Origin of the sequence: Streptomyces justiciae (genome assembly GCF_015163075.1) — a bacterium.
GTDB classification, from domain to species: Bacteria; Actinomycetota; Actinomycetes; order Streptomycetales; family Streptomycetaceae; genus Streptomyces; species Streptomyces justiciae.
Genome location: NZ_JADDXU010000014.1, coordinates 1 through 54,641, shown reverse-complemented (window position 1 = coordinate 54,641; position 54,641 = coordinate 1). Strand labels below are relative to the sequence as shown.

Here is a 54,641-nt window from a genome sequence, read left to right as displayed (position 1 = left end):
TGGGCGTCGGGGTGCTCGACGCGGACCTTCGCGAGGGCCTCGATGAGGTAGATGAGGCCCTTGAGCGGGACGTCGGCGCTGGAGGTGGTGACGATCCGGCCGGGCAGCCGTCGTACCGAGGCATCCGGCTTGAACAGGTCGGTGTCGGCGCCGATGTGGACCACGTGGATGCGGTCGTCGCGGACGCCGAGGTGGTCGACGATCTCCTGGCGGGAGGTGCCGGAGACGGTCAGGACCGAGGGCAGTCGGCGGGCGACCCGTTTCTGCATGCGGGTGAAGGCGTACCAGCGGCGGACCGAGTAGCGGCGCTGCCAGCCCTCCGCCGCGTCCAGCTCCAACTGCCGGTCCACGGTGATGGGGTGGTGGATGGTGGTGACCAACGGGGCACCGACGTCGCCCAACAGGCCGTATCCGAGCGTCTGGTTGTCGTGGACGACGTCGAACTCGCCGCGCCGCGCGCGCAGATGGCGGCGGGCGCGGAGCGAGAAGGTGAGGGGCTCGGGGAAGCCGCCGGTCCACATGGTGCCGACCTCGAGGGCGTCGATCCAGTCGCGGTACTCGTCGCGCTTCGGGGTGCGGAAGGGGTCCGGGGAGCGGTAGAGGTCGAGGCTCGGCAGCTCCGTGAGGGACAGCCGGTCCTCCAGGCCCGGGTCGAGGACCGGGTACGGCTGGGAGCCGATGACCTCGACGCGGTGGCCGAGGCGGGCCAGTTCGCGGGAGAGATGGCGGACGTAGACGCCCTGGCCGCCGCAGAACGGGTTTCCCTTATAGGTGAGGAGTGCGATGTTGAGCGGTCGCTCGCCGTCCGCGGCCGGGTCCGCCTGGGACCCCGCCTGACTGGCCTCAGCGGTCACTCCGGGCCCCCTTCTCCCTGCTATTTCCCGCGAGATTACGCCGGGACGCTAATCTAGAACAAGTTTCAGACTTGATCGTCCAAGAGGCTCTGAATCTACCGGCAGGTAGGGGCGGTGTGAGCAGTGGATCAGGTGATTCGCGCCACGGCCGAGGCCCCTGTCATGCTGTGCGATCATTCGCCCTCACCGATTGTCACGGAACGGGACCCGACCCATGCCTGCGCAAGCCAAGCCACCGGCCAAACCGGTCAAGCCGGTCAAGGTCGAAGCCGGTACGGCGCGGACCGACTCGCCGCCGCTCACCGAGCGGCAGGAGGCCCGTCGGCGCCGCATCCTGCACGCGAGCGCCCAGTTGGCGAGCCGGGGCGGCTTCGACGCCGTGCAGATGCGGGAGGTCGCGGAGTCCTCCCAGGTGGCGCTCGGGACGCTGTACCGGTACTTCCCGTCGAAGGTGCATCTGCTGGTCGCGACCATGCAGGACCAGCTGGAGCACATGCACGGCACGCTGCGGAAGAAGCCTCCGCAGGGCGAGACGGCGGCGGAGCGGGTGGCGGAGACGCTGATGCGCGCCTTCCGCGCGCTCCAGCGTGAGCCGCATCTGGCCGACGCGATGGTCCGCGCGCTCACCTTCGCCGACCGGAGCGTCTCCCCCGAGGTCGACCAGGTGTCGCGGCAGACCACAGTGATCATCCTGGACGCGATGGGGCTGGCCGACCCGACGCCGGCGCAGCTCTCCGCGGTCCGGGTCATCGAGCACACCTGGCACTCGGCGCTGATCACCTGGCTCTCGGGGCGCGCCTCCATCGCCCAGGTCAAGATCGACATCGAGACGGTGTGCCGGCTGATCGATCTCACAGCACCTGAAGGCGAAGGGCCGTAGAAAACCTACGAGACGGGTTCCCTTCGCCGGCATGGTCCGGATCAGGTTCTGGGGGTCGCCTTCCGGCCTTACCGCTGCCTTCCGGCCTCTCAGCCCGACCGTCGACGTCGGCACCGGCGGATGCTGAACCTCCGCGTCGCGCCAGAGTCGGCTACTCCGGTCGGACTCCCTCACTCGTCCCGTAGGCCACTTCCAGAATAGAACGCCAGAGCGGGGACGGAACCCCCTAATTTGGATATTTTTTCGCGGCCACGCCCCACCTATCCGACCGGCTCCAGCCCGCTCCAGCTCCGCCCGATCGCCGTCTGTCCCGCCCACCGCTCCAGCAGCCGGCGCGCCTCCTCCGGCGGGGCCGCGAGCGAGAGCTGCTGGGCGCCCGCCTCGACGCTGCGCTCCTGCTCGTGGGTGCCCTCGCTGCAGCAGGCGCACAGCATCCGGATGCTGCTCGCGGGCTCGGCGCCGTAGCCGTGCTCGGTGAACAGCCCGACCAGCGCCTCCAGGTCGGCGCGCTCGCCCGCGGCGACGGTCACCTCCAGGGTGGGCAGCTCGGAGGCCTCGAAGAGCAGCAGCTCGTCGAAGACGGGGAAGGTCGCGCCGTCGACGATCCGCTCGCCGTTCGGTGCGCCGTCGTGGACGACGATCTCGCCGTAGCGCCGTCCGCCGGTGAGCGGCACGTTGAGCACGCGGCCGCGCGTCGGACACAGCCGTTCGACCCATACGACCTCCCGCTCGCCGCCCGTGTCGAGCCGCACGCACGCGTGCCCGCCCGGGGTTTCGATCTCGCCCTCCCCGTCCGGGAGTTCGATGCCGAAGCCGGCCCAGGCGTCCCGCGCCGTCGCCCAGTCGCGCTGGATGGTCGCCGCGATACCGAGGTTCCAGTACGCCGGGTCGCCCTGCCCTCGGGGCGAACGCGCCGCGGCCTCGCGCCCCAGCTCGTACGCCTTCTGCCAGTTGCGCAGGAACTTGTGGGCGAGCGCGGCGTCGTACCACCACACCGCGCTGTCCTTCTCGTCCGGGAAGTGTGCGAGCACCTCCTCGAAGCCCCCGGCCGCGCCCAGCCAGTCCTCCGCGTCCCACGCCTCGTACGCCTGCTTGATCAGCCGCTTGGCCTCGGACTTCCGCACGCTCACTCCCGCGATCCCTGATGACGACCGCAGGAGCCTAAGGGTTCACTCCTCGGGCGGGAACACCGGCTCCCCGCTGCCCAGGAGTGTGATCATGATGGCCTCGACCGGGCAGTTCTCGGCGGCCTCCAGGACCTTCTCGTTGGCGTCGGTCTCCGGTTCGACGGGGTGGGACTGCATGCCGGAGTCGAGTCGGAAGGCGCCCTGGGCGCGGTGGACGCACTGGGCCGAGCCGATGCAGATCGAACGGTCGACCTCTACCTGCCAGCGGTCCCCCGCCCCCACGCTCGAATACGCTCGCGCGGGAGGTACCCCCATCGCGCTCACGCCTCCCAGCCGGCCGGGAGGTGGATCATCTTGTGTTCGAGGTATTCGCCGTAGCCTTCCGGGCCGAACTCCCGGCCCAACCCCGAGTTCTTGTAGCCGCCGAACGGGCCGAGCATGTCCAGGCTGAAGGTGTTGACGTTGTACGTGCCCGTCCGCACCCCGCGCGCGAACTCGATGCCGTGGGCCACGTCCGCCGTCCACACGCTGCCGCTGAGCCCGTAGTCGGAGTCGTTCGCGATCTTCGCGGCCTCGGCCTCGTCGCCGTACGGGAGAAGGCAGATGACCGGGCCGAAGATCTCCTCGCGGGCGATCCGCATGGAGTTGTCGACGTCGCCGAAGAGGGTGGGCTCCACGTACCAGCCCCTGTCCAGGCCCGGCGGACGGCCGCCGCCGGTGAGGATCTTCGCGCCCTCCTCCTGGCCGATCCGTATGTAGTCGAGATTGCGTCGCTGCTGGCGTTGGGCCACAAGAGGCCCGACCTGCGTGGCCGGGTCCAGCGGGTCGCCGACCACGAGCGCGCTCGCCGCCGCCGCGAAGGCGTCCGCGAACTCGTCGTAGCGCGAGCGCGGGAGGAGGATGCGGGTCTGGGCGACGCACGCCTGGCCGTTGTTCATCCAGGCGGCCGGCACGACACCGGCGACCGTCGACTCCACGTCCGCGTCCGGCAGCACAACCGCCGCCGATTTCCCGCCCAGTTCGAGGGTGACGCGGGTCAGATTCCGTGACGCGACCTCCATCACGCGCTTGCCCGCCGCCACCGAGCCGGTGAAGGAGACCTTGTCCACGCCGGGGTGTCCGACCAGGTACTCACTGACCTCACGGTCGGCCGGGAGGATCGACAGCACGCCCTCCGGCAGCCCGGCCTCCCTCGTGATCTCGGCCAGCAGATACGCGTCCAGCGGCGACTCCGGCGACGGCTTGAGGATCACCGTGCAGCCGGTGAGCAGCGCGGGCGCGAGCTTGGCGGCGGCGACGAACTGCGGGACGTTCCACGGCACTACGGCCGCGACGACGCCGACCGGCTCACGGCGGACGAGGATCTTGCCGAGGACTCCGTCGCGCTGCTCCTCGTACGTGAAGTTCCGCGCGACGGTGATCGCCGCGTCCCACACCATCATCGCGCCGAGCGCCTGCGCGAGGACGCTCCAGGAGTACGGCGACCCGTTCTCGGAGGAGATCACGCGGGCGATCTCCTCGTGCCGGGTGAGGATGCCGTCCTTGATGCGGGTGACGACCTCAATGCGCTCGTCGAGGCTCATCCGCGGCCAGGGTCCCTCGTCGAAGGCGCGCCGGGCGGCGGCGACGGCGGCGTCCACGTCCGCCTGCGCGGCGTGCGGGACGCGTCCGATGACCTCCTCGGTGTGCGGGGAGATCACCTCGATGACGTCCTTGCCGAGGGGGTCGGTCAACTCCCCGCCGATGAACAGCTGTCCGTGTTCCACGAGCTCGGTCATGGCCGACTGCCTCCCCGGGAGCTGACTCTGACGGTTCATCAGATAACGGAACTGATACCAGTTCTACTCGGATGAGTCCACAGACCTCACACCGGTTCGCCACACCTCCGCGCCCGCCCCGCTCCTACGATGATCAAGTCAGGGGGAGGCAAAGGGAATGGCAAGCAATCGCAAGGTCCGGCGTCGCCGTCCCGTACTCGTCGCGGCGGCCGTCGTGACAGTCGTCGCCTGCGGGACCGGCTGGATGATCTCGGCGCGACAGGGCACTTCCGGCACCGGGGTCTCGGTGGCCACGGAGACCCCCGCCACGCGCGACGAGATGATCCGCGGTCTGCGCGACCTCCTCACCGAGCATGGCCAACAGGTGCCCGACACCTCGGACATGAGCACCCAGGAGATCGAGGAACGCTGGGTGCGGGCCCGCGTGAAGTACTCCGAACCGGCCGAGATGCCGGTGGTGTACGCGTGCGACGGGATCAAGGCCGTGTTCACCCCTGACTGTTGGTAGCCCCCACAGGAAAGAGGGAGATGAACCTCCAGCGCATACGTGTCACCGCGGCCTGTACCGCCGCGCTCCTCGCCGGCCTGGTCACCCCGGCCTCGGCACAGACACCCGAGACGCCCGCCGGCTCCACCCGCGCGGCCGTCTCCATGGACGAGGAGACCAAGCCCGCCGGGAAGATCCGGGAGTACTGGACGAAGGAGCGGCTCAAGAGAGCCCTCGCCAACCCGGTGGACGCCCCGGTCCGCAAGGCCCCTGCCAAGAAGAGCACCGCGGCCCCCGCCCCCACCGGCGTCACCGTCTCCGCCGACGCGGTGGCCCCCTCCACCACCCGCACCACCACCTCCCTGCTGTCGACGCAGGCCGCCGCCGCGGCCGACATCGCCGTCGCACAGGACGTCCCGGCGTCCACGTCCATCCCCAACGTGGTCGTCGGCAAGCTCACCTTCACCACGCCCGGCGGCGACCAGGGCTCCTGCTCCGCCTCGGTGATCGTCTCCGACACCGCCAACACCATCTGGACGGCGGGCCATTGCGTCCACCTCGGCGACGGCAGCGGTGACGCGGGCTGGTTCACCAACCTGCTCTTCATGCCGGGCTACAAGGACGGCCAGATGCCGTGGGGTTACTGGGAGGCCGACCGCAAGTACGCCCCCACGTCCTGGCTGGACAGCGGTGACATGACCGACTCCGACATGGCCGCCGTGGTGCTCAAGCCGCACGCCACGTACGGCAACCTCCAGGACAACATCGGCGCCCTGGGGTACGTGTTCGGGGACACCACCGACTACTCGGACGCCTTCGTCGTCGGGTACCCCGCCAACGGGTACCACCGCACCGACATGGACGGCGAGCAGATGATGTACTGCTACGGCAACACGGAGGACGCCGCGCCCTTCTGGCCGCTGGACAACCGGCTGAAGTGGGACTGCGACATGGGCGAGGGCTCCAGCGGCGGCCCGGTGTTCATCGGCGCGCTGGGCGGCAACCCGCAGATCATCGGTGCCGTCAGCCATCACGAGGCCGACGCCACGACGGGTGAGCGGGTCAGCGACGACCAGTTCTCCGCACAGCACTCCGCGAAGGCGGCCGCGGTGATCGACGAGGTCAACGCGAGCGCGTAACGCCACGCACAGACAGGTGACTTGGGCTCCTATCGAAACCCGTTCTAGTTATAGTGGCCGGAACGCGGCGACAGGGGAGCCCATGACACAGGTCAGTTATCACGGCGGCGGCGTCCGTTCCATCCGTGTCCCCATCCCGGACAACCCCCTGGGCTACACGCTCGTGTACGTCGTCGACACCGACGGCGGCCCGGTGCTGGTCGACACGGGCTGGGACGACCCGGCCTCCTGGGACACCCTCGCCGAGGGCCTCACCGCCTGCGGCACCTCACCGGACGACATCCACGGGGTGGTGATCACGCATCACCACCCCGACCACCACGGCCTGTCGGGCAAGGTGCGCGAGGCGTCCGGCGCCTGGATCGCGATGCACGCGGCGGACGCGGCCATCGTCCGCCGCACCGGCGAGACCCGCCCCGAGCGCTGGTTCGCCTATATGACAGCCAAGTTGGAGGCCGCGGGCGCCCCCGAGGACCATGTGTCCCCCTTGCGCGCCGCCCGCCCGCGCCGCCTCCCCGGCTTCTCCCCCGCCGTTCCGGACCGCGAGATCGTCCCCGGCGACCTCCTGCCCCTCCCCGGCCGCCGATTGCGCGCGATCTGGACGCCGGGCCACACCCCGGGCCATGTCTGCCTCCACCTGGAGGAACAGCACCCGGCCCAACTCCCGGGCCACGGCCGTCTGTTCTCCGGCGACCACCTGCTCCCCGAGATCACCCCGCACATCGGCCTGTACGAGGACCCCGACGACGCCACCGTCACCGACCCCCTCGGCGACTACCTCGACTCCCTGGAACGCGTCGGCCGCCTCGCCCCCGCGGAGATCCTCCCGGCCCACCAGTACGTCTTCACCGACGCCCCCGCCCGCGTAAGGGAGTTGCTGACCCACCACGAGGAACGCCTCGACGGGCTGCGCACGTTGCTCGTCGAGCCGCTCACGCCCTGGCAGGTCGCCGAGCGCATGGAGTGGAACCGCCCCTGGGCCGAAATCCCGTACGGCTCAAGGAACATCGCCGTCTCGGAGGCGGAGGCGCATCTGCGGCGCCTGGTGAAGCTGGGCCGGGCGGAGGCGGTACCGGGAAGCGAGCCGGTGATGTACATGGCCGTGTGATCCCATGGCGGCATGGACCCCTTGGAACAGCTCCTGGCCGAGCGCGCCTGCGAACGCCTGATCATCGACTTCGTCCACCGCCTCGACCTCGGCGAACCGGGCTCCGTCGCCGAGCTGTTCACCGAGGACGGCGTATGGGAGTGGCCGCTCCCGGCCGGGGACGGGCGGCGCTCCGAGGGCCGCGAGGCGCTGCGGACGTACTTCGGCTCCCGGCCGGCGGATCGCCTCTCGCGCCGGGTGATGTCGAACATCCTCGTCACGGTGACGTCCCCGGACACGGCGACGGCGACCTCGTACTTCACGACGTACCGCGTCGACGGCCACGAGGGCGACGCCCACGGCCCGATCCCGCCGGGTCCGCCGGTGCAGGTCGGTCAGTACGAGGACGAGTTCCGGAGGTCGGCGGAGGGCACGTGGCTGCTGGCGGCGCGGCGGCTCAGGCTGCCGTTCGGGGGCCCGACGCCGGTCAGGACAGGAAGGTCATGACAGGTAGGTCCTGATCAAGTCCTCGGCGGCACCGAGCAGTTCGGTCTCGCGCCGGCTCATCGTCGGGTTGTGCGCCCGCCGTTCCCGCGCCTCCGCCAGCCCCTCCTCCGTGAGGTCGGACGGGTCGGCGAGCAGCGCGGGCAGCATCTCGCGGGCCGGCCCGGCGATCGGTTCGCCGTCGACGGCGACCTGGGCGAGGATCACGGCGGACATGCCCCAGTCGAGCCCGGGGTCGCCTTCCTCGGCGTTGGCCCAGTCGATGACGTAGGGCCCGTCGTCGGTGAGCATGACGTTGTCGGGGTGGAGATCCAGGTGGACGATCCGTCCGGGAACGGCGTGGAGTTGCCGTAGCAGCCGTGCCAGCACCGTCCCCGCCTCGCGGGCGTCGATCCGCCCGGCGGCGAAGGCGGCCAGCATGGTCGGCCCGTGCAGCCGCCGCATGACGAGGTCGCCGCGCGAGGAGGCGTCGAGCCGGACCTGGGGTACGGGGTAGCCGTGCCCGCGCACATGTTCCATGACGGCCGCTTCCGCCAGGGCGTCCGCGTAGCCCTCCCGGTCACGCCGCAGCACCCAGTCGTCGTCGATCTCGTACACGTCGGAAGCCCGCCCCGAGCCGATGAGTCTCCCCGTGATCTCCATGCGCCCGAACCTATCGCTGCTCACAGGAGCCCCTCAGCCGCTTGTTTACGGCCGGGTAGAGTGGCCGCGTCGTCATCACACCCGTACGGGGGGAAGCCGGTGCAATTCCGGCGCTGACCCGCAACCGTAAGCCCTTTCGGGCAAGCCGGATCGCCCCGCACGGAGCAGTTGACCGGCTCACGCGCACCGGCATCCGGCCGGTGCACGGCACCGTCGAGGTCTACGGGGCCGAGCCGCCGGGGGGTTTCCCGTGCGCCCGGCTCCCTTGCAGGGAGAGGCAACCGCCGATCATGAACGTCCGCCGCAGCGCCGCGGTCCTGGCCGCCACCGCCGTGATCGGCACGGCCACACCGGCCGTGGCCGCCGATCCGTCCGCCTCGCCTTCGCCGTCGGTGGCGATACCGGAGGGGCTGTACGGGGCCGGAGACCCGACGTATGACGGGGTGTGGCGGCAGTCGCTGGCGCTGATCGCGCAGCACCGGGCGGATGTGCGGCCCGCGGCGAAGGCCGTCGACTGGCTGGCCGGCCAGCAGTGCGCCAACGGGTCGTTCGCTCCGTTCCGCGCCGACCCCGCCAAGGCCTGCGACAGCAAGACCCTGGTCGACACCAACAGCACGGCAGCCGCCGTCCAGGCCCTTTCGGCGCTCGGCGAGCACCAGGCCGTGGTCGACAAGGCGGAGACCTGGCTGCGGTCCTGGCAGAACAAGGACGGCGGCTGGGGCTACACACCGGGCGGACCCAGCGACGCCAACTCGACCGCCGTGGTCATCGGCGCGCTCAGCGCGACCGGCCTCGACCCCGCGAAGGACGTCCTGCGCAACGGCCACTCGCCCTACGACGCGCTCCTGGACCTGGCCCTGCCCTGTGCCGACGGCGGCGGCTTCGCCTACCAGCCGGACAAGAAGGGCAAGCTGGCCGTCAACGCCGACGCGACCGCGGCGGCCGTCGTCGGCGCCGCGGGCCTCAACATGGTGACGGCCCAGGCCGACGACCGGGGCAAGGGCGACTGCGCCGACGGTCCCGCCGACCCCGAGCAGGCCGCGACCAACGGCGCCGCCTACCTCGCGAAGGCGGTCCGGAAGGACGGCTACCTCAAGTCCGCGCTCCCGGGCTCCGAGGACCAGCCCGACTACGGCAACACCGCGGACGCGGTCGTCGCCCTCGCCGTGCGCGACGGCGCGTCGGCCGCGCGCGAGCCGCTCGCGTGGCTGGAGAAGAACTCCGCGGACTGGGCGAAGCAGAGCGGCCCCGCGGCTTACGCGCAGCTGATCATCGCCGCCGAGACGGCCGGCGCCGACCCCCGTGACTTCGGCGGCACGGACCTGGTGAAGCAGCTCAACGCCCTGGGGCCGGCGCCGCGGAAGCCGGCCACCGCGGCCAAGGCGGACAAGGCCGACAAGGCCGACAAGGCCGACGACGGCTCCGGCAACGCCGTGTGGTGGACGGTCCTCGCCGGTCTCGCCGCCGGTGCCGGCGTCGGCATGCTGCTCAGCGGCCGCAACAGGAAGCGCCACCAGTGATGCGCCGCCTCACCCCCCTCCTCCTGGCGGCGCTCTGCCTCCTCCCCCTCTCCACCCAGGCCGCCCACGCCACCGGCTACCGCTACTGGTCCTTCTGGGACCGCACCGGCACGGCCTGGACCTACGCCACCCAGGGCCCCGCCACCGCGGTCCCCTCGGACGGCGACGTCCAGGGCTTCCGCTTCGCGGTGAGCGAGGACTCGGCAGACGCGACGAAGCCACGCGGCACGGCGTCGTTCGCGAAGATCTGCGCCAACACCCCTTCCGCGAGCGGCAAGAAGCGCGTGGCCCTGATCATCGACTTCGGCACCCGGACGGACGCCCCGTCAGGCGAAACCCCACCGGCACTCCGCACGCGCTGCGCACTGGTCCCGAAGAACGCCACCACGGCAGAAGCCCTGGCATCGGTGGCCAAGCCCCTCCGCTACGACACGAACGCCTTGCTGTGCGCGATCGCCGGGTATCCGGAGACCGGCTGCGGCGAGCCGGTGGCGACGGGAAAGAAGGAGACGTCGGCGAAGAAGAAGACGTCGAGCGAGGGTCCGTCGGTGGGCCTGTTCGCAGGCGCGGCAGCGGTGGCGGCGTTGGGAGCAGCGGCGATGTGGCAGGCAAGGCGTCGCAGGCATGGTTGACGCGTCCGCGCGTAGTTGCGGGCAGTCGTGCCGCAGGGCGGCACGGGTGGGCGCAACGGCACCCCGCCGGCGCGGGCAAGCAAAACCCACCCCCGCCCAGCACCAACCCCGCCCCACCACTCTCCACCCCGGCGCCTGGTGGCTCTGGTCCCTCTCCCTCGGCATCGCAGCCACCCGCACCACCAACCCCCTCCTCCTCACCCTCCTCATAGTCACGTCCGCCTACGTAGTAGCCGCCCGCCGCCCCCACACCCCCTGGGCCCGCTCCTACTCCGCCTTCGTCAAGCTCGCCCTCGCCGTCCTCCTCATCCGCCTCACCTTCGCCGTCACCCTCGGCTCCCCCCTCCCCGGCACCCACACCCTCGTCACCCTCCCCGAGGTCCCCCTCCCGGACTGGGCCCAAGGCATCCGCCTCGGCGGCAAGGTCACCGCGGAAACCCTGACCTTCGCCTTCTACGACGGCCTGAAACTGGCCACCCTCCTCATCTGCGTAGGCGCCGCGAACGCCCTCGCCAGCCCCACCCGCCTCCTCAAGTCCCTCCCCGGCGCGCTGTACGAGATGGGCGTGGCCGTGGTCGTCGCCCTCACCTTCGCCCCGAACCTCATCGCCGACGTCCAGCGCCTCCGCGCCGCCCGCCGCCTCCGCGGCCGCCCCGACTCCGGCCTGCGTGGCCTCCTCCAGGTGGGCCTGCCCGTCCTCGAAGGCGCCCTGGAACGCTCCGTCGCCCTCGCCGCCGCGATGGACGCCCGCGGCTACGGCCGTACCGCCGACGTCCCGCCCCACGTCCGCCGTACGACGACCACGCTCACCCTCGGCGGCCTGCTCGGCGTCTGCGCGGGAACGTACGGCCTGCTCACCGCCGAAGGCGGCACGTACGGCATCCCCGTCCTCCTCGCCGGCGTGACCGCGGCCCTCGCCGGCCTCCGCCTGGGCGGCCGCCGCACCCCCCGCACCCGTTACCGCCCCGACCTCTGGGGCGCCCGCGCCTGGCTGGTGACGGCCTCCGGCGCGGCGGTGGCCGCAGCCCTCGCCATAGCGGCCGTACGAGACCCGGCCGCCCTGCACCCCACCGTCATCCCCCTGACCGCCCCCACCTTCCCCCTCTACCCCGCGGCCGCGATCCTCCTAGGCCTGCTGCCCGCCTTCGTCACCCCGCCCCCCGAGGAGCCGTCGTGATCCGTTTCGAGGACGTCTCCGTCACCTACGACGGCGCGACCGAACCCACCGTGCAGGGCATCGACTTCGAGGTGCCCGAGGGTGAACTCGTCCTCCTCGTCGGCCCGTCCGGCACCGGCAAGTCCACGATCCTCAACTCCGTCAGCGGTCTCGTTCCGCACTTCACCGGCGGCACCCTGCGCGGCCGGGTCACGGTCGCCGGCCGCGACACCCGCACGCACAAGCCCCGCGAACTGGCCGACGTCGTCGGCACGGTGGGCCAGGACCCGATCTCCCACTTCGTCACGGACACGGTCGAGGACGAACTGGCCTACGGCATGGAGTCGTTGGGCCTGCCCCCGGACGTGATGCGCCGCCGCGTCGAGGAAACCCTCGACCTCCTCGGCCTCACCGACCTCCGCGCCCGCCCCATCTCCACCCTCTCCGGCGGCCAGCAGCAACGCGTGGCGATCGGCTCGGTCCTCACCCCCCACCCCCAGGCCCTGATCCTCGACGAACCGACGTCCGCCCTGGACCCGGCCGCAGCGGAAGAAGTCCTGGCGGTCCTCCAACGCCTGGTCCACGACCTGGGCACGACGATCCTGATGGCCGAGCACCGCCTGGAGCGCGTCATCCAGTACGCCGACCAGATAGCCCTCCTGCCGGCCCAGCGCGAGCCCCTGCGCCTGGGCACCCCGGCCGAGATCATGGCCGAGTCGCCGGTGTACCCACCGGTGGTGGACCTGGGCCGGATGGCGGGTTGGTCGCCGCTACCACTCACAGTGAGGGACGCAAGGAGAAGGGCGTCGGGTCTGAGGCAGCGCCTCGCGCAAGCTGCGGGCAGTCGTGCCGCTGGGGCGGCACGGGTGGGCGCAGCGGCACCCCGCAAGCGCGGGCAAGCGACACCCGCCCCCGCCCAGCCCCCACGCCGCTGGTTCCGCAAGCCCACCTCAGCCACTCCACCCCCCTCCCCCCACGCCGCCGAAGTCCAAGCCCTCACAATCCACCGCACCCCCACCCGCGCCCTCACCAGCATCACCCTCACCCTCACCCCCGGCGAAACCCTCGCCCTCATGGGCAGAAACGGCGCCGGCAAATCCACCCTCCTCAACACCCTCGTAGGCCTCATCCCACCCACCTCCGGCACCGTCCGCACCGGCGGAGCCGTCCCCCACCGCACCCCACCCCGCGACCTCATCCGCCACGTCGGCCTGGTCCCCCAGGAACCCCGCGACCTCCTCTACGCAGACACCGTCGCCGCGGAATGCGCCGCAGCCGACGCCGACGCGAGCGCAGCGCCCGGCACCTGCCGCACCCTCCTCACCGACCTCCTCCCAGGCATGACGGATGTCCCCGACGACACCCACCCCCGCGACCTCTCCGAGGGCCAGCGCCTCGCCCTCGCCCTGGCCGTCGTCCTCACCGCCCGCCCCCCACTCCTCCTCCTCGACGAACCCACCCGAGGCCTCGACTACGCGGCGAAGGCCCGCCTGGCCACCGCCCTCAAGAACCTCGCCGCCGAAGGCCACGCCATCGTCCTCGCCACCCACGACGTGGAACTCGCCGCCGAGATCGCCGACCGTGTCGTCCTGCTCGCGGACGGCGAGATCATCGCGGACGGCCCGGCGGCCGACGTGGTCGTGGCGTCGCCCTCCTTCGCCCCGCAGGTGAGCAAGATCCTCGCCCCGCAGAAGTGGCTCACCGTGGCCCAGGTGAAGGACGCCCTCGGAAGCAGCGGACGCTCATGAACGTCATCCACCTCGGCCCCCGCTCCATCGCCGCCCTCGTCCTCGTGAGCGCCGTAGGCGTCGCCGCCCTCGGCTGGCCCTTCCTCGCCCCGCCCCGCTCCCAGCTCAACGCCCACGCGACCGACGCCCCCTGGCTCTTCGCGGGCCTGCTCATCCTGCTCGTGGTCGTGGTCGCAGCGACGATCTCGGAGTCGGGCCTCGGCCCGAAGGCGGTCGCGATGCTCGGCGTACTGGCCGCGACGGGCGCGGCCCTGCGCCCTCTCGGCGCCGGAACCGCCGGTATCGAGCCCATGTTCTTCCTCATGGTGCTCAGCGGCCGCGTCCTCGGCCCCGGCTTCGGATTCACCCTCGGCGGCGTCTCGATGTTCGCGTCGGCCCTGCTCACGGGCGGTGTCGGGCCGTGGATGCCGTTCCAGATGCTGGCCATGGGCTGGTTCGCGATGGGCGCGGGCCTGCTGCCGGGCGCGCGGCGCCTCCGCGGCCGTACCGAACTCACCCTCCTCGCGGTCTACGGCTTCCTCGCCGCCTTCGCCTACGGCACGATCACCAACCTCGCCGGCTGGCCGTTCCTGAGCGGCACCGCCTCGAACATCGCCTTCCAGCCGGACGACTCCGTCCCCGGCAATCTGGCCCGCTTCTTCCTCTACTGCGTGGCCACCTCACTGGGCTGGGACCTGGGCCGGGCGCTGTGCACGGTCGTCCTCACCTTCACGCTCGGCCCGGCCGTGCTCAGGGCACTACGCAGAGCCACCCGCCGCGCCGCCTTCGAGAGCGCGGTCACATTCGAACCCCGTTGATCGGTGAACCACCCCACATGACCCACATCACGAACTAACCGCCCTAGTAGTACATATCGGACGCCATGCCCATGCCATAACAGCCTCTGACCTGCGCATTGAGAGCCAGCTCACACGAACCCCTTCCGCCCCAGATACGACCACCACTAGCAAAAGGGGTCATTGCGGACGCGCTCCAAGCCTGTTTCTCTGGACAACGTCGCACGGCGCCGACAAGCCCACGGGCCTCGGCGCCGACGCATGTACCGGACGCTCACCGCGACCGGCACCGCCCGCGACAGACCACGTCCCCGAAGAAAAGGTTCTCCGTGTCCGTCTCCCGCATCGTTCGCCGCATCGCTTCCCCGAAGAAGGCCATCACCACCGTCGCGATGGCCGCCGCCACCGCCGGTTTCGTGCTGACCGCGGCGCCCGCTCAGGCGGCCACCACCGACTCCGCGGCCCAGGCCAAGGCCATCGCGCACAAGATGATCCCGAACGCCGCCCAGTACAACGCGTTCAGCAACATCGTCGAGCACGAGAGCGGCTGGGACGTCAACGCCACCAACGCCTCCTCCGGCGCCTACGGCCTGGTCCAGGCCCTGCCGGGCTCCAAGATGGCCTCCGCCGGCTCGGACTGGAAGACCAGCGCCGAGACCCAGATCGAGTGGGGCCTCGACTACATGAACTCCCGCTACGGCAGCCCGTCCGGCGCCTGGGCGTTCTGGCAGGCCAACGGCTGGTACTGAGCAGCCTGACGACCGACGACTGACGTACGAAGGCGGCGGCTCCCGTTCCACGGGGGTCGCCGCCTTCGTCGTACGACGATCCCGGCGCCCTCCGTGGTCCACTGACCCGGTGACCACGCACACCACGGAAACCCGGCCGGACCGCGGCCTGCGCCTGGTGCCGGTGCTGCTCGCGCTGACCACGGTCAGCGGGCTCATCGACGCCGTCAGCTATCTCGGCCTCGGCCATGTCTTCACCGCGAACATGACCGGCAACGTGGTGGTCCTCGGCTTCGCGGCGGCGGGCGCCCCCGGCTTCTCCGTCCCCCACACCCTGACCTCGCTGGTCGCCTTCATGATCGGCGCGGCGGTCGGCGGCCGTATCGCCCTCTCCCTCGGCCGGGGCGCCCGCCGCACCTGGGTCCGCCGGACCCTCGCCGCCGAGGCCCTGCTGCTGGCCGCGTCCACCGTGGTCGCCTTCGCCGCGCCCGACGACACCGCCACCGTCTACACCCTCATCGCCGTCACGGCCTTCGCGATGGGCCTGCGCAACGCCACGGTCCGCAAACTGGGCGTCGCCGACCTCACGACCACGGTCCTGACGATGACCCTGACGGGCCTGGCCGCCGACGGTCCGGGAACGCGCCGGGCCCGCCGTACCGCCGCGGTCGCCGCGATGATCGCGGGCGCGGCACTGGGCGCGTGGCTGGTCGTCCACCACGACCTGGGCGTTCCGCTGCTGGTGTCGACCGTGGTGGTGGGCGTACTGGCGGTCGTGGCATCGGGTCGCGAGTAGAGCCGTACGCACGGCCGCCGCTCAGGCGAGCCGCACCGGCACCCGGTGATCCGGCCTGCCGTCCTTGGCCAGCATCCAGTGCGCGTCCGCCACCGCCCGGTACAGCCGCATACCGGAGTCGCCGCGCACGTCCTCGACGGTCCACACCCGCCCGCCGTGCCCCACCGAACGCCGCGAGAACACGTCGAGCGCCGCCACCGCGTCCGCCTCCCCCACCACCCCGGCGACGGCGGACATGTACACGCCCTGCCCGGTCCCGATCTCGGCCGACGAGTCGAAGACCGAGATCCCCACCTCGGCCCGCACCGCGATGTTCCGTGAATGGGTGACCTCCGGCGAGGACACCCAGTAGAACTCCCGATACCCGGCGTGCGCGAAGTAGACGGGCGAACTCCACGGCCGCCCGTCCGCGTCTGCCGTGGCGAGCACCAGATACCGGCTCCCGTCGACGATGCCCCGGGCGATCTCCCCGCGCTCACTCATCGCCCGCTCCTGCGATACGTCAGCCCGAAGTCCCGCTCCCACGGCGCCGATTCGTCCTTCGCCAGCTCCCAGGCCCCCTGGATGACCCCGTCCCCGACCCGCCCGACGAACCGCTGCCGGAAGGACAGCGGAGAGAAGTCCGCCGTCTCCCGCAGCAGCAGCCACTCCACACCGTCGAAGCGCATCGCGTACGTCCGCACGACACCGCGCGAGTCGAAGTAGTGGTACGTGTACGCCCCCGACTCCGGGTCGACGGCGATCACCGCCATGCTGTCGGGCGCTCCGGCGACGGGGATCTCGGTGCGCTGCACCAGGAACCGCCCGTCCAGGTCCCAAGCGAAGACACTGCGTCCGGCGGGGACGTCCGGGTCCGCGAAGTCCGCCTCCACCACCCACTCCCCGACCAGGACGCCGAGTCGCTCCAACGCCTCCTGCCACGCCGCTCCACCCACCGCGGGCACCTCCTCCGTGTGTCTGACGACAGTGGTGACCGCGAGCCCGGCGGAAACTCATCGGCGGCACTCGAACCAGACCGTCTTCCCTCCCCCGGCCGCACGCGCCACACCCCACTTGTCCACGAGGGCGTCCAGCAGCACCAGCCCCCGACCGCCCTCGGCGTCCGGCTCCGACTCACGTCTCATCACCGGCCGTTGGGCACACCCGTCCGTCACCTCGACCCGAACTCCCGCCGTGCGCAGCACCACCAGCTCGCACCGCCGGTCCGGAACATGCCGTACGACGTTGGTGACCAGCTCCGTCACGCCCAGTTCCACGGCGTCGACCAGGTGGGGCATCTCCCACTCGGTGAGCAGCGAGCGGACGATACGGCGGATGTGGCGGACGGAGTGCTCGCCGACCGTGACACGCATGCGGTAGTGCGTGGTGGGGGGAAAGTATGTGTTCACAGGACGAGCCTGAACTGGCTTGACTACGCTGGGCTACAGGCTGGATACAACCCGTTCTGGAGTGGGGGCTGTTCGTGACGCACATCAACGTCCTTGACCCGGGAGCCTCGCCGCTCGACTACTACGGCTACGAGCTCCGGCGGCTACGGGAAGCGGCGGGACTGAGCCAGAAGCAGCTCGGGGAGATCCTCAACTACACCGGCTCCCTCATCGGCCAGATCGAGACGGCGAGGAAGGTCCCGACCCCGGAGTTCAGCGAGCGGGCGGACGCGGCGCTGGGGTCGGACGGGCTGCTGTCGCGGCTCGTGGAGCTGGTGCTACGGAGTCAACTCCCGGCGTGGTTCAGGCAGGTGGCCGAGCTGGAAGCGCGGGCGACGGAGATCTGTACGTTCCAGGCCACGATGATCCACGGCCTCCTCCAGACCCACGCCTACGCACGCGCCACACTCGGCACACTGGATCAGACCGACCTCGACGACCGCACCGCCGTGCGGCTGGCCCGCCAACGCATCTTCGACAAGCCGGAATCGCCCGTCTTCTGGACGGTGATCAGCGAGGCCGCGCTCTACCAGGAGATTGGCGGCCGGGAAATCATGCGCGGCCAACTCGCCCACCTGTTGGGCTTCGAGGACAACCCTCGGATCAACCTCCAGGTGCTGCCGTTCTCAGCCGGAGCGCACACGGGACTTACCGGCTCGTTCACCCTCTTCCGATTCGACAGTGACCCGACCATCGTCTACACCGAGGGGTACGGCAGTGCGCATCCCTCCGCAAACCCGCTCACCGTCAAGGACTGCTCACTCCGTTACGATCATCTGCGGGCCGCCGCTCTGTCCATCCAGGACTCGGCGGAGTTGATCCGGCGTGTGATGGAGGACCGCTATGGAGAGCAAATGGCGTAAGTCGAGCTACAGCAGCGACCAGGGCGGCGAATGTGTCGAGGTCGCCGAAGCCCCCGCCCTCATCGCCATCCGCGACTCCAAGAACCCGGCGGGCCCGATCGTCACCCTCGGACCCGCCGCGTTCCGCCACTTCGTCTCCTGGAGCGGTACTACACCTCGGGTCTGAGACCCAACACCTTCGCCGCCTGATGCGCTCTCCACTCCTTGCGGAACAGGAACGCGCGCAGCACGGCGATCGCGAGGAACAGCAGCCCGAAGCCGCCCCTGCCCAAGCCCCCTACCTGGACGAACCAGTAGAAGCACGCACCGGCCATGGTCAGGCAGATGCCGATGACGATCGGTTCGCGGAGGTAGAAGGGCAGGACGCGGAGGATGAGATTGAGAAACATCGGGCAAGTTGATCAGTCCGCGTCAACTTCTGTCGAGCCCAATTCCGCCGCCTGAATCCGCTGGCTAGATCCGCTGGATGATCGTGCCGGTGGCCAGTCCGCCGCCCGCGCACATCGTGATGAGGGCGAACTCCTTGTCCACGCGCTCCAGTTCATGCAACGCGGTGGTGATCAGCCGGGCGCCCGTGGCTCCGACGGGATGCCCGAGGGCGATCGCGCCGCCGTTCACATTCACCTTCTCCAGGTCCTGCTCGAAGACCTGCGCCCAGCTCAGCACCACGGACGCGAACGCCTCGTTGATCTCGACGACGTCGATGTCCTTCAGGGACATCCCGGCCTTGCCGAGCACGGCCTTGGTCGCGTCGATCGGCCCGTCGAGGTGGAAGTGCGGGTCGGCGCCGACCAGCGCCTGCGCCACGATCCGCGCCCTCGGCCGCAGCTTCAGCGCCCGCGCCATCCGCTTCGAGGCCCACATGATCGCCGACGCGCCGTCGCTGATCTGGGACGAGTTGCCCGCCGTATGGATGGCGGTCGGCATGACCGGCTTCAGGCCGGCCAGCGCCTCCATCGACGTGTCGCGCAGCCCCTCGTCCCGGTCGACGAGCCGCCACATGCCCTGTCCGGCGTGCTGCTCGTCCTCCGTCGTCGGGACCTGCACGGCGAACGTCTCCCGCTTGAACCGCTCCTCGCTCCAGGCGACAGCCGCCCGCTCCTGCGAGATCAGCCCGAGCGAGTCGACGTTCTCGCGGGTCAGCCCGCGATGCCGGGCGATCCGCTCGGCCGCCTCGAACTGATTGGGCAGATCCACGTTCCACTCGTCCGGGAACGGCTTCCCCGGACCGTGCTTCGAACCCGACCCCAGCGGCACCCGAGACATCGCCTCGACACCGCAGGAGATCCCGATGTCGATGACGCCCGCCGCGATGAGGTTGGCCGTCATGTGCGAGGCCTGCTGCGAGGAGCCGCACTGGCAGTCGACCGTCGTCGCGGCCGTCTCGTACGGCAGGCCCATCGTCAGCCAGGCCGTGCGCGCGGGGTTCATGGACTGCTCGCCGGCGTGGGTCACCGTGCCGCCGACGATCTGCTCGACGCAGTCGGCGGGGATGCCGGTGCGGCCGAGGAGTTCACGGTAGGTCTCGCCCAGCAGATAGGCGGGGTGGAGGTTGGCGAGCGCGCCACCGCGCCTGCCGATGGGGGTGCGTACGGCTTCGACGATCACGGGTTCCGCGGCCATGAAAGGAGTTCCTCTCCTTGCGTACCCGCGCGGCGCGGGGGCGTCCCGGCCCGGCCCGCCACGCGGAACTAGTACGTGTTCTAGTTCCACGTGCAGTCTGCTGACAGGGAGTCCATCGCCGCAAGAGTCGTGCACGCCTCTTGCTACTTCTAGAACCCGTTACTACGTTCACCGCACGACCTGATGGACCGTCAGAAGACCGCCGAGCAAGGCTGGAACACGGCTGGAGCTGCCCCATGACCTGTCCAGAGCTCCCCGACGGGTTCGACCTCACCGACCCCGATCTGCTGCAACAGCGCGTTCCGCTGCCGGAGTTCGCCGCACTGCGCCGCGCGGAACCGGTCCGCTGGATTCCCCAGTCGGGCAACATCGCCGGTTTCCAGGACGAGGGCTACTGGGCGGTGACACGGCACGCGGACGTCAAGTACGTGTCCACGCACCCCGAACTCTTCTCCTCCACCCTCAACACCGCGATCATCCGCTTCAACGAGCACATCGAACGCGACGCGATCGACGCCCAGCGCCTGATCCTGCTCAACATGGACCCGCCGGAGCACACCCGCGTCCGCAGCATCGTGCAACGCGTGTTCACCCCGCGCGCCATCCGCGCCCTGGAGGACAACCTCCGCGCCCGCGCCGGCGCCATCGCGGCGAACGCCCGCCAACACCCCGGCTCCTTCGACTTCGTCACCGAGGTCGCCTGCGAACTGCCCCTCCAGGCCATCGCGGAGCTCATCGGCATCCCGCAGGACGACCGGGCCAAGATCTTCGACTGGTCCAACAAGATGATCTCGTACGACGATCCCGAGTACGCGATCACCGAGGAGGTCGGCCAGCAGTCGGCGATGGAGCTCATCGCCTTCGCGATGAACATGGCGGCCGACCGCAAGCAGTGCCCGGCGAAGGACATCGTGACGACCCTGGTCGCGGCGGAGGACGAAGGCAACCTGAACTCCGACGAGTTCGGCTTCTTCGTGCTGATGCTGGCCGTCGCCGGCAACGAGACCACCCGCAACGCCATCACCCACGGCATGCACGCCTTCCTCACCCACCCCGACCAGTGGGAGCTGTACAAGGCCGAGCGGCCGGCGACCGCGGCGGAGGAGATCGTCCGCTGGGCCACCCCGGTCAACGCCTTCCAGCGCACCGCCACCCAGGACACCGAACTCGGCGGCAAGCTGATCAGGAAGGGCGACCGGGTCGGCATCTTCTACGCCGCCGCCAACCACGACCCCGACGTCTTCACCGACCCCGACACCTTCGACATCACCCGCGACCCCAACCCCCACCTCGGTTTCGGAGGCGGCGGCCCGCACTACTGCCTGGGCAAGTCCCTGGCCGTGCTGGAGATCGACCTGATCTTCAACGCGATCGCCGACGCGATGCCGAACCTGGTCCTGACCGGAGACCCCCGCCGCCTCCGCTCGGCATGGATCAACGGCGTCAAGGAACTCCAGGTCAGCATGGCCTGACTCCCCCCGTTCCCGGGCCGGCGGCTTCCCGGCGCCGCCGGCCCGTCCGGACCCCGAGGGAGGCAGGAGCATCCCCGTCCCTCACGCCCCGTTCCTGCCTCCCCCGAGGCGGACAGCGTCCGCCGCGACGGCCGTGGGCGCGGCCACCGGCTGAGCGCTGATGTGCCGGGCGACATGCTCGGCGTCCCGGCCCACGCCCTGGATCATCGACGAGGCCATCGCGTACTGGAACAGCCGCCCCACGAAGTACAGCCCGGGTTGCGAGGGGACCACCCCGCGCCGCTGAAACGGTTCACCGTCCTCGCCGTCGAAGACCGGCAGGTCGATCCAGGAGACGTCCGGCCGGAAGCCCGTGCACCACACCACGTTCGCCACCTCCGCCCGCCGCCCGTCCGCGAGTTCCGGCAGCCCGTCGCACACCCCGACGACCCGGTCCACGCGCTCGACGCCCGCCGCCTTCAGATCGGCGGCCTTCACCCGGATCAGCGGGGCGCTGTGCGCGAGCACCTTCGGCCGCAGCTTGCGGCCCATCGGGGTGCGGACGGTCAGGACGTGCCGGAAGAGGAAGAACAGCACCGGCGTCAGCAGCCGCGCGGCCCGCCGCTCGATCCGCCACGGGATCTGGCCGGGGTGCGGCCCGGACAGCAGGACGCGGTGGCTCGCGGCCAGCTCGACGGCGATGTCCGCGCCCGAGTTCCCGGCCCCGACGATCAGGACGGGACCGTCCTGCAACTGCCCGGGGTTGCGATAGTCGACGGCGTGCAACTGCGTGACATCCGGGCCGAGTTCACCGGCGTACGCGGGCATCTTCGGCAGCCGGTCGTACCCGGCGGCGACGACGACGTTCTCGGCCACGTACCGCACACCGCCGTCCGTCTCGACGACGTACCGCGTGCCGTCGTACGACAGCCGCCGCACGCGGATGCCCGTCCGCACCGGAAGTTCCGCCCATGCCGCGTAGGCCTGGAGATAGTCGGCGAACTCCTCGCGGGTGGGGAACGCCCAGGCGGGCCCCGGGTAGGGCAGTCCGGGCAGACCGTCGAACTTCGCCGGGCTGAACAGCCGTAGTGAGTCCCAGCGTTGACGCCAGCTGTCGCCGATGCGCTCCCCCGCCTCCAGGATCACGAAGGGCCGTCCGGCGCGGGCGAGGTGGTACCCCGTGGCGAGCCCGGCCTGACCGCCGCCGACGACCACGGTCTCGATGTGTTCGGTGAGTTCGGTGTTCATGCCAGCTCCTCGGTCGTGGTGCGCTCGGCCTCGTAGATCTCCACGGCCTGCCGCAACAGCCGCTCGGCCTCGGTGAGTTCACCGCGCAGCCGCAGCAGGGTGCCCAGCTCGGCGGCGCTGTCGGCGTACCTCAACCGGGCCGTTCGCAGCTGTTCGCGGGGGGTGAGCGCGTCGTCGGACACGCTTAGATGCTGCGCGCGGGACATGGGCGCGCGCATCGACAGCAATGCCCATTCGCCAGGACGGGGGTATGGGTATTCCTAGACACCCGGGGGCCGGACCAGCCCGTTCTCGAATGCGTACGCGGCGACAGCAGTGCGTGACCCGAGGTCGAGCTTGGCGAAGATGTTGCTGATGTGCCGGGCGACGGTCTTCTCGCTGAGGACGAGTTCGGCGGCGATGGCGTGATTGGTGCGGCCCTGGGCGATGAGCCGTACGACATCAAGCTCCCGAGGCGAGAGCACGGACCGCCCCCGAAGCCCCTCGACCCGCCGCAGGTCAGGCAGCGCCCCGAGCCGCGCGAAGGCCTGCCCGGCCGCGTCCAACTCCAGCGCGGCACAGTCCTCGTCCCCGAGCGCCCGACAGGCCAGCGCGACGAGCACCCCGACCCGGGCGGCCTCATAGGGCACGTCCAACTCCCGCCACCCCCGCCCAGCCTCCCGCAACACCCCAAGCGCCTCCCCCGCCACTCCCTGCGCAAGCAACACGGCCCCCCGAGCCTGACAAGCCACGAGCCGCAACGCGACGATGCTCTGAGCCTCGGCAAGGGCGGCAAGCTCATCGGCGGCACGGAGGGCTTCGGCAGAAACACCACGACGGCCGGACCCGTCGGGCAGACCGGACCCGCCCGAGAGACCCGCCCCGCCGGAAGGACCACCGTCGGCCACCCCCGCGCCGCCCCCGCCCCGCTGCTCCTGCCCCGCCTCCGCGCCCACACCGTCGCCCCGCCGCGCCGGGCCCGCCCCCGCGCCCACACCGCCCAGCCGATCTCGCCCCTCCGCCGCGCCGGCTCCAGCACCCCGCCGCTCCCCCGCGCCCGCACCATCGGCCCTCTGCTCGTGCCCCTCCTCTGCCCCCTCCGCCAGCAGGATCTCCACCGCCGCCGGCAGCAATCGCGCCCTCCTCATCGGGTCCGTCGTCTCCGCCAGTGCTCGGCGGATCGCTGCGGCGGCCGGGGTCGGGCGGTCCTGGGAGAGGCGGAGGAGGGCGAGGCCGGGCTGGGTGTCCCAGCCGTGGCGGAGGGTGTCGCGGTAGGCCTGTTCCGCTTCGGCGTACTCGCCGCGCAGGCGGTGGAGTTCGGCCAGTTGGTAGAAGGCGCTGCCCGCGACGCTCTCGCCGTAGCCCGCGGTGAGCTGCGCGCAGGCCAGCCGCGCCTCACGGTCCGCCTCCGGCCAGGCCCCGCCGAGCTGGAGCAGCGCGGCCCGGTGCACCCGGCACAGCCCCCGGTAGGCGCCGCTGAAGTCGGGCTGCGCCGCGCACCAGCGGGCGAGCGCCTTGGCCCACTCCTGGGCGCGGCGCAGTTCCTGGAGGTCCTGGCAGGTGCCGATGACGACGCAGTACGTCATGCCGATGCAGCGCGCCGAGGGTGCCCCGTCGGCGACGACGACCATCGCCTCGTCGAGCTGGGCGAGCCCGGCCGCGACCTCGCCGTTGCTCACCAGCGCGAGGCCGAGCGTCATCGCCGTACCGGCGAGGAGGTCGGGGTCCGCATCGCCTCCCACGGTCGTGGCGAGCTGCCGGGCGAGCGTGAGCATCTCGGCGGGTTCGCCCGCGCGGAAGTGCAGTTCGGCTTCCAGCATCGTCAGATAGCCGCGGCTCGGGCAGTCGGGCTCGGTGGCCGCGAGCCGCTGCGCGCGGGCCAGCCAGGCGCCGGACTGGGCGAGTTCCCCGCCCCAGGCGAGCCCCTTGCACAGCCAGTACGCGCACCGCAGCGCGGCCCCGACCTCCCCTGTCCCGGCATACGCCGTGAAGGCCCGACGCAGCAGCGCCACCGCGTCGTCGCACCGCCCGAGCATGTCGGCGGCCTCGGCGAGCGCCTCGACGTCGGCGGCGTCGAGCGGCCGTACCGTGTCGGCCTTGCCGAGCAGCGCGTACGCCTCCGCCCAGGCCTGCCGCCGGCAGGCCTGGCGTCCCCGGTCGAGCTCCGCGTCCGCGTCCATGGCGCCTCCGCCCCCATTGCACCCCCACGGAGGCGCAACTGTCACCCGCTCCCGGGAGTGCGGACGGGGGCGCCCGCCAACACCGGCTTCTCCTCCGCCGCCGCGTCCTTCACCATCCGCGCCCGCGGCCCCTGGAAGACGTACGACAGCCCGAAGCCCGCACTCACCACCACCGCACCACCCACGGCATCCAGCACCCAGTGGTTGCCGGTGGCCACGATCGCCGTGACCGTGAAGAACGGATGGAGCAGTCCCAGCGCCTTCATCCACCACTTCGGCGCGACGATCGCGATGACCACCCCGCACCACAGCGACCAGCCGAAGTGCAGCGAGGGCATCGCCGCGTACTGGTTCGTCAGGGCGGTCAGGGTGCCGTAGTCGGGCTTGGAGAAGTCCTGGACGCCGTGGACCGTGTCGATGACGCCCAGGTCCGGCATCAGGCGCGGCGGGGCGAGCGGGTAGAGCCAGAAGCCGACCAGGGCGAGCAGCGTGGCGAAGCCCAGCGACGCACGGGCCCAGCGGTAGTCGACGGGGCGGCGCCAGTAGAGGACGCCGAGGACCGTCAGCGGGACGACGAAGTGGAAGGACTCGTAGTAGAAGTCGAAGAAGTTCCGCAGCCAGTCGACCTTGACGACCGCGTGGTTCGCCCAGTGTTCGATGTCGATGTGCAGCCACCGCTCCAGGTCCAGGACTTGCTGCCCGTGCTCCTCGGCCCGCGCCCGGCCCTCGGAGTTGCTGCCGCCCGTCGCCGCGAGCCGCACCTTCTGGTACGCGGCGTAGGTGACACGAATAAGCAGCAACTCCAGCAGCAGGTTGGGCCGCGTCAGCACCCGCTTCAGGAACGGCAGCAGCGGCACCCGCCGGAAGCGGGCCGGCACCGGCTCGGCGTACTCGGTCGGGATCGGCGTCTGGTAGTACGCCGAGGTCCGGGACAGGAACGGCACCACCGTCGCCGCGGCCAGCGCCGCCAGCAGGACGACGTTGTCCCGCAGCGGATAGAGCGAGGCCATGTTCGGCAGGATCATCTTCGCGGGCAGCGTCATCACCAGCACCACCGCGACCGGCCACACATACCGGTCCGAGGCCCGCTTGCCGACCCGGCCGACGACCGCGAGCAGCACCCACAGCAGCTGGTGCTGCCAGGCCATCGGCGCGACCAGGATCGCCGCGCAGCCGGTGATCGCCACCGCGAGCAGCAGCTGCCCGTCGCGGGCGTACCGCACGGCCCGCCGCAGGGCGAGCGCCGCCACGGCCGCGCCGAGCGCGAGGAACAGCCCGACCTCGACCGGCCCCTCGAACCCGGCCCGCAGCAGCGCCCCGTGCAGCGACTGGTTGGCGAGGTCGTCCGCGTCACCGCCGAGGCCGGTCCCGGCCATGTGGTGGACCCAGTAGGTGTACGAGTCGTGCGGCAGCGCCGCCCACGCCAGTGCCGTGCTCGCCGCGAACGTGGCCCCGGTGGTGAGCGCGGCCCGGCGCCGCCCGGTGAACCACAGCAGCCCGGCGAACAGCAGCACGGTCGGCTGGAGCGCCGCGGCCAGGCCGATCAGCAGGCCGCTCGTCCGCTGTCCGCGCACGACGAAGCAGCCGACCAGCACCAGCAGCACCGGCATGATGCTGGTCTGCCCGAGATACAGCGTGTTGCGGACCGGCAGCGACAGCATCAGCAGGCTGATCGCGACCGGCGCGGCGAAGAAGGACGTACGTCTGTTCACCGGCTGAGGCAGCGCCCGCGCGACGACAAGCCCGAGCGCGACGACCAGAAGCAGCGTCCCGAAGGTCCAGCCCCAGCCGAGCGCCTGTTCGGCCGCCTTGGTGAGCGGCTTCAGGACGAGGCCGCCGAAGGGCGTGCCGGTGAACTCCGTCGAGTCGTACAGCGAGCCCTTCACATGGAGGACGCCGTCAGGGCCGACCCAGGTCTCCAGATCCGTCAGCCGCTCCCCGCTGGGGGTGCTGAGGACGACGGCGACCTGTCTGACGGCGAGTATCGCGGCGACCACCCACAGCAGGAATCTGGCCACGCGCAGGCGCGCTCTGACCGTGTCGACGGCCGTCGCTCCGAACGCTTCCGCCGGTCGTCCGCTGGGGTTCGCATTCGCCACGCGCCTAGGCCTCCCGCCCCGTTCGTCCTTCACGTCCGATACGCGAAGTCTGTCGTGCGCAGCCTATGAGGCGCGCACAGTCCCCCGGAGAAGAGACGCAGGCGGTTCCGGTTCACCTGACGCCCGTCCTGCATTTGCCCGAAAGACGATAGTCCGCACCGGCTCGCACCGCCTCGCTGAGCGGGCTGTGGATCACTTACGTAGCTACAAGACGCGGACCCGTATGCTCCGCGTAACCGTCTGAAGGCCTGGCGACCGCGCAGCGGAGGGTTTTGGGGGAATGGTCGATTTCCTGAGAGGCCGGGCGCGCCGTCGCCTGCTGGCGGTCGTCCTGGCGTTACTGGCCACCCAGGTGGGTTCCCTGGTCGCCCCGGCCTACGCCTGCGGCTGCGGCGCCATGATCCCGGACACCGCCCGGCGGGTGGGCGTGGCGCGCGAGGTGTCGGTGGTGCGCTGGGACGGCCGCCGGGAGCGGATCGTGATGCGGCTGACGGTCGACGGGGACAGCGACCGGGCGGCCTGGATCATGCCGGTCCCGCACCGCGCGGACGTGACGCTGGGCGACCCGGCGCTCTTCGACGAGCTGGACGCGGCCACCGCGCCGGTGCACCGCACCCGCTCCCACTTCTGGCCGCAGGACGGCGACTGGCCGCTGGTCTCGGGCGGCGGCCGGGACGCGGGCGCGCCCCCGCCCGGCGCGGGCAGGGCGCCCGGCGTGGGTGTGGTGGGCCGCCAGAAGCTGGGCCCCTTCGACGTGGCCCGCCTGACCGCCACCGACCCGGACGCCCTCGGCGGCTGGCTGGCCGACAACGGCTTCAGCCTCCCGCCCCGCCTCGGCGACGCCCTCCAGCCGTACGTGGCGCGCCGCTGGGAGTACGTGGCGATCCGCCTGGCCCCGGAGACCACCGGCACCCCCCTCCAGGGCACCCTGGACCCGCTGAGCCTGTCCTTCACGGCCGACGAGCCGGTCTACCCGATGCGGCTGTCCCGCCTCGCCCGCACACCCCAGTCGCTGGGCCTGTACGTCCTGGCCGCGCACCGCATGGAACCGGCCTCCGCGATCGGCGGCTCCCGCCCCCGCGTCACCTTCGCCGGCCGGGTCACACCCCCGCGGCACAGCCCCCTGGCCGAGCTGACCGCGGGCACCCCGTTCCTGACGGCGATCGGCCAGGAGTTCCCGGCCCCGTCCCTGATCGACGGCGACCACACCCTGCGCCGCACCGCCAAGGACACCGCCTTCCAGCAGGTCATCTACGAGGACCGGCTCCGCACGGTGGCCGGAGTCCCGGCCTGGCTGCTGACGGTCGCGGGCACCCTGGCCGCGCTCACGGCGGCGGTGGCCCTGTTCGTCGTACGACGGACCCGGCGCCCGGCGCAGCCGCCCACCGCGGAACCGATGACCCCTCAGGGCCGTTAGGTGAGCTAGTTAGCACTACTAACTACCTACCCCGACGAATGAGGACGCATGAGCGAGTCGCAGCGCTGGGACGCCGTGGACGCCTACTTCGCCACCCATCTCGCCCCCGACGACGAAGCACTGGAAGCCGCCCTGCGGGACAGCGAGGCGGCCGGGCTCCCCCCGATCGCCGTCACGGCCGCACAGGGCAAGCTGCTTGAGCTCCTGGCCCAGATCCAGGGCGCCCGGCGCATCCTGGAGGTCGGCACCCTCGGCGGCTACAGCACCATCCGGATGGCCCGCGCCCTGCCCGCCGACGGCCGGCTGATCTCCCTGGAGTACAGCCCGCGGCACGCCGAGGTGGCGGCCCGCAACATCGCGCGGGCGGGCCTGGACAAGGTCGTCGAGATCCGCGTCGGCGCGGCCCTCGACTCCCTCCCCCGCCTGGCCGACGAGAACCCGGCCCCCTTCGACCTGGTCTTCATCGACGCGGACAAGGAGAACAACCCGCACTACGTGGAGTGGGCGCTGAAGCTGACGCGCGCGGGCAGCCTGATCATCGTGGACAACGTCGTACGGGGCGGCCGCGTCGCCGACACGGCAGACACCGACCCCGACGTCATCGGCACCCGCGCGGCGATCGAACTCCTGGGCTCCCACCCGCGCTTGACGGCGACGGCGATCCAGACGGTGGGCGCGAAGGGCTACGACGGCTTCGCGCTGGCGCGAGTGACGTCGTAGCCCCGCCCGGGTTTCACACCTCGTGATAGAAGCCGACGTTGACGCTGCGCGGGGCGGTGCGGTCCACGACGACGATCTCACCGCTGCCGCCCCGGGGCAGCGCGACGGTCCCGCCGTAGGTGAGCGGCTGGGCGTACTCCCCGACGGTCAGCCGCACCTCGCTGGACGGCTCGGCCTGCGACCCGCGCAGCCAGGTCACCTGCCAGGTCCCCTCGGGCCCGCACAGGAACTCCAGGTGGACCCGGGAGACGAACAGCCAGTCGTCGGGGGTGGCGAGCCGGCACACGGACTTGTCGCGGCCCACCCGCAGCAGCGCGCCGGGCTCGCTCGGTGCGTCGGCCATGAGCATGCCGGCCGTGGCACCCTCCTCCGCCGCGGAGACGGCGGCCATGGTGAGTTCGAGCACGTGCGCTCCCTTTGCAGTTCCTGAACCGTTCCTGAGCAAGTGTCCTTGCACAGCGGCCGCATGATAAATCGCCCGGCCACATCGCGTCCGGCACAATGGACTCATGACCGAGCGAAAGCCATCCGGCGTCCCGTTCGAGTCCTGGGTCGACAAGCAGATCCGAGACGCGCAGGGCCGCGGCGACTTCGACCGACTCCCGGGCAGGGGCGAACCGTTGCCCCCCGAGCTGAGCACTCCGTACGACGAACTCTGGTGGATCAAACGCAAGATGGCCCGCGAGGGCCTCTCCGCGCTCCCTCCGTCCCTGGCCCTCCGCAAAGAGGCCGAGGACACCCTGACCGCCGCCTACGCGGCCCCCTCCGAACGCGCGGTCCGCAAACTGATCACCGACGTCAACGTCAAGATCCGCGACATGATGTTCAGGCCTCCGCCCGGCCCCCCGCTGGGCATGAAGCCGTACGACGTGGAAGAGGTCGTACGCCAGTGGCGGGAGCGCCGGGCGGAGAAGAAGCCGGACTCAGAGCTTCAGTAGCCGCTCCGTGAGCTCGCGGTAGTCACGCAGGGCGAGCCGCAGCTGCTCGGTGTCACCGGAAGCGCCGCCTTCGGCCATGGGCTTTCCGTCCCCGTGCTGGGCCCCCTGCCAGGACTGCCGCAGGGTGCGCCGCCGTTGCGCCATGGCGTCCGTGAACCGGGAGGTGACCTCCTCCAGCACATGGTCGGCCTCCTCGACGGCGGCCCGGGGCCCGTCGACGAACCCGGCCATGGCGTGCTGCAACTCACCGGAGAGCTTGTCGCACTGCTCGTCGGCCAGCAGCCGCCCGCCGTGGGCGTCACGCCCGGCGGCCTCATGACTGGCCACCAAGGGCGCCTTCTCGCGCTCCTGCGCGAAGCCGCGCCCCTCCCCTTCATGCCCCGCCACGAGGGGCGAACCGTCCCCCTGCCCCTTCTGCGGGCCGCTCATGGCATCCGTCATGCCTCTCAACTCCCCTTCGCCTGACGCCGGGTGAACGTCCACGGCAGATGGCCGTGGCCGTCATGGCGCGCGGACCGGTCACCGGACGACGATTCGGCGAGCTCGCGCCTGCGCCCACCGGCGCCGACGAGCTCCTCGAACAGGGCCCGGGCCTCGACCATGGCCTCACGCATCTCCTCGGTGCCGCCCCGCACACCGTCCTCCGTGCCGCCGCGCGTATGAGCCACGCGGTGCACGTGCCGGTAGCCGTGCACATGGTTCGCGTGGTGCACGGAGAGGGCGGCGAGCTGCTCCTCGTACTGCGCCCCGTCGGGGAACCCACGGGCGCCGGCCACCTCACCGAGCAGCCGGTCCGCCTCGCTCACCGCCTCGCGGGGCGACTCGACGAACCGCTCCTGGGCGGCCGCCCACCGGGCCTCGTACTGCTGCCGCTGGGCGGGCTCCAGGTCCCGCTCACGCAGCGACCCGTGCTTGTCCACCCGCTCGGCCAGCTCGCGCTCGGCTGCCTGGGAGTCCCCGTCGTGCCGGGCGACGGCCCGGTCGTACTCGGGCCCGAAGCGCCGCTTCAGGTCCCGCCCGCCGGGCCCACGCCGGGCCAGGACGACCGCCACCACGACGACGGCCGCCACGATCACGATCAGAGCGATGATCACGCCAGTTGTCATGCGCTACGAGTAGCCCCGCCCACCCCCCTCAAACGACCCCACGCCCGATATCCGCTTGTGGCCCGCCCCCGACCCCACCCGAGAATGACGCCCATGACCTGGACCGTCACACCGGAACCACACGACTCCCCCGCCGCAACAGCCCTCTGGCGCGCGTACTACACGGAGGTCAGCGACCGCTACTACCTCCTCCACGAGAACCGCCGCACGGCACCGGAGGAACTGGAGCGCGAGATCGCCCGAGCGGACTGGTCCGACCTCACCCCACCGAGGGGCCGTTTGCTGGTGGCCCGGCTCGAGGGCGAGCCCGCAGGCACGGCAGGCGTACACCTGACGACCCCGACAACAGCAGAGCTCAAGCGAGTCTTCGTACAACCACGGATGCGAGGCAAAGGCGGCGCCCAACTCCTAGTAGAAGCAGCGGAGAACGAGGCGCGAGCCCTGGGCGCCACCCGCATGATCCTGGACACCCGCCACGACCTGACCGAGGCCCGAGCCCTCTACACGCGCCTGGGCTACGAGGAGACACCCCCGCACAACAACGACAAGTACGCGGACCACTGGTTCTCCAAGACCCTGTAGCCCCACGGCGAGGCAGCCGCGTACGGCGGGAAGGGGACGTGTCGGGGGGTGTCCGCCCGCAGCGGTTGGCGCGTCAACACGGGCGCCTTATCTGAACGCCCGATTCCGCGCCGTTCCGAGGACGGACACCCCCCGGCGCGGCCCCGACCCCCACCCAACCGTCAGCGCAAACGCGCACCCCCACCGGCGTTCTGCGGCTGCTCCCGATCAGACCCACACAGCTCCGCGTTCAACTCGCCCACCAGCTGCACCAGATCGGTAGGCCGATCGACCCCCCACCAGTCCCCCAACAGCTCAGCCAACGAAGCCTCCCGAGCAGCAGCGAGCCGCTCCGCGACCACAACCCCCTCCGCGGTCAGCACCAGATCCACCCCCGACCGCACCGCCAGCCGCCGCTCCTCCACCTGCCGAGCCGCCGCGATGACGACGTCCAGCGGCACAGAACTCCCCGCGGCCAGCGACCCCGGCTCCACCGACCCGTACTTGTTGATCCGCAGCAGCAGCCAACTCGCCCCGGGCAACAGGTCGTACCCCGCCCGCTCGGTGATCGTCCGGTAGATCTCCCGCCGCCCCTCGCGCGTCCCGAGCACCGACAACGCCCGGCACACCTCGTCGTACGACGACCGCTCCACCGGATTGCTGGCCAGCGTCTCCGTCACGTCCGGCGCGGTCACAGACGCCCGCAGCCGGTCCTCCTTGAGGAACCAGGCGAGCACGAACCCCAACAACGCCACAGGGGCCGCGTACAGAAAGACATCCGTGATGGACGAGGCGTACGCGTGCAGCGCGGCCGGCCGCAACGCAGCCGGCAGATTCGCGATGTCACGAGGATCGGCCTCCAGCCCATCAACGGTCACCCCACCCGGCAACGGCGCCCCTGCGAACGCGTCCGCCAGCTTGTCCCCGAGCCGGTTGGTGAACACCGTCCCGAAGATGGCGACCCCGAACGACGCCCCGATCGACCGGAAGAACGTCGCCCCGGACGTGGCGACGCCGAGATCCTCGTACGCCACGGCGTTCTGCACGATGAGCACCAGCACCTGCATGACGAGCCCGAGCCCCAGCCCGAACACGAAGAAGCAACTGCTCATCACCCACGTGGAACTGCCTTCGTCGAGCTGGTGCAGCAACAGCAGCCCGATCGTCGTGACCGCCGTACCCGCGATCGGAAACACCTTCCACCGCCCGGTACGGCTCACGACCTGCCCGGACGCCGTCGACGACAGCAGCAGCCCGAACACCATCGGCAGCATGTGCACCCCGGACATGGTCGGCGAGACGCCTTGCACGACCTGAAGGAACGTCGGCAGATAGGTCATCGCACCGAACATGGCGAACCCGACGACAAAGCTGATCACGGCGGACAACGCGAAGGTCCGAACCCGAAAAAGCTTCAACGGCAGCACAGGCTCCACGGCCCGCCGCTCCACCCCCACAAAGCAAACACCCAGCACGACCCCGAGCACGGCCAGCCCCACGATCTGCGGCGACCCCCACCCCCACGTGGTGCCCCCGAGCGAGGCGACCAGCACCAGACACGTCGCGACGGACGCGATGAGGAACGTCCCCAGATAGTCGATGACATGCCGCGTCGCCTTGCGCGGAATCCGCAGCACAGCGGCGATGACGGCGAGCGCCACGACCCCGACGGGCAGGTTGACGTAGAAGACCCAACGCCAGCTCAGATGCTCGGTGAACACCCCGCCCAGCAGCGGCCCGAGCACACTCGTCGCCCCGAACACCGCCCCGAACAGCCCTTGGTACCGCCCTCGTTCACGCGGCGGCACGAGGTCACCGACGATCGCCATGGACAGCACCATGAGCCCACCGCCGCCAAGCCCCTGCAACGCCCGGAACGCGATGAGTTGAGGCATGTTCTGCGCGGCCCCGCACAGCGCGGACCCCACCAGAAAAATGACGATCGCGATCTGGAACAGCCTCTTCCGCCCGTACTGGTCCCCGAGTTTGCCCCACAGCGGCGTGGCCGCCGTAGACGCGAGCAGATACGCGGTGACGACCCACGACAGATGCTCCAGCCCACCCAGATCGCTGACGATGGTCGGCAGCGCGGTCGACACGATCGTCTGGTCCAGCGCGGCGAGCAGCATCCCGAGAAGCAGCGCCCCGATCGACACGAGGACGTTCCCGGGCACGTGTTCGTCCCGCGTGTCCCGCACATCTCCCGTCATAGCGTGCGCATCCGCGGCCATGAAGACCTCCCGTGAGACTCGTTACGACTCCATCGTGGTCGGTGTGACCAGTTTTGGCCTGTCAAGTCCTGTTGGAAGCCGTTGTTCCGGGGGTTGACGTGAGACGAGTGTGAAGAGGGTCTGCATAATCTCTGGAGTTCGCGAGGGGAGGGACGAACACATGGCGGAGACGAGCGGCCACCTGTGCCCGGAGTGCGGGGCGCCCAGAGGGGTCGACAACACCCCGTCCTGCGGGTGCACACAGCGGGCGTCCGACGCCCTGCGCGACGCGCGCGAGGCGGAACAGGCGGCGGCGGAGGACTTCGATCCGCTGCGCATACGTCCGTACGTGGACCTGGAGTCGGAGACCAGGGAGCCCGAGGCCCCCGCCCCCGCCCCGGTGCCGGACGCGACGATGCAGTTGCGCCCGATATCGGCGCCGCCCCAGCCGAGCACCACGGACCTGAGCCTCTTCGAGAACGCCCCGGACCACGAGAGCACGCCCGACGAACCCCGCCCCCGCAGCCGCCGCGCCCTGATCCTGGGCGCGGTCGGCGGCGCGCTGGTGACGGTGGTCGCGGCGGCGGGGCTGGCGAGCGGTCTGTTCTCGTACGACAGCCCGGAGCGCGACACCGCGCTCCCCGAGGAGGTCCGGGCGAGCGTGCCGGACGCGTCGACCAGCTCAGCGCAGGCGTCCCCGGAGACGAGCGGGGCGTCGGCCCGGCCGACCTCGGCGTCCCCGACCCCGAGCGCGAGCCCGTCGACGTCCGCGTCCCCGTCGCCGTCACGGACGAGCGCGTCACCGACCCCGTCGACGTCCGGCACCCCGTCGTCGACCCCGACGTCAACGGGCCCGGCGAGCACGGAGAACAGCATCGGCAGCTCCGAGGAGAGCGCCCCGCCGGTGCTGACCCGCGGCTCCCAGGGCGAGGAGGTCGTGGAACTCGAACTCCGCCTGACCCAGCTCGGCCTGTACACGCGGAAGGCGAGCGGCCACTACAACGAGGGCGTCGAGGACGCGGTCACCCGCTACCAGTGGGCGCGGGGCATCCAGGTGAAGCAGTACGGCGTCTACGACCTGGCGACGAGGGAGAAGCTGGAGTCGGAGACAACGGAGCCGTAGCGCCCGGCGTCAGCCCCCGACACAAAGCCGAAGCCCCCGCCGCCCGACACACTGCCGAAGCCCCCGCCGCCCGACACACCGCCGAAGCCCCGTCACAGAGCCACGTCACCCGACGTAAACCCGAACCTCCCCGTCCGCCCCGACCTCCACCCGCACCTGCGTCAGATCCCGCACCACCACATCGGGCTCATGGAAGTCGGCCCGCGACCCGACCCCCACCACCTGCATCCCCGCGGCGCGCCCGGCCGTGATGCCGGCCCCGGAGTCCTCGAAGACGATGCACTCCGAGGGCTCGACCCCCAGTTCCGCGGCGCCCTTCAGGAACCCCTCGGGGTCGGGCTTGCTCGCGCCGACGCTCTCGGCGGTGATCCGCACCTCCGGCAGCGCGAGCCCCGCCGCGGCCATGCGCGCGGTGGACAGGGCGACGTCGGCGGAGGTCACGAGCGCGTGCGGCACCTTGGCCAGCGAGGCGAGGAAGGCCTGCGCGCCGGGGATCGCGACCACGCCGTCCATGTCAGCGGTCTCCTCGGCGAGCATGCGCGCGTTGTCCGCGTGGTTCTGCGCCATGGGCCGGTCGGGCAGCAGCAGGGCCATGGAGGCGTACCCCTGCCGTCCGTGGACGACCTTCATGACCTCGTCGCCGTCCAGTCCGTGCCGCTCGGCCCAGCGCCGCCAGCAGCGCTCGACGACGACGTCGGAGTTCACGAGGGTGCCGTCCATGTCCAGCAGGAGGGCGCGGGCGGTCAGCACGGTGGGCACGGCGGTGGCCGTCATCGGCAGCTCCAAGGCGCGGGGAACGCCGGGGGTCGCCCGGCGGGACAAGGCGGCCCCGCCCGCCGGTCAGGGAAAACGGGCGGGAGCCACTTTGTTTCTCCACGGTACAAAACGCGACCATGATCCCGCCACCGTCTCCCGGAACAGTTCACTCACCGTTCAGCTCAGGCGCTCACGGCCTCCCACAGGCTCCACACGCCGAGGCCCAGCATCAGCACGGCCGCGATCTTCGTGATGAGCGCCAGCGGCACCCGCTTCATCAGGGCCTTTCCGCCGACGATGCCGAGCCCGGCGACGGCCCAGAGCGCGAGCACGGCGCCCAGGCCGACGGACAGCGGGTCGTCGTAGCGGGCCGCGAGGTTCGCCGTCATGATCTGCGTCAGGTCACCGAACTCGGCGACCAGGATGAGCATGAACCCGGCCCCGGCGACCTTCCAGAAGGACTGGTTCTCGGGCTTGCGGATCTCCTCGTCGTCCTCGTCCTTGTTCCTCAGCAGGACGGCCGCTCCACCCAGGAACAGCACACCGGTGATCGCGTGCACGATCTGCTGCGGCAGCAGGGTGAGGACGCTGCCCGCAGCGACGGCGAGCGCGACATGGAGCGCGAAGGCGGCGGCGACGCCGGCGAAGACGTAGGACGCGCGGTAGCGGGTGCCGAGGACCAGTCCGGCGAGGGCCGTCTTGTCCGGGAGCTCGGCAAGGAAGACGACGCCGAAGACCACGGCCGTCACGGTGAAGCTGATCAAGGTTCCTCAATCGGTCGGGGCTGCCCCACCGAGAGTGTTACCGCGAAAAACGACACCTCGGCATGGCAGCACACGGTCAGTGCACTGCTGTGCCGAAGGTCTCGCTGGCGAGGTCCGCAAGGGACCCGCCTCCGGGCGCCGGCTCAGACGAGCTGAGCAGTATGTCGACGGTCCGGCGAAGAGCTACTCCCCTTCAACTCCGTCAATCATACGAGATCGTTTCGCCGTAAAGCTTGTCATGTCATGTACGCGTCATTAACTTCTCACCCAACGCACATCTCCCCGCAACACGGCGCGGCGAGCATTTCCTCGCCCGCACGCCTCAACACCCCCACGCCCCAAGGGAGTTCGCATGCCGAAGTTCTACGCGCGTCGACGGCTGAGCATACTCGCCGCATTCACCGGTCTCATAGCCTCGGTCGGACTCTTCAACGGTCCGACCGCCTCCGCCGCCCTCCCGACGCCGGTCAGCGCCGCCACGGCCCGCACCTACCTCGCCTCGCTCACCGTGGCGACCGAGGACCGCACCGGCTACAACCGCGACCTCTTCCCGCACTGGATCACCATCTCCGGCACCTGCAACACCCGTGAGACGGTCCTCAAGCGCGACGGCTCCAACGTCGTCACCGACTCCGCCTGCGCCTCCACCAGCGGCAGCTGGTACTCGCAGTACGACGGCGCCACCTGGACCGCCGCCTCCGACCTGGACATCGACCACCTGGTCCCGCTCGCCGAGGCCTGGGACTCCGGCGCCAGCGCCTGGACCACCTCGCAGCGCCAGGCCTTCGCCAACGACCTGACCCGCCCGCAGCTCATCGCGGTCACCGACAACGTCAACCAGGCCAAGGGCGACCAGGACCCGGCCACCTGGATGCCCTCGCGGACCGCGTACCGCTGCACCTACGTCCGCGCCTGGGTCCAGGTGAAGTACTACTACGACCTGTCCGTGGACTCCGCCGAGAAGAGCGCGCTCACCAACTACCTGAGCGCCTGCTGATCCGGAACCTCCCCAACCTCCCCCGTCGTTCCGTACCGTACGGGGCGACGGAGGAGGATCACGTGGCCGAACTTCGGTTGGGACCGCTGCTCAGGTATGCCGACGGCTCGTCCGCGACCATCTGGATCGAGGCGAGCCGTCCGTGCACGGCCGAGGTGCGCGGCGCCCAGGGCGCGCGCGGCGAGATCCGCACCTTCCAGATCGCCGGCCACCACTACGCCCTGATCCCGGTGACCGGCCTCACCCCCGGGACCTCGCAGTCGTACGAGGTGCTCCTGGACGGCGTTCGGGTGTGGCCGCTCCCCGACTCCCCGTTCCCGGAGTCGGTGATCCGCACCCCGTCCCCCACTCCCGACTCCGCTCGAGCGGGAGGTGCCCCCATCGGCGACACCGTCCGCGTCACCTTCGGCTCCTGCCGCTGGGCCGCCCCGCCGGACGGTGGGAAGGACCCGGTCGGCCCCGACGCCCTGGACACCCTCGCGGCCCGGATCGCCGCCGACCCGGACGGTGAACGCCCGGACGTGCTCGTGCTGTTGGGCGACCAGGTGTACGCCGACGAGACCTCCCCGGCCACCCGCCGCTGGCTGGCCGCCCGCCGCGATCTGAGCGACCCGCCGGGCAGCGAGGTCGCGGACTACGAGGAGTACACCCGCCTCTACTACGAGTCCTGGCTCGACCCCGAGGTGCGCTGGCTGCTGTCCACCGTGCCCAGCTGCATGATCTTCGACGACCACGACGTCATAGACGACTGGAACACCTCGGCGGCCTGGCTGGACGACATGCGGGCCACCCCGTGGTGGCGGGAGCGGCTGCTGAGCGGCCTGATGTCGTACTGGGTGCACCAGCACCTCGGCAACCTCACCCCGGACGAGCTGGCGGCCGACCCGCTCTACGCCGCCGTACGCCAACACCCGGACGGCACCGACGAGTTGCGCTCCTTCGCCTGCAAGGCGGACGCCGATCCGGCCTCGGTGCGCTGGAGTTACCGGCGCGACTTCGGGCGGGTGCGGCTGCTGATGGTGGACACCCGGGCGGCCCGCGTCCTCGATGAGGAGCAGCGGTCGATGCTCGACCCCGGGGAGGCCCGGTGGCTGCGCGAACAAGCCCTGGCCGACCGGGAGTCGTACGACCATCTTCTCGTCGGCACCTCCCTGCCCTGGCTGCTGCCCCACCTGGTGCACGACGCCGAGGCCTGGAACGCGGCCCTGTGCCGGGGGGATCGCGGGGCGCGCTGGGCGCGGTTCGGGGAGGATCTGAGGCGCCGGGCCGACCTGGAGCACTGGGCGGCGTTCCCGACGTCCTTCGACGCGCTGGCCGCGCTGATCGCGGAGGCGGGGTCCGGGCCCGACGCCCCCGCGACGGTGCTGGTGCTCTCGGGGGACGTGCATCACGCGTACGTGGCCGAGCCCGAGTGGCCCTCCGGCGGCGGCCCGCAGGCCCGGGTGCTCCAGTTGACCTGCTCACCGGTCCACAACTCCATCCCGCTGTCCATACGCCTCGGCTTCCGGTTCGGCTGGAGTGCGGCGGCCCGGGTGCTGGGCCGCCGTTTCGCCGGTCACGGCGGTTGCCCGCGCCCGCCGGTGGACTGGCGGCGGACGGGCGGCCCGTGGTTCGGCAACCAGCTCATGACACTGACGATGCGCGGGCGTTCGGCCCGGCTGCGGCTGGAGCAGGCGCGGCCGAAGGGCGTACTGAAGACGGTGACGGACTCGGTACTCACGTCCGAGTGAGGGCACGGCATGATGAGGCGGACCGTCCGCTTCCGGCGGGCGACCACCCGCCAAGCGCCCCACACGCCCGGGAGTCACCCTTTTGTCTGCACCGGCTGCGGAACCGTCCCCCCTCTCCCTCGCCGTGGTCGGTGCCGGACCACGAGGCACCAGCGTCCTGGAGCGGCTGTGTGCGTCGGTGCCCGAACTCCTGCCACCCGGCGTCGAGTTGACCGTGCACGTGGTGGACCCCGCACCGCCCGGCGCGGGCAGCGTGTGGCGGGTGGCTCAGTCGCCCGAGCTGCTGATGAACACCGTCGCCTGCCAGGTCACCCTGTTCACCGACGACAGCGTGGACTGCTCGGGGCCGATCCGGCCGGGCCCCAGCCTGTACGAGTGGGCGGCCGGCGAGCTCGGCCCGGACGCGTACCCGACCCGCGCCCACTACGGGCGGTACCTGGAGTGGGTGTTCGCCCGTACGGTCCGGGAGGCCCCGCCCGCCGTGCGCGTCGAGACCCACGCGGCCCGCGCGACCCGCCTCGACGACGCCCCCGACGGCCGCCAGATCCTCACCCTCGACAACGGCAGCACCCTGACCGGCCTCGCCGCCGTCGTCCTCACCCAGGGCCATCTGCCCACGCTCCCCACGCCGGAAGAACGGCACATGGCGGCGTACGCCGCTCGCCACGGTCTGCGCCACATCCCGCCCGTCAACCCCGCCGACGTCGACCTCGACGCCATCTCCCCCGGCGAACCGGTGCTGTTGCGCGGCCTGGGTCTCAACTTCTTCGACCACACCGCCTTGTTGACGACCGGCCGCGGTGGCCGTTTCGTCCCCGGCCCGGACGGTCTGCGCTATCTCCCCTCCGGCCGCGAACCCCGCCTCTACGCCGGGTCCCGGCGGGGCGTCCCGTACCAGGCGCGCGGCGACAACGCGAAGGGCCCGTACGGCCGGCACACCCCGCTCGTGCTCACCCCGGAGGTCATAGCGGGCTTCCGCAAGCGCGCCGACTCGGGCGAGGCACCCGACTTCCTCGCCGAGATATGGCCGTTGGCCGCGAAGGAGGTCGAGACCGTCTACTACACGGCCCTGACCCGGCGCCCCGACTTCCCCGACCGCTTCCTCACCGTCCCGCACGGCGACGCCCAAGAGGCCCTGGTCCTCGACGAGTTCGGCGTCCCGGACGCCGACCGCTGGAGCTGGGACCGGATCTCCCGGCCGTACGCGGACCGCGACTTCACCGACCCCGGCCAGTGGCGCTCCTGGCTGCTGGCGCACCTGCGCGAGGACGCCGCGCAGGCCGCCCTCGGCAATGTCGACGGCCCCCTCAAGGCGGCCCTCGACGTGCTGCGCGACCTGCGCAACGAACTCCGGCTGATCGTCGACCACGGCGGACTGACCGGCGTCTCGCGCCGCGAGCACCTGGACCGCTGGTACACCCCGCTCAACGCGTTCCTCTCCATCGGCCCGCCCCGCCGCCGTATCGAGGAGCTGGTGGCGCTGATGGAGGCGGGAGTGGTCGAGGTGCTCGGACCGCGCGCGACGGTCACCGAAGGGGACGGGGACTGGGTGGCGCACTCCCCCGACGTCCCCGGGTCCGCCGTACGCGTGACCACCCTCATCGAGGCACGGCTGCCGGAACCGGATCTGCGGCGCACCGCCGACCCGTTGCTCGCCCGGCTGCTGGCGACCGGGGCGTGCCGACCGCACACGGTCGACGGGTACGAGACCGGCGGACTGGACGTCACGGCACGGCCTTACCGTCTGATGAACCGTCAAGGAGCCGTGCATGCAAAGAGGTTCGCGTTCGGGGTGCCGACGGAAGGAGTGCACTGGGTGACCGCGGCGGGCGCCCGGCCGGGTGTGGATTCGGTCACGCTTTCGGACGCGGACGCGGTGGCCAGAGAAGCCATTCGCACCGCTCTACGTGCGGCTACCGGCGAAACGGAAGTCAAGCGGAGGCAAATCCGTGGCCAAATGTTGAACTTGCAAGCATTGATTAGGCCCGCCTAACGTGGAGTGCTCGCACGGTTCTGTCCCCCACACCGGTCCTCCCCACGGACCGGTCCGACCGTAGGAGTACTCCCCACATGACCGGACGCCTCAACAGCGCCCAGCCGTACGTCCTCGGCCTGTTTCGTATCGTCGTCGGACTGCTCTTCACCTGCCACGGCGCCGCCTCGCTCTTCGGCGTCCTCGGCAGCGACAGCGTCTCCGCCGGCACCTGGCCGGGCTGGTACGCGGCCGTGATCCAGCTCGTCGGCGGCTCGCTCGTCCTGCTCGGCCTCGGCACCCGGGCCGCCGCGTTCATCGCCTCGGGCTCGATGGCGTACGCGTACTTCAAGGTCCATCAGCCCGGCGCCCTGTGGCCGATGGAGAACGGCGGCGAGGCCTCGGCGATGTTCTGCTGGGCCTTCCTGCTGCTGGTGTTCACCGGCTCCGGCGCCTTCGGCGTCGACCGGCTGTTCGCCAAGCGCTCCCCGGCCGCCGCCGAGCGACCGGCCACGGACAAGGCACCCGTGGCCGCCTGATCCACCCGCTCCACGACGGGCACCCCCGCACGGGTTGTTCACTCCCCGGAACGTGTCACCGGAGTGAACAACCCGTGCAGGACACACGAGCCCCCCATGAACCTCCTGTCACACCCCCGGCGTACGCTGTATGGCTGTTACGGGGGAAAACGGGGAGTGACGGTGTTCGAGAGTCTCGGGAGTGTGGGCGCGCTGACCGGCAGCCCATGGATCTACGCGCTGGTGGCCGCGTCGGTCCTGCTCGACGTGTTCCTGCCGGTCCTGCCCAGTGGTGTCCTCGTCATCACGGCCGCCACCGCGGCGGCCGCGGGCACCGCCGCCGGCAAGGTCCCGGCGGACGTCCCGGACATCCTCCTGCTCACGCTCTGTGCCGCCACCGCGTCCGTCCTCGGCGACCTGGTGGCGTACCGGCTGGCCTGGCGGGGCGGCGACCGCCTCGACCGCGCCATCGCCCGCTCCCGTCGGCTGACCACCGCGCAGGAACGTCTCGGCTCGGCCCTCGCCCGCGGCGGCGGCCCGCTGGTCGTCCTCGCCCGCTTCGCCCCGGCCGGCCGATCGGTCGTCTCCTTCGTCGCGGGCGCCGCCCACCGCCGCATCCGCGAGTTCTTGCCCTGGTCCGCGCTGGCGGGCCTGGCCTGGGCGGCGTACAGCGTCGCCCTCGGCTACTACGGCGCCCAGTGGCTGGGGACGACCTGGCTGGCGACGGGCGTGTCGGTGCTGGCGCTGTTCGGCGCGGGCGCCGGGGCGGCGTACGTGATGCGCCGCCAGCCCGCCGCGTAACTACCCGGCCTTCCGCGCCGCCGCCCCACGCACCTCCAGGCCGGCGAGCAGCTCGGCCGTGGCCTCGGCGATCGCGTCGACGGCGTGGTCGAAGACCTCCTGGTTGTGCGCGGCGGGCGCCCGGAAGCCGGACACCTTCCGCACGTACTGGAGGGCGGCGGCCCGGATCTCCTCCTCGGTCGCCTCCTCGGGCAACACGGGCGGGCGAAGGGTCTTGATGCTGCGGCACATGCCTCAAGTGTGGCCCGGCCGCCGGAATAGCGCGGGGCATCGGCCGGATTGTGCAGTACATGACCTCTGTGGAGATCCTTTACATCGGCGGCCCGACCTCTGTGATCACGCTCGGCGGGGTGCGCCTGCTGACCGACCCGACCTTCGACGCGCCCGGTGAGTACGCCGTCGGCTCCCGCACGCTGGTGAAGAAGACCGGCCCGGCGGTGACCGCGGCCGAGGTGGGCCCGGTGGACGCCGTCTTGCTCTCCCACGACCACCACCCGGACAACCTGGACACGGCGGGCCGGACACTCGTCGGGTCCGCGCCGCTCGTCCTGTCCACGGCCTCGGCGTACGACCGGATCGGCGCCCCCGTCCGCGCCCTGCCCACCTGGGAGCACACGGAGGTCGGCGGCGTCCGCGTCACCGCCGTGCCCGCCCTGCACGGCCCCAAGGGCTCCGAACCCCTCGTCGGCGAGGTCACCGGCTTCGTCCTGTCCGGGGCGGGACTGCCGAAGGTGTACGTCAGCGGCGACAACGCCGACCTGGACCTGGTCCGCGAGATCGCCGACCGCGAGGGCCCCTTCGACGTGGCCGTGCTGTTCGCGGGAGCGGCCCGCACTCCCCTCGTGCCGGACGCCCCGCTCACCCTGACCAGCGAGCGGGCGGCGGAGGCGGCCGTGATCCTGGGCGCCCGTCATGTCGTACCGCTGCACTTCGAGCACTGGGGCCACTTCACGCAGGACGGCCCGACGCTGACGAAGGCGTTCGCGGAGGCGGGCCTGACCGACCGGCTGCACCTGCCGGAGCCCGGGGAGACCGTACGACTGTGACGTCTGCGATGATCCGTCGCGAGGCGGCCACCACTCAAGGGGCCGACCGACGAAGGGAGTTCGTGTGACGACGCACGACCGGAAACTGACCGTGGCCGTACTGGGCCCGGGGGGCATCGGCGGCCTGCTCGCCGGGCTGCTGGCCCGGGACGGCCACCGGGTCATCTGCCTGGCCGGGGACGAGACCGCCGCGGCGCTGCGTACGACCGGAATCCACGTCCGCAGCGGCCCGTACGGTGACTTCACGGCCGCAGTGGAGGCGGACACCGAGCTGCGGACGCCCGTCGACGCCTGCCTGGTGGCGGTCAAGCACACCGCGCTCGACGCGGCGCTGGACCGGGTACCGCCCGCGGCGCTGGGTGACGCGCTCCTCGTCCCGTTCCTGAACGGCGTGGAGCACCCGGCGGCGCTGCGGGCCCGCTACGGCGAGGAGGTGGTGGCCCCGGCGGTGATCCGGACGGAGTCGACACGGGTGGCGCCGGGAGAGATCGTGCACGGCAGCCCGCTCGCGGAGATCGACCTGAGCGGCGACAAGGTGGCCAAGGACCGCCTGGACACGCTGGCGGCGGCCCTGGACGCGGCCGGGCCGACCACCCGGGTCCTCCCGGACGAGGCCTCGGCGCTGTGGTCCAAGATGGCGTTCCTAGCCCCGCTCGCCCTGCTCACCACGCGCTACGCGCTCCCGCTGGGCGACGTCCGCACGCGCCACCGCGAGGAGCTGATCGCACTGGTCGAGGAGACGGCCGCGGTCAGCCGCGCCTCGGGCGCCTCGGTGGACCCGGCCCAGGCCCTCGCCCGCTACGACGCGTTCCGGCCGCAGACCAAGTCCTCCATGCAGCGCGACGCCGAAGCGGGTCACCCGCTCGAACTCGACGCGATCGGCGGGGCATTGCTGCGCGCGGCGGAACGCTCCGGGGTACCGGCCCCGGTGGCGACCCGCCTGGTGGCGGAACTGCGGGCCGCCGGTCACTGAGACCCGGCGCCTCAGTCGTCGGCCGCAACCACGAGCGACAGGACGCCGAGGGCGCGGTCGACGAGGACGAGTTCGTGGAACTCGATGTGGACCTGCGCGTAGTCGTGCCGGGCGTCCTCGGGAAGCTCCCCGAGGACGTACCGGCTGCTCGCCCGGCGAGCGGGCTCGTAGACGGTCTCCCCCAGCCGCGCGTCCAGCTCGGCGGGCACCGGGCCGAGTCCGCCGGCCCAGTTCCGGACGATGCCGTTCGCGCCCTCCGCGTCGACCGGCACATACGCCTCCGGGCCGATCCGGTCCGCCCACCACCGTCCGTGCCGTAGGTCCTGCCAGATCCCCGAGCCGTCGTAGAGGTCCCGGAACTCTGGCCGCGCGATCAGCGCGGCGAGCAGGTCATGGTCGGCCGGGGGGTCGGCCGCCAGCCGGAACCGCTTGACGTCCACCCAGCGGTAGCCGGCCCCCGATCCCTCCGGGAACGCGAAGTGCCGGAAGTTGACGAAGAGGGTGTCCTGGTAGGTCAGGGGACTTTTCACAGGCCCGATCCTGACATCGGCACCCGCCCCCGCCGCCGTCGGGCCCACCCGCGGCTGCCACACCCGTTCGCATGAACCCACTGAAGAAACTCGCACCCCTAAATCGAACAGGCGTAGCATTGCGCCGTGGCTACGACCTATGACTTTCCGAGTGACCTCCTCGCCGGTCAGGAGGAGCTGCATCAGGTCAGGGCCGAGCTGTCGGCCCTGCTCAAAAGGCTGCCCTGGTCGGTCGAGCCGCTGGACGGATTCAGCGACACCGCCGGCTGGCGCAAGGTGGAACGCCCCGCCTCACCCGGCTGGACGGCCGACGAACAGGCAGAGGTGGAGAAGCTCCGCCAACGCGAACACGAACTCGCCGTCTTCGTCAGCGGCCACCGCTTCTGGGCGGAGGTCGCGGTGGGGGAACGGGTGGACGCGCGGATGGGGCTGAAGCACGCACGCGACGAAACGGAGTGACGAGACGAAGGGGACCCCGGCCGATGTCGGCCGGGGTCCCCTTCACGGTGGTGGGCGCGGACGGTTTCGAACCGCCGACATCCTGCTTGTAAGGCAGGCGCTCTACCCCTGAGCTACGCACCCGCACCCCGAGCTGCGCTCAGGACGAGTCGACAGCCTACATTGCCCGGGGCACTGTCCTGCAAACCGGATGCGGTCAGGGTTCTTCCGGGGGTTTTCCCCACCCTGTATCCGGGAGCGTCCCGGATCCCGCGGCCGCCCCGCGGTCCGTACGGTCGAAGAGGCTTGTCAGTGCCTGCAGGGGGAGATTCTCATGGACCGTTCCGTCACCGCCCGCGTCGTCCTCGCCGTCGGGGCCGTCGCTCTCCTGGGGGCCGTCAGCGCGTGCGGAGCCTCCGCGGGGGACGACAAGCATCCCGACGAGCGGGCCTTCACCCTGCGCGGGAACACCCTCACCGTCGACTCCGACGACTCCGCGCTGGAGATCGTCGCCGTCGACGACGCCAAGGCGGGAACGGTCGAGGTCACGCGCTGGTTCCAGGGCTCCGTCGCGCTCGGCAAGGACCCCGAGGTGACCTGGTCCATGAAGGACGACCGGCTCAAGCTGCGGATGCACTGCACCGGCGTGGTCGCCGACTGCGCGGCCAAGCACCGTATCGAGGTGCCGCGCGGGGTCGCCGTGACGGTCGAGGACGGGGACGGGGGCGTGCGGGCGCAGGGCTTCGAGACCCCGCTGAGCATCAGCACCGGGGACGGGTCCGTTCATGTCACCGACTCCAGCGGCCCCCTCGACCTGAAGACCGGCGACGGCTCCGTGCGCGCGGAGGTCACCTCCCGCAAGGTGCACACCCGGACCGGTGACGGGTCCGTGCACCTCGAACTGGGCGCCGTACCGGACCTGGTGGAGTCCAGGAGCGGGGACGGCTCCGTCACCGTCGAACTGCCCAAGTCCACGTACCGCGTCTCGACACAGACCGGCGACGGCGGGGTGGACGTCTCCGTCCCGCGCGACGAGTCCAGCTCGCACGTCATATCCGCGCACACCGGCGACGGCAAAGTCACAGTCAGGACCGCGAACTAACGGGCCCGTGTGTTCGTCCTTAACCGGTGGGAGAATGACAACCGGGCCAGGACGGACACAGCACGGGAGAGGGATGTGACGGCGACACCAACGCAGCCGTACTCGCCGTCGGAGCCGCGCGCACATCATGCGCTGCGCGACACCCTCACCCTTCTCGCCCTGCCCCTGGTCGCCGCCCTCGCGCTGCCCGCGGCGTTCGCCGGCGGCGGCACCCGCCGCTGGTTCGGCGGCCGGGCCGAGAACCAGCGGGCCGAGGCCCAGGCCGCGAAGGACGCCGCCGCGGCCGCGTTCTACGAGCTGGACACCGCCCAGCGCGACCTGCGGATCTCGATAGAGACCATCACGGCCGTCGACGACTCCCCCGCCGCCCGCCGGGCCGTCTCCGACTTCGAGGCCCTGGGCCGCCGCATCGACGAGGCCAGCCACCAGTACATCAACGCCGTCGACGCCCATGACCTCGACCGCGACGACCTCGAGGCGTCCGTCGCCGCCCGCGCCCGCACCGAGCTGACCGCCGCCAAGGACGAGCTCGGCCGGGTCAAGCAGGATCTCGACCGGTTCGCGGACGGCCTCGGGCCGCTGCTCGGCAAGGCCGAGACCCAGCTGGCCCGGCTCGCCCCGGCGGTGGAGCGGGCCCGGCAGGGACTGCTGGCGGCGTCCAACGCCCTCGACGCGGTACGGCAGTCGGGCCTGAAGGCCGACGACCTCGCCGCCCGGCTCGCCGCCCTCGGTCCCGAGCTGACCAAGCTCAACCAGGGCGCCGGGGCGCATGGCGTCCCGCAGACCCTGGAGCGTGCCGAGCGCGTCGCCCGGGAGGCCGAGGCGGTCCGCGTGGAGGCCGAGCGGCTGCCCGAGAAGGCCGCCGAGATCGACCACCGGCTCGTCTCGCTCCGCACCCGCGCGCAGGCCCTCACCACCCGTGCCGGTCAGGTCGAGCCGGTCCTCAGCGAGCTGCGGCGACGCTTCTCCGCGGCCTGCTGGCAGGACCTCCAGCAGGTGCCCGATCAGGCCACGGAGAACGTACGACAGGCCGAACTGAAACTCACCGAGGCGCGGGCCGCCCGGGACGCGCAGCGGTGGCCGGACGCGACGGCGCTGCTGTCCACGGTGCGGGCGCTGCTGAACGCGACGGACGAGTCCGTGTCCGCCGCCGGGGATCGGCTGCGGCGGCTGAACGCCGTGCAGAAGGACCCCCAGCAGGAGATCGACCGGACGCGGTTCGCGATCCGGGACGCGCAGCGGCTGGCGATGACCGGCCGGAACACGCCCGATCCCCGGCACGCGCGCCCGCTGGACGAGTCGGTGGCCCGGCTTGAGCGGGCGATCGGCACGCTGGAGGGGCGGCACCCGGACTACTGGCACTTCCTCACGGAGACGGAGGGGGTGCGGCAGGCGGTGGCTCGGGTGGTCGCGCAGATCCGGGACGAGCGGGGGGCTGCGCCGCACTGACGGTTAGCCTGTGCGCATGCCTCGTTATGAGTACCGCTGCCGTAGTTGCGGCGACACGTTTGAGTTGAGCCGGCCCATGGCTGAGTCTTCGGCGCCGGCTACGTGCCCTGTGGGGCATGAGGACACGGTGAAGTTGTTGTCGGCGGTTGCGGTGGGGGGTACGGCAAGTGCGGCGCCGGCGCCCAAGGCCGGCGGCGGTTGTTGTGGTGGAGGGTGTTGCAGCTAGGCAGAGGGGCGCGTTGTCGGGCGCGGGTCCGCTGTGGCTGGTCGCGCAGTTCCCCGCGCCCCTAAAGACAGGGCGTTATTGCCGCGTCGCCTTCAAGAACTCCCTGAGGATGCGCTCGCCCGCCAGCACGCCCCGCTCCGGCAGTGCCGTGATCGTCGGCGCTGCCCAACCCGCCTCCGCCAGCTCCCCGTGTCCCGGCCGCCAGCCCCTGTCCGCGGCCAGCAGCAGATCCGCGTCCAGCAGCGAGTCACCGGCCGCCAGTGTCAGTTCCGCGCCCGTGCGCCGGGCCACCTCCCTCATCGCCGCGCTCTTCGTGAGCGGCTTCGGGACGGCGTAGATCTTGCGGCCCTGGAGGGAGACCGTCCAGCCGCGGTTCTCCGCCCAGACCGCGAGCTCCTTCACCCAGTCCTCGGGCAACAGCTCACGCTCGACGACGAGGTAGGCGAAGAGGTCCTCGGCGACGCGGTGCTTGCGGACCCACACGGGGTCGGCGGTGCGCAGCAGATGCTCGCGCACCTCGTCCAGCGGCGCGCACTCGTCGGCCAGGCGGGCCTGGACACGCGCGTGCCAGTCGGCGTCCGTGACGCCGTCCACCAGCAGATGGCCGCCGTTGGCGCAGATGGCGTAAGTGGGCGCCGGGCCGGGCAGGTTGATGCGCTGATACTGCTTACGGGTCCGGGTCGTCGTCGGTACGAACACCGCCGCGTCACCGAGATCGCCCAGCAATCCGGCCGCCGTCTCCGTCATGTACGACAGCGGCTTGCTCTCGTGCACCTCGACGCAGAGCAGCCGCGGCGCCCGCGCGTCCGGCATGGTCAGCGCGAGGGCCGCCGAAGAGTAGATGAGCGTACGGTCGAGGTCGCTCGCCACCAGCACCGGCATCAGACCGCCACCGCCTTGCCGTCGGCGCCGGTCGCGCCCCGCGTGTACTTGGGGTGGATCAACCCCACGCAGGTGTACGGCAGTTCGGCCACCTCTTCCACCGGTACGCCTCTCTGCTCGGCCAACAGCCGTACGTGGGCCAGGTCGGCGCCCGCACCGGCCTTCGCGAGGATCTTCCAGGGCACGCGGCGCAGCAGCACCCGGGTGGTCTCGCCGACGCCGGGCTTGACGAGGTTCACGTCGTGGATGCCGTACTCCTCACTGATGCGTTCGACGGCCGCCCAGCCCTCCCAAGTGGGCTCGCGGTCACCGGACATCAGCTCCTTGACCTGCTGCTCCACCGAGTCCACGACCTCCGGGAAGGTGGCGGAGACGGCGTCCAGGAAGTCCACGGAGACGTCGGCTCCGGCGAGTTCGCGGTAGAACTTCGCGCCGTGGAAGTCGTTCGGGCCGACCAGGTCCGCGCGCAGGACCGTGCGGGAAATCAGGCCGGAGACCGTGGAGTTGAGGCAGGCGGAGGGGATGAGGAAGTCCTCGCGGGTGCCGTACGTCTTCACGCACGAGCCCGGGTCGGCGAGGACCGCGATCTCCGGGTCGAAGCCGGTGGCGCCGCCCGCCGCCTCGAACTCCTTGACCGCGTCCGCGAGTTCACGGGTGATGGCGCCCTTGCCGGTCCAGCCGTCGACGAAGACGACGTCGGCCGGGTCGTGGTGGGCGGCCAGCCAGCGCAGCGCGTTGGCGTCGATGCCGCGGCCGCGGACGATCGAGACGGCGTAGTGGGGCAGGTCGAGGCCGTGCCGGAACTGGGCCCAGCGGCGCATCAGGACGCCGACGGGGGTGCCGGCGCGGGCGAGCGAGACGAGGACGGGCCGGGGCGAACGCTCTTCGAGCACGATCTCGGTCACGGCACCGACCGCCTGCGCGAGCCGGGCCGCGGACGCGTCCAGGGCCGTGTGGAAGAGCTGCTGGTACTGCTCGCTGGGCTGGTACTCCACCGGCAGCGACTCCGCGTAGTGCGCACCGCCGCTCTGGATGGCCTCCTCGCGCTCCTCGGTCGGCGCCTCCAGCGTCACGTCCGACAGGTCCTGGAGCAGCCAGCCGACCTCGTCGGGGGCGTACGAGGAGAAGACGGGGCCGCGGAGGGGCTCGGGGAGCATGGAGGGCCTTTCGGGGACGTACGACGGGACGACCGCGAGCAGTATGTGCGGGGCGGTTTCGGCCAGCTGCGCCAACAGGCCGTCGGGGGCGTGCAGTTCGGGGGTGTCGGCGGCGGAGTCGACCACGGCGACCACCACGTCGAATCCGGCGCCGGCGATGTTGTACGCGTAGCGGTCGCCGGGGCCGTCGGCCGGGGTGTCATGGGCCGGGAAGACGATGCGGCTGCGTATCGCGTAGCCGGGGTCGTCGACGGCGAGGACGGGTGAGCGGGTGGTGGTGGAGTAGGTGACCTCGGCGCCTCCCGCGACCTGCTCAAGCTCGCGTGCGAGGCGCAGGGGGGCGTACATCAGCTCTTCGAAGCCGAGTATGTGTATGCGGTGGGCGCCCGCCGGGATCGCCTCTGCGAGGCGGGCGGTCATCTCGGGGAGGGCGGCTTCGAGGCGGGTGCGGTGGGAGGGGGTGAAGCCGTGACGTCCGCCGTCCGGGAGGCCGTGGGGCCAGTGGAGGTCTATACGGTGCGCTTTCGGCCGCGGGCCGGTGGGGGCTTGTCGCGCAGTTCCCCGCGCCCCTAGGGCACCTGAGTACTCGGCGACAAGAGCTTGGCCCTTCTCCAGTACCCCTTCCGGCAGGCGTACGTTCCCCGAAGCCGCCGCCACCAGGTCCACCCTCGCGTCTATCTCGCGCGCGAACTCCTCCAAGCGCCCCGCGTCCGCCTCCGACCTCATGTCGACCAGGGCCACGACCACATACCGGCGCCGCGGGTACCGCTCGTGCAGGTCCCTGATCGTGTTCAGGACCGTGTTGCCGGTCGAGAACTCGTCGTCCACGAGGACCAGGGGGCCGTCGCCCGCCAGCAGGCCCGCGTTCTCCGGGAGGAGCAGGTGGGACGTCGCGTGGGAGTGGGACTCCTCGAAGCCGCCCGCCGGGGTGACCCCGGGAACCGGGCGGCGGGTGGAGTGGAGGTAGGGGGCCGTGCCGATGCCGTCGGCGACCGAGTGGCCGAGGCCGGTCGCCGTCTCCGCGTAGCCGAGGACGACCGCGGTGGACGCCTCCTCGCCGAGCAGGTCGCGGACTCGGCGGCCGAGGGCGAAGCCGTGGCCGTACACCACCGTCGGTGACTGCGGCACGTGCTTGCCGAGCACGTTGGAGACGAGGAGGTGGGCCCGCTTGGGGTTGCGGCGCAGGGCCAGACCGAGGAGGTCGGTCAGGCCCTCGTCGCCGACGAGTTCGACCCCGAGGCGCTCGGCGACCCAGGTACCGGACCAGATCGCGCCCGGCACCCTGCTGTTCACTGCGTTGTTCATGCGTCCCTTGAATCGGAGCTTCAGCCGGGTATTCCGGCGGCGAGCAGGTCGACGAAGCTGACGTCCTCGTTCGCGACGCCGAAGACCTCCGCGCGCAGCATGGTCCGCTCGGCCCAGGCGCGGTGCGGCTTCACCTCGTTCATCTTGTTCGTGTACTGCGAGCGCAGGACGCCTCCGCCGCCTCGCTCGGGCCGCAGGATGTCGGCCGCGTCGCTGTACTCCTCGTGACTGACGACGGACAGTGCGTGCACCGCCGGCACGTGGGAGGGGTGGATGCAGGTCTTGCCCAGCAGGCCGTTGGCGTGGTCGAGGGAGATCTCCCGCAGCAGCCCGTCCATGGCGTGCTCTATCAGTTTCTCGCGGAGCTCCACCGCCTGCCCCTCCAGGAAGGGGCTGTTCCGCAGCAGCGGCTTGAACATGCGCTCGGGAACGCGGAAGTACTCCCACACCGGGCCGGTCACGGTGAACCCGGTGCCGTCGGCACGGCCCAGCATGTTGACCACGTCGGCGATCACGGAGGCGACGATCTGGACGTCGTAGGCCGTCATGTCGGGGGCTCTGCGCAGGCCGTACGAGGAGCAGAAGTCGGTGACGCCGAGGCGCAGCGCGAGGACGCGGTCGCGGTACTTGTCGACGGCGCGGGCGATGCCCTCCAGGGCGTCGACACGCGACTCGCGGTACATCAGCTCGGGCGTCTCCAGGACGGGCATGCCGAAGAGCCGGCGGCCGCTCGTGTGCTCGGCGACGGCGAGGGCCTCCAGGAAGGGGATGCCGCGCTCCTCGGTGAACTTGGGGAACACGAACCCGGACAGCAGCCGGACCGTCCCGCCGAGGCGCTGGACGAGGTCGGGGATCTGCTCGGGCGTACGCACACGGATGAAGAGCAGGGGCGGCTCGACGTCCTCGCGGGCGGCGAGGTCGGCGAACTGCCGGACCAGGTTCTCCTCACCCGCGGCGACGTCCTCGTCACCGATGGAGTCCTCCAGGCACAGCACCATCGAGACCACGCCGCGACCGGTCTGTTTGACGATGTCGTCGGCCAGCCGGGGCCGGGTGGCCGGGCTGTACAGCGTGGCGCCCAGGGCCGCGGAGAGCAGCCGGGCCGGCGAGTCCGCGTCGAACGCGCAGGGCTCGCGATGGAAGAGGCGCTGCCGCACCTCAGGGGCGATGTGCCCGAAATGACGCATAAAACTCCCCCGTGGCGCAAGGTAAGCCTGTGGATTTTGAGAACAGGTGGCCGGTAATAGTACGTACCGAGCCATGTCAGAGGTTCCCGTCGGGCATGAATTTCAGGTAACGCCCGCGGGGACAACCGTGTGGACACCATTGTCGAGCACGCACGCCGAGCAGCCGAGTCGAGCACCCACCCCGCGTTGTCGTGAGCAGGACCGAGAAGGCAGGATGACCGCATGACGCACGCCATGCTGAAGGGGTCGAACGTCCCGCTGGACGTCACCACGGTGCGCGCCGTGGTGCGCTGGACGCCCGGGCAGGGGGTCCCGGATGTCGACGCCTCGGCGCTGCTCCTCGGCCCCGACGGCCGCGTACGTTCCGACGAGGACTTCGTCTTCTACAACCAGCCCCGGCACCCCTCCGGGAAGGTGTGGCGACTCGGCAAGAAGCGGGTCGCCGAGGGCCTCACCGACACGATCCAGACAGATCTCTCCGGTGTCGAGCCCGGCGTCGGGCAGATTCTGCTGGTCGCATCGGCGGACGGCGTCACGTTCGACAACGTACGCGCGCTGCGCATCCTGCTGTACGACGCCGCGGTCGCCGACGGTGAGCCGCTGGCCTACTTCGACATCAAGCCGGAGACCGGCCGCGAGACGGCCCTGATCTGCGGGGAGCTGTACCGCCGCGGCGAGGGCTGGAAGTTCCGCGCCCTGGGCGAGGGCTACTCGGACGGTCTGAAGGGCCTGGCCAGCGATTTCGGCATCTCGGTGGACGACTCGGAGCCCACGGAGGAGCCGGCGCCGACGCCGGAGACCACCTCCCAGCCCCTCCCCCCGGAACAACCGACGACAGCGGTCCCCCAGCAGCCGGCCTACGGCTACCCCCAGACCCCTCCGACGACCCAACCGGCGTACGGCTACCCCCAGCCGACAAGCCAGCCATCCTACGGCTACCCGCAGCCGCCGGTGCCCGCGGCAGCAGCGCTGGACCCCGACTTCCGGCTACCTCCCCAAGGTCCACAATTCATCGGACGCTAAGGGGACTTACCTAGGGGCGCGGGGAACTGCGCGACCAGCGACACACGGCCCGCACCCGCCCGACAACACAACCCCCCGAGCTCCTAGGCGCCCCTCAACGCTCCGCCTTGGTCTTATAACCCCGCCCCCACTGAAGCCCCCACCCGTACAACCGATCCAGCTCCGCCTGGAACCCGTACACGAACTTCACCTCACGCCGCACGATGATCTCCCCCTTCACGTTCTCGATCATCACCACCGCACACGACCGAGCCTGAGGATGCCGCTCATCGAGGCCTATCTCGATCCGCGGCCCGTTGCTCGGATACAGCGTCACGCTCGCGTGGGTCCGGTCGAACGCCGGCGTCTGGTCGTAGATGTAGACGAACACCAGGATCCGTTTGATGGACTCCCGGTGATCGAGGTTGACGTAGATCGTCTCGCCGGACGCCGACCCGAACCGGTCGTCGCCGCTGAGCTTGACGTACGGCGCCGAGTTGACGTCCCCGAAGAGCCCGCCGAGGGGTTGTACGACGCCCTTGGAGCCGTCCGTCAGCTCGTACAGGCACCCCAGGTCGAGGTCGACGTTGACCATGCTCTGGCTGTGTCCTATGACCTCCGGCGGCTTGAGCGCCTTGAAGGGGTGCCGCAGCAGCGACTCCCGTTGGGAGCCGCCGATGTCGGAGGTCCGCATCCGCCAGGCGAGGTTGATGCGCAGATGCCCGGTCTCCGCGCCCTGCTTGGTCAGGGACACCCGGTCGTGCCGTTTGGTCAGCTCGATCGCGTTGCTCGCCGCGCTGCCCGAGTCGAACTCGACCGCGCGTCCGGGCCAGAGTCCGTCCAAGAAGCCCATTACCGCCCCCACCTCACTGTCAAAGACCGACGGGGCGGCGCCGAGGACTCGCCTCGATGCCGCCCCGCTCAGAGCGTTCCCTCAGCCCGAGGGGTGTCACACCCCGGACGAGACCTCAGTCTTCTCGTCCGAGCCCGCGTTTCCCTCGGCTGCC

Annotated in this window: 57 protein-coding genes, 1 tRNA gene, 1 pseudogene and 1 riboswitch (1 of these 60 running past the window's edge); of the genes and pseudogenes, 32 read left to right on the top strand and 27 right to left on the bottom strand. The window is 71.2% G+C overall.

Features of this window, described 5'->3' with window-relative positions; translation table 11 throughout:
* On the bottom strand, positions 1 to 854 hold the 5' portion of the coding sequence (locus IQ210_RS32600; RefSeq protein WP_194082782.1) for a glycosyltransferase family 4 protein. It extends 526 nt beyond the left edge of the window; only the first 854 of its 1,380 coding nucleotides appear in the window; the start codon lies at positions 852 to 854; the stop codon falls past the left edge of the window.
* 214 nt (positions 855 to 1,068) lie between these two features.
* Here IQ210_RS32600 and IQ210_RS32595 point away from each other — a divergent pair, with 214 nt between their 5' ends.
* The gene (locus IQ210_RS32595; protein ID WP_194082781.1) at positions 1,069 to 1,734 is read left to right on the top strand and encodes a TetR family transcriptional regulator; all 666 of its coding nucleotides are present in this window, start codon (positions 1,069 to 1,071) and stop codon (positions 1,732 to 1,734) included.
* 260 nt (positions 1,735 to 1,994) lie between these two features.
* Here the strand turns inward: IQ210_RS32595 and IQ210_RS32590 are convergent, their stop codons facing one another.
* From IQ210_RS32590 to IQ210_RS32580, 3 genes are read right to left on the bottom strand one after another with little or no spacing between them, the layout of a single operon-like run.
* Positions 1,995 to 2,858, bottom strand: a complete 864-nt coding sequence (locus tag IQ210_RS32590) for a tetratricopeptide repeat protein (RefSeq protein WP_194082780.1) — start codon at positions 2,856 to 2,858, stop codon at positions 1,995 to 1,997.
* 45 nt (positions 2,859 to 2,903) lie between these two features.
* Entirely contained in the window at positions 2,904 to 3,176 is a 273-nt protein-coding gene (locus IQ210_RS32585) for a ferredoxin (protein WP_194082779.1), read from the bottom strand.
* Between the two features lie 5 nt (positions 3,177 to 3,181).
* Positions 3,182 to 4,639: an aldehyde dehydrogenase gene (locus IQ210_RS32580; RefSeq protein WP_194082778.1), complete on the bottom strand. Its 1,458-nt coding sequence runs from the start codon at positions 4,637 to 4,639 to the stop codon at positions 3,182 to 3,184.
* 157 nt (positions 4,640 to 4,796) lie between these two features.
* On the opposite strand from IQ210_RS32580, the gene IQ210_RS32575 reads away from it, so the two are divergent.
* The 4 genes from IQ210_RS32575 (at position 4,797) to IQ210_RS32560 (ending at position 7,859) form a co-directional block, all read left to right on the top strand.
* Positions 4,797 to 5,147 (top strand): hypothetical protein, encoded by a 351-nt coding sequence (locus IQ210_RS32575; RefSeq protein WP_194082777.1) that lies wholly within the window; start codon positions 4,797 to 4,799, stop codon positions 5,145 to 5,147.
* Between the two features lie 20 nt (positions 5,148 to 5,167).
* Positions 5,168 to 6,265, top strand: coding sequence for a trypsin-like serine peptidase (locus IQ210_RS32570; RefSeq protein ID WP_194082776.1), 1,098 nt, complete (start codon positions 5,168 to 5,170; stop codon positions 6,263 to 6,265).
* Between the two features lie 82 nt (positions 6,266 to 6,347).
* Complete coding sequence (locus IQ210_RS32565; RefSeq protein ID WP_194082775.1) at positions 6,348 to 7,373, top strand: MBL fold metallo-hydrolase; 1,026 nt, start codon at positions 6,348 to 6,350, stop codon at positions 7,371 to 7,373.
* Between the two features lie 12 nt (positions 7,374 to 7,385).
* Positions 7,386 to 7,859 carry a nuclear transport factor 2 family protein gene (locus IQ210_RS32560; protein ID WP_194082774.1) on the top strand — a complete coding sequence of 158 codons (474 nt, stop codon included), beginning with the start codon at positions 7,386 to 7,388 and terminating at the stop codon, positions 7,857 to 7,859.
* On the opposite strand, the gene IQ210_RS32555 is transcribed toward IQ210_RS32560, so the two are convergent.
* The gene (locus IQ210_RS32555) at positions 7,854 to 8,498 is read right to left on the bottom strand and encodes a phosphotransferase (protein ID WP_194082773.1); all 645 of its coding nucleotides are present in this window, start codon (positions 8,496 to 8,498) and stop codon (positions 7,854 to 7,856) included. The two genes, IQ210_RS32560 and IQ210_RS32555, sit on opposite strands and share 6 nt — an antisense overlap.
* Positions 8,499 to 8,534: 36 nt before the next feature.
* Positions 8,535 to 8,670: riboswitch (cobalamin riboswitch) on the top strand.
* A gap of 118 nt (positions 8,671 to 8,788) precedes the next feature.
* Between IQ210_RS32555 and IQ210_RS32550 the strand changes: the two genes are divergently transcribed.
* The 7 genes from IQ210_RS32550 to IQ210_RS32520 all read left to right on the top strand — a co-directional run bounded on the left by IQ210_RS32550 (position 8,789) and on the right by IQ210_RS32520 (position 15,854).
* Entirely contained in the window at positions 8,789 to 10,018 is a 1,230-nt protein-coding gene (locus IQ210_RS32550) for a prenyltransferase/squalene oxidase repeat-containing protein (RefSeq protein WP_194082772.1), read from the top strand.
* Entirely contained in the window at positions 10,018 to 10,650 is a 633-nt protein-coding gene (locus tag IQ210_RS32545) for an SCO2322 family protein (protein ID WP_228048784.1), read from the top strand. Before IQ210_RS32550 ends, IQ210_RS32545 begins: the two co-directional genes overlap by 1 nt.
* Entirely contained in the window at positions 10,643 to 11,827 is a 1,185-nt protein-coding gene (locus IQ210_RS32540; RefSeq protein WP_194082770.1) for a CbiQ family ECF transporter T component, read from the top strand. The genes IQ210_RS32545 and IQ210_RS32540 overlap by 8 nt, the downstream gene beginning before the upstream one ends.
* On the top strand, positions 11,824 to 13,554 hold the full coding sequence (locus IQ210_RS32535; RefSeq protein ID WP_194082769.1) for an ABC transporter ATP-binding protein: 1,731 nt from the start codon (positions 11,824 to 11,826) through the stop codon (positions 13,552 to 13,554). The genes IQ210_RS32540 and IQ210_RS32535 overlap by 4 nt, the downstream gene beginning before the upstream one ends.
* Positions 13,551 to 14,351, top strand: a complete 801-nt coding sequence (locus IQ210_RS32530; protein ID WP_194082768.1) for an ECF transporter S component — start codon at positions 13,551 to 13,553, stop codon at positions 14,349 to 14,351. The genes IQ210_RS32535 and IQ210_RS32530 overlap by 4 nt, the downstream gene beginning before the upstream one ends.
* A gap of 308 nt (positions 14,352 to 14,659) precedes the next feature.
* Complete coding sequence (locus tag IQ210_RS32525) at positions 14,660 to 15,079, top strand: aggregation-promoting factor C-terminal-like domain-containing protein (protein ID WP_194082767.1); 420 nt, start codon at positions 14,660 to 14,662, stop codon at positions 15,077 to 15,079.
* 109 nt (positions 15,080 to 15,188) lie between these two features.
* Positions 15,189 to 15,854, top strand: a complete 666-nt coding sequence (locus IQ210_RS32520) for a YoaK family protein (protein ID WP_322657195.1) — start codon at positions 15,189 to 15,191, stop codon at positions 15,852 to 15,854.
* A gap of 21 nt (positions 15,855 to 15,875) precedes the next feature.
* Here the strand turns inward: IQ210_RS32520 and IQ210_RS32515 are convergent, their stop codons facing one another.
* Genes IQ210_RS32515 through IQ210_RS32505 form a run of 3 tightly spaced genes read right to left on the bottom strand, consistent with a single transcriptional unit; the run spans position 15,876 to position 17,206 of the window.
* A complete protein-coding gene (locus tag IQ210_RS32515) occupies positions 15,876 to 16,337 on the bottom strand; it encodes a pyridoxamine 5'-phosphate oxidase family protein (protein ID WP_194082766.1) in 462 nt (153 codons plus the stop codon).
* Entirely contained in the window at positions 16,334 to 16,789 is a 456-nt protein-coding gene (locus tag IQ210_RS32510) for a hypothetical protein (protein ID WP_228048782.1), read from the bottom strand. The genes IQ210_RS32515 and IQ210_RS32510 overlap by 4 nt, the downstream gene beginning before the upstream one ends.
* Before the next feature lie 57 nt (positions 16,790 to 16,846).
* Complete coding sequence (locus IQ210_RS32505; RefSeq protein WP_194082765.1) at positions 16,847 to 17,206, bottom strand: ATP-binding protein; 360 nt, start codon at positions 17,204 to 17,206, stop codon at positions 16,847 to 16,849.
* A gap of 110 nt (positions 17,207 to 17,316) precedes the next feature.
* On the opposite strand from IQ210_RS32505, the gene IQ210_RS32500 reads away from it, so the two are divergent.
* Positions 17,317 to 18,144: a helix-turn-helix domain-containing protein gene (locus IQ210_RS32500; protein WP_194082764.1), complete on the top strand. Its 828-nt coding sequence runs from the start codon at positions 17,317 to 17,319 to the stop codon at positions 18,142 to 18,144.
* Positions 18,125 to 18,310, top strand: a complete 186-nt coding sequence (locus tag IQ210_RS32495; RefSeq protein WP_194082763.1) for a DUF397 domain-containing protein — start codon at positions 18,125 to 18,127, stop codon at positions 18,308 to 18,310. Before IQ210_RS32500 ends, IQ210_RS32495 begins: the two co-directional genes overlap by 20 nt.
* Here the strand turns inward: IQ210_RS32495 and IQ210_RS32490 are convergent.
* Together IQ210_RS32490 and IQ210_RS32485 are read right to left on the bottom strand one after the other, a co-directional pair.
* A complete protein-coding gene (locus IQ210_RS32490) occupies positions 18,294 to 18,533 on the bottom strand; it encodes a hypothetical protein (protein ID WP_194082762.1) in 240 nt (79 codons plus the stop codon). The genes IQ210_RS32495 and IQ210_RS32490 overlap by 17 nt on opposite strands.
* A gap of 64 nt (positions 18,534 to 18,597) precedes the next feature.
* On the bottom strand, positions 18,598 to 19,767 hold the full coding sequence (locus IQ210_RS32485) for a steroid 3-ketoacyl-CoA thiolase (RefSeq protein ID WP_194082761.1): 1,170 nt from the start codon (positions 19,765 to 19,767) through the stop codon (positions 18,598 to 18,600).
* A gap of 236 nt (positions 19,768 to 20,003) precedes the next feature.
* Between IQ210_RS32485 and IQ210_RS32480 the strand changes: the two genes are divergently transcribed.
* Complete coding sequence (locus tag IQ210_RS32480) at positions 20,004 to 21,239, top strand: cytochrome P450 (RefSeq protein ID WP_194082760.1); 1,236 nt, start codon at positions 20,004 to 20,006, stop codon at positions 21,237 to 21,239.
* Positions 21,240 to 21,320: 81 nt separating this feature from the next.
* Here the strand turns inward: IQ210_RS32480 and IQ210_RS32475 are convergent, their stop codons facing one another.
* The 4 genes from IQ210_RS32475 to IQ210_RS32460 form a co-directional block, all read right to left on the bottom strand.
* Positions 21,321 to 22,466 carry a flavin-containing monooxygenase gene (locus IQ210_RS32475; RefSeq protein WP_194082759.1) on the bottom strand — a complete coding sequence of 382 codons (1,146 nt, stop codon included), beginning with the start codon at positions 22,464 to 22,466 and terminating at the stop codon, positions 21,321 to 21,323.
* A complete protein-coding gene (locus IQ210_RS32470; protein WP_194082758.1) occupies positions 22,463 to 22,648 on the bottom strand; it encodes a tetratricopeptide repeat protein in 186 nt (61 codons plus the stop codon). The genes IQ210_RS32475 and IQ210_RS32470 overlap by 4 nt, the downstream gene beginning before the upstream one ends.
* Before the next feature lie 78 nt (positions 22,649 to 22,726).
* Positions 22,727 to 24,625 (bottom strand): response regulator transcription factor, encoded by a 1,899-nt coding sequence (locus IQ210_RS47450; protein ID WP_228048778.1) that lies wholly within the window; start codon positions 24,623 to 24,625, stop codon positions 22,727 to 22,729.
* Between the two features lie 41 nt (positions 24,626 to 24,666).
* Positions 24,667 to 26,724 carry a bifunctional glycosyltransferase 87/phosphatase PAP2 family protein gene (locus IQ210_RS32460; RefSeq protein WP_194082757.1) on the bottom strand — a complete coding sequence of 686 codons (2,058 nt, stop codon included), beginning with the start codon at positions 26,722 to 26,724 and terminating at the stop codon, positions 24,667 to 24,669.
* 280 nt (positions 26,725 to 27,004) lie between these two features.
* On the opposite strand from IQ210_RS32460, the gene IQ210_RS32455 reads away from it, so the two are divergent.
* Both IQ210_RS32455 and IQ210_RS32450 read left to right on the top strand, forming a co-directional pair.
* The gene (locus IQ210_RS32455; RefSeq protein WP_194082756.1) at positions 27,005 to 28,141 is read left to right on the top strand and encodes a DUF2330 domain-containing protein; all 1,137 of its coding nucleotides are present in this window, start codon (positions 27,005 to 27,007) and stop codon (positions 28,139 to 28,141) included.
* A 48-nt stretch (positions 28,142 to 28,189) separates the two neighbouring features.
* Positions 28,190 to 28,861, top strand: coding sequence for an O-methyltransferase (locus IQ210_RS32450; protein ID WP_194082755.1), 672 nt, complete (start codon positions 28,190 to 28,192; stop codon positions 28,859 to 28,861).
* A 13-nt stretch (positions 28,862 to 28,874) separates the two neighbouring features.
* Here IQ210_RS32450 and IQ210_RS32445 read toward each other — a convergent pair whose 3' ends face one another.
* A complete protein-coding gene (locus IQ210_RS32445) occupies positions 28,875 to 29,267 on the bottom strand; it encodes an FHA domain-containing protein (protein WP_194082754.1) in 393 nt (130 codons plus the stop codon).
* Positions 29,268 to 29,370: 103 nt separating this feature from the next.
* Between IQ210_RS32445 and IQ210_RS32440 the strand changes: the two genes are divergently transcribed.
* Positions 29,371 to 29,799, top strand: a complete 429-nt coding sequence (locus IQ210_RS32440; RefSeq protein WP_194082753.1) for a DnaJ family domain-containing protein — start codon at positions 29,371 to 29,373, stop codon at positions 29,797 to 29,799.
* Here the strand turns inward: IQ210_RS32440 and IQ210_RS32435 are convergent.
* Positions 29,785 to 30,240, bottom strand: a complete 456-nt coding sequence (locus IQ210_RS32435) for a hypothetical protein (protein ID WP_228048777.1) — start codon at positions 30,238 to 30,240, stop codon at positions 29,785 to 29,787. The two genes, IQ210_RS32440 and IQ210_RS32435, sit on opposite strands and share 15 nt — an antisense overlap.
* A 5-nt stretch (positions 30,241 to 30,245) precedes the next feature.
* Positions 30,246 to 30,905 (bottom strand): hypothetical protein, encoded by a 660-nt coding sequence (locus tag IQ210_RS32430; RefSeq protein ID WP_194082751.1) that lies wholly within the window; start codon positions 30,903 to 30,905, stop codon positions 30,246 to 30,248.
* A gap of 93 nt (positions 30,906 to 30,998) precedes the next feature.
* Here IQ210_RS32430 and IQ210_RS32425 point away from each other — a divergent pair, with 93 nt between their 5' ends.
* Positions 30,999 to 31,487, top strand: coding sequence for a GNAT family N-acetyltransferase (locus IQ210_RS32425; protein WP_194082750.1), 489 nt, complete (start codon positions 30,999 to 31,001; stop codon positions 31,485 to 31,487).
* 161 nt (positions 31,488 to 31,648) lie between these two features.
* Here IQ210_RS32425 and IQ210_RS32420 read toward each other — a convergent pair whose 3' ends face one another.
* The gene (locus IQ210_RS32420; RefSeq protein ID WP_194082749.1) at positions 31,649 to 33,697 is read right to left on the bottom strand and encodes an MDR family MFS transporter; all 2,049 of its coding nucleotides are present in this window, start codon (positions 33,695 to 33,697) and stop codon (positions 31,649 to 31,651) included.
* Between the two features lie 160 nt (positions 33,698 to 33,857).
* On the opposite strand from IQ210_RS32420, the gene IQ210_RS32415 reads away from it, so the two are divergent.
* Positions 33,858 to 34,799, top strand: a complete 942-nt coding sequence (locus IQ210_RS32415; protein ID WP_194082748.1) for a peptidoglycan-binding domain-containing protein — start codon at positions 33,858 to 33,860, stop codon at positions 34,797 to 34,799.
* Between the two features lie 105 nt (positions 34,800 to 34,904).
* Here IQ210_RS32415 and IQ210_RS32410 read toward each other — a convergent pair whose 3' ends face one another.
* Both IQ210_RS32410 and IQ210_RS32405 read right to left on the bottom strand, forming a co-directional pair.
* Positions 34,905 to 35,573, bottom strand: a complete 669-nt coding sequence (locus tag IQ210_RS32410; RefSeq protein ID WP_194082747.1) for an HAD family hydrolase — start codon at positions 35,571 to 35,573, stop codon at positions 34,905 to 34,907.
* 164 nt (positions 35,574 to 35,737) lie between these two features.
* Positions 35,738 to 36,319 carry a TMEM165/GDT1 family protein gene (locus IQ210_RS32405; protein WP_194082746.1) on the bottom strand — a complete coding sequence of 194 codons (582 nt, stop codon included), beginning with the start codon at positions 36,317 to 36,319 and terminating at the stop codon, positions 35,738 to 35,740.
* Between the two features lie 352 nt (positions 36,320 to 36,671).
* Here IQ210_RS32405 and IQ210_RS32400 point away from each other — a divergent pair, with 352 nt between their 5' ends.
* The 5 genes and pseudogenes from IQ210_RS32400 (at position 36,672) to IQ210_RS32380 (ending at position 42,337) form a co-directional block, all read left to right on the top strand.
* Positions 36,672 to 37,316: an HNH endonuclease family protein gene (locus IQ210_RS32400; protein ID WP_194082745.1), complete on the top strand. Its 645-nt coding sequence runs from the start codon at positions 36,672 to 36,674 to the stop codon at positions 37,314 to 37,316.
* A 62-nt stretch (positions 37,317 to 37,378) separates the two neighbouring features.
* On the top strand, positions 37,379 to 39,046 hold the full coding sequence (locus IQ210_RS32395) for an alkaline phosphatase D family protein (protein WP_194082744.1): 1,668 nt from the start codon (positions 37,379 to 37,381) through the stop codon (positions 39,044 to 39,046).
* A gap of 82 nt (positions 39,047 to 39,128) precedes the next feature.
* Positions 39,129 to 41,029, top strand: a pseudogene (locus IQ210_RS32390) (FAD/NAD(P)-binding protein).
* A gap of 87 nt (positions 41,030 to 41,116) precedes the next feature.
* A complete protein-coding gene (locus IQ210_RS32385) occupies positions 41,117 to 41,557 on the top strand; it encodes a DoxX family protein (RefSeq protein ID WP_194082743.1) in 441 nt (146 codons plus the stop codon).
* 162 nt (positions 41,558 to 41,719) lie between these two features.
* Positions 41,720 to 42,337, top strand: a complete 618-nt coding sequence (locus tag IQ210_RS32380) for a DedA family protein (RefSeq protein ID WP_256786444.1) — start codon at positions 41,720 to 41,722, stop codon at positions 42,335 to 42,337.
* Here IQ210_RS32380 and IQ210_RS32375 read toward each other — a convergent pair whose 3' ends face one another.
* The gene (locus IQ210_RS32375; protein WP_194082741.1) at positions 42,338 to 42,568 is read right to left on the bottom strand and encodes a DUF2277 domain-containing protein; all 231 of its coding nucleotides are present in this window, start codon (positions 42,566 to 42,568) and stop codon (positions 42,338 to 42,340) included.
* Between the two features lie 59 nt (positions 42,569 to 42,627).
* On the opposite strand from IQ210_RS32375, the gene IQ210_RS32370 reads away from it, so the two are divergent.
* Both IQ210_RS32370 and IQ210_RS32365 read left to right on the top strand, forming a co-directional pair.
* Positions 42,628 to 43,383 carry an MBL fold metallo-hydrolase gene (locus tag IQ210_RS32370; protein ID WP_194082740.1) on the top strand — a complete coding sequence of 252 codons (756 nt, stop codon included), beginning with the start codon at positions 42,628 to 42,630 and terminating at the stop codon, positions 43,381 to 43,383.
* Positions 43,384 to 43,447: 64 nt separating this feature from the next.
* Positions 43,448 to 44,356, top strand: coding sequence for a ketopantoate reductase family protein (locus tag IQ210_RS32365; RefSeq protein ID WP_194082739.1), 909 nt, complete (start codon positions 43,448 to 43,450; stop codon positions 44,354 to 44,356).
* An 11-nt stretch (positions 44,357 to 44,367) separates the two neighbouring features.
* Here the strand turns inward: IQ210_RS32365 and IQ210_RS32360 are convergent, their stop codons facing one another.
* Positions 44,368 to 44,886: a hypothetical protein gene (locus IQ210_RS32360; protein ID WP_194082738.1), complete on the bottom strand. Its 519-nt coding sequence runs from the start codon at positions 44,884 to 44,886 to the stop codon at positions 44,368 to 44,370.
* A 126-nt stretch (positions 44,887 to 45,012) separates the two neighbouring features.
* Here IQ210_RS32360 and IQ210_RS32355 point away from each other — a divergent pair, with 126 nt between their 5' ends.
* Positions 45,013 to 45,345 (top strand): hypothetical protein, encoded by a 333-nt coding sequence (locus IQ210_RS32355; protein WP_194082737.1) that lies wholly within the window; start codon positions 45,013 to 45,015, stop codon positions 45,343 to 45,345.
* 48 nt (positions 45,346 to 45,393) lie between these two features.
* On the opposite strand, the gene IQ210_RS32350 is transcribed toward IQ210_RS32355, so the two are convergent.
* Positions 45,394 to 45,468: transfer RNA gene (locus tag IQ210_RS32350), tRNA-Val, on the bottom strand.
* A 190-nt stretch (positions 45,469 to 45,658) separates the two neighbouring features.
* On the opposite strand from IQ210_RS32350, the gene IQ210_RS32345 reads away from it, so the two are divergent.
* From IQ210_RS32345 to IQ210_RS32335, 3 genes are all read left to right on the top strand, one after another.
* Entirely contained in the window at positions 45,659 to 46,426 is a 768-nt protein-coding gene (locus IQ210_RS32345; RefSeq protein WP_194082736.1) for a DUF4097 family beta strand repeat-containing protein, read from the top strand.
* Positions 46,427 to 46,501: 75 nt separating this feature from the next.
* The gene (locus IQ210_RS32340; protein ID WP_194082735.1) at positions 46,502 to 47,875 is read left to right on the top strand and encodes a hypothetical protein; all 1,374 of its coding nucleotides are present in this window, start codon (positions 46,502 to 46,504) and stop codon (positions 47,873 to 47,875) included.
* A 16-nt stretch (positions 47,876 to 47,891) separates the two neighbouring features.
* Positions 47,892 to 48,101 (top strand): FmdB family zinc ribbon protein, encoded by a 210-nt coding sequence (locus tag IQ210_RS32335; RefSeq protein WP_194082734.1) that lies wholly within the window; start codon positions 47,892 to 47,894, stop codon positions 48,099 to 48,101.
* A gap of 75 nt (positions 48,102 to 48,176) precedes the next feature.
* Here IQ210_RS32335 and IQ210_RS32330 read toward each other — a convergent pair whose 3' ends face one another.
* From IQ210_RS32330 to IQ210_RS32320, 3 genes are read right to left on the bottom strand one after another with little or no spacing between them, the layout of a single operon-like run.
* The gene (locus IQ210_RS32330) at positions 48,177 to 48,983 is read right to left on the bottom strand and encodes an HAD family hydrolase (protein ID WP_194082733.1); all 807 of its coding nucleotides are present in this window, start codon (positions 48,981 to 48,983) and stop codon (positions 48,177 to 48,179) included.
* Positions 48,983 to 51,445 carry a phosphoribosyltransferase gene (locus IQ210_RS32325; protein ID WP_194082732.1) on the bottom strand — a complete coding sequence of 821 codons (2,463 nt, stop codon included), beginning with the start codon at positions 51,443 to 51,445 and terminating at the stop codon, positions 48,983 to 48,985. The genes IQ210_RS32330 and IQ210_RS32325 overlap by 1 nt, the downstream gene beginning before the upstream one ends.
* A 20-nt stretch (positions 51,446 to 51,465) precedes the next feature.
* Positions 51,466 to 52,632 carry an HpcH/HpaI aldolase/citrate lyase family protein gene (locus IQ210_RS32320; protein ID WP_194082731.1) on the bottom strand — a complete coding sequence of 389 codons (1,167 nt, stop codon included), beginning with the start codon at positions 52,630 to 52,632 and terminating at the stop codon, positions 51,466 to 51,468.
* A 222-nt stretch (positions 52,633 to 52,854) separates the two neighbouring features.
* Between IQ210_RS32320 and IQ210_RS32315 the strand changes: the two genes are divergently transcribed.
* On the top strand, positions 52,855 to 53,655 hold the full coding sequence (locus IQ210_RS32315) for a TerD family protein (RefSeq protein WP_194082730.1): 801 nt from the start codon (positions 52,855 to 52,857) through the stop codon (positions 53,653 to 53,655).
* Between the two features lie 94 nt (positions 53,656 to 53,749).
* Here IQ210_RS32315 and IQ210_RS32310 read toward each other — a convergent pair whose 3' ends face one another.
* A complete protein-coding gene (locus IQ210_RS32310; protein ID WP_194082729.1) occupies positions 53,750 to 54,487 on the bottom strand; it encodes a TerD family protein in 738 nt (245 codons plus the stop codon).
* Positions 54,488 to 54,641 lie beyond the last annotated feature (154 nt).

Excerpts from the sequence above, each read along its gene's own strand:
- IQ210_RS32595 (WP_194082781.1), top strand. The coding sequence starts at position 1,069 with ATGCCTGCGCAAGCCAAGCCACCGGCCAAACCGGTCAAGCCGGTCAAG.
- IQ210_RS32585 (WP_194082779.1), bottom strand. The coding sequence starts at position 3,176 with ATGGGGGTACCTCCCGCGCGAGCGTATTCGAGCGTGGGGGCGGGGGAC.
- IQ210_RS32580 (WP_194082778.1), bottom strand. The coding sequence starts at position 4,639 with ATGACCGAGCTCGTGGAACACGGACAGCTGTTCATCGGCGGGGAGTTG.
- IQ210_RS32575 (WP_194082777.1), top strand. The coding sequence starts at position 4,797 with ATGGCAAGCAATCGCAAGGTCCGGCGTCGCCGTCCCGTACTCGTCGCG.
- IQ210_RS32570 (WP_194082776.1), top strand. The coding sequence starts at position 5,168 with ATGAACCTCCAGCGCATACGTGTCACCGCGGCCTGTACCGCCGCGCTC.
- IQ210_RS32565 (WP_194082775.1), top strand. The coding sequence starts at position 6,348 with ATGACACAGGTCAGTTATCACGGCGGCGGCGTCCGTTCCATCCGTGTC.
- IQ210_RS32560 (WP_194082774.1), top strand. The coding sequence starts at position 7,386 with ATGGACCCCTTGGAACAGCTCCTGGCCGAGCGCGCCTGCGAACGCCTG.
- IQ210_RS32555 (WP_194082773.1), bottom strand. The coding sequence starts at position 8,498 with ATGGAGATCACGGGGAGACTCATCGGCTCGGGGCGGGCTTCCGACGTG.
- IQ210_RS32550 (WP_194082772.1), top strand. The coding sequence starts at position 8,789 with ATGAACGTCCGCCGCAGCGCCGCGGTCCTGGCCGCCACCGCCGTGATC.
- IQ210_RS32545 (WP_228048784.1), top strand. The coding sequence starts at position 10,018 with ATGCGCCGCCTCACCCCCCTCCTCCTGGCGGCGCTCTGCCTCCTCCCC.
- IQ210_RS32540 (WP_194082770.1), top strand. The coding sequence starts at position 10,643 with ATGGTTGACGCGTCCGCGCGTAGTTGCGGGCAGTCGTGCCGCAGGGCG.
- IQ210_RS32530 (WP_194082768.1), top strand. The coding sequence starts at position 13,551 with ATGAACGTCATCCACCTCGGCCCCCGCTCCATCGCCGCCCTCGTCCTC.
- IQ210_RS32515 (WP_194082766.1), bottom strand. The coding sequence starts at position 16,337 with ATGAGTGAGCGCGGGGAGATCGCCCGGGGCATCGTCGACGGGAGCCGG.
- IQ210_RS32505 (WP_194082765.1), bottom strand. The coding sequence starts at position 17,206 with ATGCGTGTCACGGTCGGCGAGCACTCCGTCCGCCACATCCGCCGTATC.
- IQ210_RS32495 (WP_194082763.1), top strand. The coding sequence starts at position 18,125 with ATGGAGAGCAAATGGCGTAAGTCGAGCTACAGCAGCGACCAGGGCGGC.
- IQ210_RS32490 (WP_194082762.1), bottom strand. The coding sequence starts at position 18,533 with ATGTTTCTCAATCTCATCCTCCGCGTCCTGCCCTTCTACCTCCGCGAA.
- IQ210_RS32485 (WP_194082761.1), bottom strand. The coding sequence starts at position 19,767 with ATGGCCGCGGAACCCGTGATCGTCGAAGCCGTACGCACCCCCATCGGC.
- IQ210_RS32480 (WP_194082760.1), top strand. The coding sequence starts at position 20,004 with ATGACCTGTCCAGAGCTCCCCGACGGGTTCGACCTCACCGACCCCGAT.
- IQ210_RS32475 (WP_194082759.1), bottom strand. The coding sequence starts at position 22,466 with ATGAACACCGAACTCACCGAACACATCGAGACCGTGGTCGTCGGCGGC.
- IQ210_RS47450 (WP_228048778.1), bottom strand. The coding sequence starts at position 24,625 with ATGGACGCGGACGCGGAGCTCGACCGGGGACGCCAGGCCTGCCGGCGG.
- IQ210_RS32455 (WP_194082756.1), top strand. The coding sequence starts at position 27,005 with ATGGTCGATTTCCTGAGAGGCCGGGCGCGCCGTCGCCTGCTGGCGGTC.
- IQ210_RS32450 (WP_194082755.1), top strand. The coding sequence starts at position 28,190 with ATGAGCGAGTCGCAGCGCTGGGACGCCGTGGACGCCTACTTCGCCACC.
- IQ210_RS32440 (WP_194082753.1), top strand. The coding sequence starts at position 29,371 with ATGACCGAGCGAAAGCCATCCGGCGTCCCGTTCGAGTCCTGGGTCGAC.
- IQ210_RS32435 (WP_228048777.1), bottom strand. The coding sequence starts at position 30,240 with ATGACGGATGCCATGAGCGGCCCGCAGAAGGGGCAGGGGGACGGTTCG.
- IQ210_RS32430 (WP_194082751.1), bottom strand. The coding sequence starts at position 30,905 with ATGACAACTGGCGTGATCATCGCTCTGATCGTGATCGTGGCGGCCGTC.
- IQ210_RS32425 (WP_194082750.1), top strand. The coding sequence starts at position 30,999 with ATGACCTGGACCGTCACACCGGAACCACACGACTCCCCCGCCGCAACA.
- IQ210_RS32420 (WP_194082749.1), bottom strand. The coding sequence starts at position 33,697 with ATGGCCGCGGATGCGCACGCTATGACGGGAGATGTGCGGGACACGCGG.
- IQ210_RS32415 (WP_194082748.1), top strand. The coding sequence starts at position 33,858 with ATGGCGGAGACGAGCGGCCACCTGTGCCCGGAGTGCGGGGCGCCCAGA.
- IQ210_RS32410 (WP_194082747.1), bottom strand. The coding sequence starts at position 35,573 with ATGACGGCCACCGCCGTGCCCACCGTGCTGACCGCCCGCGCCCTCCTG.
- IQ210_RS32400 (WP_194082745.1), top strand. The coding sequence starts at position 36,672 with ATGCCGAAGTTCTACGCGCGTCGACGGCTGAGCATACTCGCCGCATTC.
- IQ210_RS32385 (WP_194082743.1), top strand. The coding sequence starts at position 41,117 with ATGACCGGACGCCTCAACAGCGCCCAGCCGTACGTCCTCGGCCTGTTT.
- IQ210_RS32375 (WP_194082741.1), bottom strand. The coding sequence starts at position 42,568 with ATGTGCCGCAGCATCAAGACCCTTCGCCCGCCCGTGTTGCCCGAGGAG.
- IQ210_RS32370 (WP_194082740.1), top strand. The coding sequence starts at position 42,628 with ATGACCTCTGTGGAGATCCTTTACATCGGCGGCCCGACCTCTGTGATC.
- IQ210_RS32345 (WP_194082736.1), top strand. The coding sequence starts at position 45,659 with ATGGACCGTTCCGTCACCGCCCGCGTCGTCCTCGCCGTCGGGGCCGTC.
- IQ210_RS32335 (WP_194082734.1), top strand. The coding sequence starts at position 47,892 with ATGCCTCGTTATGAGTACCGCTGCCGTAGTTGCGGCGACACGTTTGAG.
- IQ210_RS32330 (WP_194082733.1), bottom strand. The coding sequence starts at position 48,983 with ATGCCGGTGCTGGTGGCGAGCGACCTCGACCGTACGCTCATCTACTCT.
- IQ210_RS32325 (WP_194082732.1), bottom strand. The coding sequence starts at position 51,445 with ATGAACAACGCAGTGAACAGCAGGGTGCCGGGCGCGATCTGGTCCGGT.
- IQ210_RS32320 (WP_194082731.1), bottom strand. The coding sequence starts at position 52,632 with ATGCGTCATTTCGGGCACATCGCCCCTGAGGTGCGGCAGCGCCTCTTC.
- IQ210_RS32315 (WP_194082730.1), top strand. The coding sequence starts at position 52,855 with ATGACGCACGCCATGCTGAAGGGGTCGAACGTCCCGCTGGACGTCACC.
- IQ210_RS32310 (WP_194082729.1), bottom strand. The coding sequence starts at position 54,487 with ATGGGCTTCTTGGACGGACTCTGGCCCGGACGCGCGGTCGAGTTCGAC.